Origin of the sequence: Pseudomonas sp. Pseusp16 (assembly GCF_047324915.1) — a bacterium.
Taxonomy (GTDB): domain Bacteria; phylum Pseudomonadota; class Gammaproteobacteria; order Pseudomonadales; family Pseudomonadaceae; genus Aquipseudomonas; species Aquipseudomonas fluorescens_CD.
This window is the reverse complement of sequence record NZ_CP168522.1, coordinates 4666004-4723258: the sequence shown is the minus strand read 5'-3', so window position 1 is coordinate 4723258 and position 57255 is coordinate 4666004. Positions and strand designations below refer to the sequence as shown.

The 57255-nt window shown below is 61.4% G+C and carries 49 protein-coding genes and 1 pseudogene (2 of these 50 only partly in view); 20 read left to right on the top strand and 30 right to left on the bottom strand.

Going from position 1 to position 57255, the window contains the following annotated elements; all coding sequences use genetic code 11:
• Together argS and ACEN8Q_RS21380 are read right to left on the bottom strand one after the other, a co-directional pair.
• A protein-coding gene (argS, locus tag ACEN8Q_RS21385; RefSeq protein WP_413428503.1) for an arginine--tRNA ligase crosses the window boundary here: on the bottom strand, positions 1-221 show its beginning. 1516 nt of this gene lie to the left of the window's left edge; 221 of the gene's 1737 nt are visible here — the first part of the coding sequence; its start codon is at positions 219-221; its stop codon lies beyond the left edge, outside the window.
• Between the two features lie 239 nt (positions 222-460).
• Positions 461-2680 (bottom strand): primosomal protein N', encoded by a 2220-nt coding sequence (locus ACEN8Q_RS21380; protein WP_413703710.1) that lies wholly within the window; start codon positions 2678-2680, stop codon positions 461-463.
• A gap of 284 nt (positions 2681-2964) precedes the next feature.
• Here ACEN8Q_RS21380 and rpmE point away from each other — a divergent pair, with 284 nt between their 5' ends.
• From rpmE to ACEN8Q_RS21365, 3 genes are all read left to right on the top strand, one after another.
• The gene (gene rpmE / locus ACEN8Q_RS21375; protein ID WP_007975586.1) at positions 2965-3183 is read left to right on the top strand and encodes a 50S ribosomal protein L31; all 219 of its coding nucleotides are present in this window, start codon (positions 2965-2967) and stop codon (positions 3181-3183) included.
• 35 nt (positions 3184-3218) lie between these two features.
• Positions 3219-4007, top strand: a complete 789-nt coding sequence (locus tag ACEN8Q_RS21370) for a thermonuclease family protein (protein WP_413428443.1) — start codon at positions 3219-3221, stop codon at positions 4005-4007.
• A gap of 182 nt (positions 4008-4189) precedes the next feature.
• On the top strand, positions 4190-5458 hold the full coding sequence (locus ACEN8Q_RS21365) for a malic enzyme-like NAD(P)-binding protein (protein WP_008017023.1): 1269 nt from the start codon (positions 4190-4192) through the stop codon (positions 5456-5458).
• Between the two features lie 173 nt (positions 5459-5631).
• Here ACEN8Q_RS21365 and ACEN8Q_RS21360 read toward each other — a convergent pair whose 3' ends face one another.
• Positions 5632-8070 (bottom strand): penicillin-binding protein 1A, encoded by a 2439-nt coding sequence (locus tag ACEN8Q_RS21360; RefSeq protein ID WP_413705515.1) that lies wholly within the window; start codon positions 8068-8070, stop codon positions 5632-5634.
• A gap of 216 nt (positions 8071-8286) precedes the next feature.
• Here ACEN8Q_RS21360 and ACEN8Q_RS21355 point away from each other — a divergent pair, with 216 nt between their 5' ends.
• From ACEN8Q_RS21355 to hemE, 11 genes are all read left to right on the top strand, one after another.
• Positions 8287-9351 (top strand): pilus assembly protein PilM, encoded by a 1065-nt coding sequence (locus ACEN8Q_RS21355; protein ID WP_413703709.1) that lies wholly within the window; start codon positions 8287-8289, stop codon positions 9349-9351.
• The gene (locus ACEN8Q_RS21350) at positions 9351-9917 is read left to right on the top strand and encodes a PilN domain-containing protein (protein ID WP_413428445.1); all 567 of its coding nucleotides are present in this window, start codon (positions 9351-9353) and stop codon (positions 9915-9917) included. The genes ACEN8Q_RS21355 and ACEN8Q_RS21350 overlap by 1 nt, the downstream gene beginning before the upstream one ends.
• On the top strand, positions 9914-10537 hold the full coding sequence (pilO, locus tag ACEN8Q_RS21345) for a type 4a pilus biogenesis protein PilO (protein WP_413703708.1): 624 nt from the start codon (positions 9914-9916) through the stop codon (positions 10535-10537). Before ACEN8Q_RS21350 ends, pilO begins: the two co-directional genes overlap by 4 nt.
• Entirely contained in the window at positions 10534-11061 is a 528-nt protein-coding gene (locus ACEN8Q_RS21340) for a pilus assembly protein PilP (protein ID WP_413703707.1), read from the top strand. Before pilO ends, ACEN8Q_RS21340 begins: the two co-directional genes overlap by 4 nt.
• 13 nt (positions 11062-11074) lie before the next feature.
• A complete protein-coding gene (pilQ, locus tag ACEN8Q_RS21335; RefSeq protein ID WP_413703706.1) occupies positions 11075-13144 on the top strand; it encodes a type IV pilus secretin PilQ in 2070 nt (689 codons plus the stop codon).
• 4 nt (positions 13145-13148) lie between these two features.
• Positions 13149-13667, top strand: a complete 519-nt coding sequence (gene aroK, locus ACEN8Q_RS21330) for a shikimate kinase AroK (RefSeq protein WP_015093141.1) — start codon at positions 13149-13151, stop codon at positions 13665-13667.
• Positions 13668-13817: 150 nt separating this feature from the next.
• Complete coding sequence (aroB, locus tag ACEN8Q_RS21325) at positions 13818-14918, top strand: 3-dehydroquinate synthase (protein WP_007989324.1); 1101 nt, start codon at positions 13818-13820, stop codon at positions 14916-14918.
• Between the two features lie 10 nt (positions 14919-14928).
• Positions 14929-16530 carry an AAA family ATPase gene (locus tag ACEN8Q_RS21320; RefSeq protein ID WP_413703705.1) on the top strand — a complete coding sequence of 534 codons (1602 nt, stop codon included), beginning with the start codon at positions 14929-14931 and terminating at the stop codon, positions 16528-16530.
• A 350-nt stretch (positions 16531-16880) separates the two neighbouring features.
• Positions 16881-21326: a glutamate synthase large subunit gene (gltB, locus tag ACEN8Q_RS21315; RefSeq protein WP_413428714.1), complete on the top strand. Its 4446-nt coding sequence runs from the start codon at positions 16881-16883 to the stop codon at positions 21324-21326.
• 32 nt (positions 21327-21358) lie between these two features.
• Positions 21359-22777 carry an FAD-dependent oxidoreductase gene (locus ACEN8Q_RS21310; protein ID WP_007975602.1) on the top strand — a complete coding sequence of 473 codons (1419 nt, stop codon included), beginning with the start codon at positions 21359-21361 and terminating at the stop codon, positions 22775-22777.
• Positions 22778-23030: 253 nt separating this feature from the next.
• Complete coding sequence (hemE, locus tag ACEN8Q_RS21305; RefSeq protein WP_413428713.1) at positions 23031-24098, top strand: uroporphyrinogen decarboxylase; 1068 nt, start codon at positions 23031-23033, stop codon at positions 24096-24098.
• 157 nt (positions 24099-24255) lie between these two features.
• Here hemE and ACEN8Q_RS21300 read toward each other — a convergent pair whose 3' ends face one another.
• Positions 24256-25530: an MFS transporter gene (locus ACEN8Q_RS21300; RefSeq protein WP_413703704.1), complete on the bottom strand. Its 1275-nt coding sequence runs from the start codon at positions 25528-25530 to the stop codon at positions 24256-24258.
• Between the two features lie 119 nt (positions 25531-25649).
• Here ACEN8Q_RS21300 and ACEN8Q_RS21295 point away from each other — a divergent pair, with 119 nt between their 5' ends.
• From ACEN8Q_RS21295 to ACEN8Q_RS21285, 3 genes are all read left to right on the top strand, one after another.
• Positions 25650-26543, top strand: a complete 894-nt coding sequence (locus tag ACEN8Q_RS21295; protein ID WP_413423137.1) for a LysR substrate-binding domain-containing protein — start codon at positions 25650-25652, stop codon at positions 26541-26543.
• A gap of 87 nt (positions 26544-26630) precedes the next feature.
• The gene (locus ACEN8Q_RS21290; RefSeq protein WP_413423139.1) at positions 26631-27074 is read left to right on the top strand and encodes a DUF2846 domain-containing protein; all 444 of its coding nucleotides are present in this window, start codon (positions 26631-26633) and stop codon (positions 27072-27074) included.
• A gap of 500 nt (positions 27075-27574) precedes the next feature.
• Positions 27575-27838 carry a DUF6124 family protein gene (locus ACEN8Q_RS21285; RefSeq protein ID WP_413703703.1) on the top strand — a complete coding sequence of 88 codons (264 nt, stop codon included), beginning with the start codon at positions 27575-27577 and terminating at the stop codon, positions 27836-27838.
• A gap of 128 nt (positions 27839-27966) precedes the next feature.
• On the opposite strand, the gene ACEN8Q_RS21280 is transcribed toward ACEN8Q_RS21285, so the two are convergent.
• From ACEN8Q_RS21280 to ACEN8Q_RS21185, 20 genes are read right to left on the bottom strand one after another with little or no spacing between them, the layout of a single operon-like run.
• Positions 27967-29193: a beta-ketoacyl-ACP synthase gene (locus ACEN8Q_RS21280; protein ID WP_413703702.1), complete on the bottom strand. Its 1227-nt coding sequence runs from the start codon at positions 29191-29193 to the stop codon at positions 27967-27969.
• The gene (gene fabG / locus ACEN8Q_RS21275) at positions 29193-29921 is read right to left on the bottom strand and encodes a 3-oxoacyl-ACP reductase FabG (RefSeq protein ID WP_413703701.1); all 729 of its coding nucleotides are present in this window, start codon (positions 29919-29921) and stop codon (positions 29193-29195) included. Before fabG ends, ACEN8Q_RS21280 begins: the two co-directional genes overlap by 1 nt.
• Positions 29918-30379 carry a hotdog family protein gene (locus tag ACEN8Q_RS21270; RefSeq protein ID WP_413423147.1) on the bottom strand — a complete coding sequence of 154 codons (462 nt, stop codon included), beginning with the start codon at positions 30377-30379 and terminating at the stop codon, positions 29918-29920. The genes fabG and ACEN8Q_RS21270 overlap by 4 nt, the downstream gene beginning before the upstream one ends.
• Positions 30376-31572, bottom strand: coding sequence for a beta-ketoacyl-[acyl-carrier-protein] synthase family protein (locus ACEN8Q_RS21265; RefSeq protein WP_413423149.1), 1197 nt, complete (start codon positions 31570-31572; stop codon positions 30376-30378). Before ACEN8Q_RS21265 ends, ACEN8Q_RS21270 begins: the two co-directional genes overlap by 4 nt.
• Complete coding sequence (locus tag ACEN8Q_RS21260; protein WP_413423151.1) at positions 31569-32186, bottom strand: hypothetical protein; 618 nt, start codon at positions 32184-32186, stop codon at positions 31569-31571. Before ACEN8Q_RS21260 ends, ACEN8Q_RS21265 begins: the two co-directional genes overlap by 4 nt.
• Positions 32186-32911: a class I SAM-dependent methyltransferase gene (locus ACEN8Q_RS21255; protein WP_413423153.1), complete on the bottom strand. Its 726-nt coding sequence runs from the start codon at positions 32909-32911 to the stop codon at positions 32186-32188. The genes ACEN8Q_RS21260 and ACEN8Q_RS21255 overlap by 1 nt, the downstream gene beginning before the upstream one ends.
• Positions 32908-34155, bottom strand: a complete 1248-nt coding sequence (locus tag ACEN8Q_RS21250) for an NAD(P)/FAD-dependent oxidoreductase (protein WP_413423155.1) — start codon at positions 34153-34155, stop codon at positions 32908-32910. The genes ACEN8Q_RS21255 and ACEN8Q_RS21250 overlap by 4 nt, the downstream gene beginning before the upstream one ends.
• Positions 34142-35299, bottom strand: a complete 1158-nt coding sequence (locus ACEN8Q_RS21245; protein ID WP_413423251.1) for a sodium:proton antiporter — start codon at positions 35297-35299, stop codon at positions 34142-34144. The genes ACEN8Q_RS21250 and ACEN8Q_RS21245 overlap by 14 nt, the downstream gene beginning before the upstream one ends.
• Entirely contained in the window at positions 35299-37638 is a 2340-nt protein-coding gene (locus ACEN8Q_RS21240; protein WP_413423157.1) for an MMPL family transporter, read from the bottom strand. Before ACEN8Q_RS21240 ends, ACEN8Q_RS21245 begins: the two co-directional genes overlap by 1 nt.
• Positions 37622-38326 carry an outer membrane lipoprotein carrier protein LolA gene (locus ACEN8Q_RS21235; RefSeq protein ID WP_413703700.1) on the bottom strand — a complete coding sequence of 235 codons (705 nt, stop codon included), beginning with the start codon at positions 38324-38326 and terminating at the stop codon, positions 37622-37624. The genes ACEN8Q_RS21240 and ACEN8Q_RS21235 overlap by 17 nt, the downstream gene beginning before the upstream one ends.
• Positions 38323-38748, bottom strand: coding sequence for an acyl-CoA thioesterase (locus tag ACEN8Q_RS21230; protein ID WP_413423161.1), 426 nt, complete (start codon positions 38746-38748; stop codon positions 38323-38325). The genes ACEN8Q_RS21235 and ACEN8Q_RS21230 overlap by 4 nt, the downstream gene beginning before the upstream one ends.
• Positions 38741-40285 (bottom strand): HAL/PAL/TAL family ammonia-lyase, encoded by a 1545-nt coding sequence (locus tag ACEN8Q_RS21225; protein WP_413703699.1) that lies wholly within the window; start codon positions 40283-40285, stop codon positions 38741-38743. The genes ACEN8Q_RS21230 and ACEN8Q_RS21225 overlap by 8 nt, the downstream gene beginning before the upstream one ends.
• The gene (locus ACEN8Q_RS21220; RefSeq protein ID WP_413703698.1) at positions 40266-41207 is read right to left on the bottom strand and encodes a glycosyl transferase; all 942 of its coding nucleotides are present in this window, start codon (positions 41205-41207) and stop codon (positions 40266-40268) included. Before ACEN8Q_RS21220 ends, ACEN8Q_RS21225 begins: the two co-directional genes overlap by 20 nt.
• Positions 41204-41938, bottom strand: coding sequence for a glycosyltransferase family 2 protein (locus ACEN8Q_RS21215; RefSeq protein WP_413423167.1), 735 nt, complete (start codon positions 41936-41938; stop codon positions 41204-41206). Before ACEN8Q_RS21215 ends, ACEN8Q_RS21220 begins: the two co-directional genes overlap by 4 nt.
• Complete coding sequence (locus ACEN8Q_RS21210; RefSeq protein WP_413703697.1) at positions 41931-43610, bottom strand: AMP-binding protein; 1680 nt, start codon at positions 43608-43610, stop codon at positions 41931-41933. Before ACEN8Q_RS21210 ends, ACEN8Q_RS21215 begins: the two co-directional genes overlap by 8 nt.
• Complete coding sequence (locus ACEN8Q_RS21205; RefSeq protein ID WP_413423171.1) at positions 43607-44152, bottom strand: hypothetical protein; 546 nt, start codon at positions 44150-44152, stop codon at positions 43607-43609. Before ACEN8Q_RS21205 ends, ACEN8Q_RS21210 begins: the two co-directional genes overlap by 4 nt.
• Complete coding sequence (locus tag ACEN8Q_RS21200; protein WP_007992314.1) at positions 44149-44403, bottom strand: acyl carrier protein; 255 nt, start codon at positions 44401-44403, stop codon at positions 44149-44151. Before ACEN8Q_RS21200 ends, ACEN8Q_RS21205 begins: the two co-directional genes overlap by 4 nt.
• A 9-nt stretch (positions 44404-44412) precedes the next feature.
• Positions 44413-44688 (bottom strand): phosphopantetheine-binding protein, encoded by a 276-nt coding sequence (locus ACEN8Q_RS21195; RefSeq protein WP_085717348.1) that lies wholly within the window; start codon positions 44686-44688, stop codon positions 44413-44415.
• A complete protein-coding gene (locus ACEN8Q_RS21190) occupies positions 44666-45478 on the bottom strand; it encodes a lysophospholipid acyltransferase family protein (protein WP_413423173.1) in 813 nt (270 codons plus the stop codon). The genes ACEN8Q_RS21195 and ACEN8Q_RS21190 overlap by 23 nt, the downstream gene beginning before the upstream one ends.
• Positions 45454-46179, bottom strand: a complete 726-nt coding sequence (locus ACEN8Q_RS21185; RefSeq protein WP_413423175.1) for a beta-ketoacyl synthase chain length factor — start codon at positions 46177-46179, stop codon at positions 45454-45456. The genes ACEN8Q_RS21190 and ACEN8Q_RS21185 overlap by 25 nt, the downstream gene beginning before the upstream one ends.
• A 356-nt stretch (positions 46180-46535) precedes the next feature.
• On the opposite strand from ACEN8Q_RS21185, the gene ACEN8Q_RS21180 reads away from it, so the two are divergent.
• Positions 46536-47306 carry a ParA family protein gene (locus ACEN8Q_RS21180; protein ID WP_008016979.1) on the top strand — a complete coding sequence of 257 codons (771 nt, stop codon included), beginning with the start codon at positions 46536-46538 and terminating at the stop codon, positions 47304-47306.
• Between the two features lie 128 nt (positions 47307-47434).
• Here ACEN8Q_RS21180 and trxC read toward each other — a convergent pair whose 3' ends face one another.
• The 6 genes and pseudogenes from trxC to ACEN8Q_RS21150 all read right to left on the bottom strand — a co-directional run.
• Positions 47435-47869, bottom strand: a complete 435-nt coding sequence (gene trxC, locus ACEN8Q_RS21175; RefSeq protein ID WP_413423177.1) for a thioredoxin TrxC — start codon at positions 47867-47869, stop codon at positions 47435-47437.
• A 73-nt stretch (positions 47870-47942) separates the two neighbouring features.
• A complete protein-coding gene (gene selO, locus ACEN8Q_RS21170) occupies positions 47943-49406 on the bottom strand; it encodes a protein adenylyltransferase SelO (protein WP_413703696.1) in 1464 nt (487 codons plus the stop codon).
• 48 nt (positions 49407-49454) lie between these two features.
• A complete protein-coding gene (gene mscK, locus ACEN8Q_RS21165; RefSeq protein ID WP_413703695.1) occupies positions 49455-52823 on the bottom strand; it encodes a mechanosensitive channel MscK in 3369 nt (1122 codons plus the stop codon).
• Between the two features lie 34 nt (positions 52824-52857).
• Positions 52858-54600: a potassium/proton antiporter gene (locus ACEN8Q_RS21160; protein ID WP_413423183.1), complete on the bottom strand. Its 1743-nt coding sequence runs from the start codon at positions 54598-54600 to the stop codon at positions 52858-52860.
• A gap of 218 nt (positions 54601-54818) precedes the next feature.
• Positions 54819-55682 (bottom strand): methyl-accepting chemotaxis protein, encoded by an 864-nt coding sequence (locus ACEN8Q_RS21155; RefSeq protein WP_413705514.1) that lies wholly within the window; start codon positions 55680-55682, stop codon positions 54819-54821.
• Positions 55674-56429, bottom strand: a pseudogene (locus ACEN8Q_RS21150) (MCP four helix bundle domain-containing protein); the annotation flags it as partial. The gene ACEN8Q_RS21155 and the pseudogene ACEN8Q_RS21150, both read right to left, overlap by 9 nt.
• A 401-nt stretch (positions 56430-56830) precedes the next feature.
• Here ACEN8Q_RS21150 and ACEN8Q_RS21145 point away from each other — a divergent pair.
• Positions 56831-57061: a hypothetical protein gene (locus ACEN8Q_RS21145; protein WP_007971835.1), complete on the top strand. Its 231-nt coding sequence runs from the start codon at positions 56831-56833 to the stop codon at positions 57059-57061.
• A protein-coding gene (locus tag ACEN8Q_RS21140; RefSeq protein WP_007981180.1) for a cell division protein ZapA crosses the window boundary here: on the top strand, positions 57058-57255 show its 5' portion. 105 nt of this gene lie beyond the right edge of the window; 198 of the gene's 303 nt are visible here — the first part of the coding sequence; its start codon is at positions 57058-57060; its stop codon lies beyond the right edge, outside the window. Before ACEN8Q_RS21145 ends, ACEN8Q_RS21140 begins: the two co-directional genes overlap by 4 nt.

The window sequence follows — 57255 nt, the reverse complement described above, 5'->3', positions numbered from 1 at the left end:
TCGTCAGCCGGCAGCGCGGCAATGATTTTTTCCGCCAGATCGCGGGGCTTCATGCCGGCCGGCTTGGCCAGCATCATGGCGATGTTGCTGGCGAAGTCGCCATTTTTCTTGTCGCGGGAGTTTTCCACCTGGATCGCCGGCGACAGGCCTTCAGGCAACACACCTTCGTTGACGAGTTGGGTGATGGCTTGTTGGATCAGCTGGCGAATGGTGTCTTTCATGGTCTTCTCTTTCGACCGCTGGCGCGGCGGCGCATCGTGCGCTGGTGGAAAAACTGGGCATTATCCGTTGCGAAGACGGGCTTGCCAACCTTAGCAGGCAGGTTATGGATGTGTGGTGACAATTAAGGCCTCTTCGCGAGCAAGCCCGCTCCCACAGTAGATCTCGGGTGTGCACAAGTTCTGCATTCAGCACAAATTCCCCTGTGGGAGCGGGCTTGCTCGCGAAAGCGATCTCAAAATCAATACAAATCCACCGGATCAACATCCAGCGACCAACGCACCGCCCGCCCGCTCGGCATCTGTTCCAGCACCAGCAGCCAACTGGCCAGCAACCGATGCAGCGGCGCCCGGGCCGTGGCCTGCAAGAGTAGCTGGGCACGGTAACGTCCGGCCCGACGCTCCATCGGTGCCGGTACCGGCCCCAGTAGCTCGATGCCGCTCAGGTTCTGTTCGGCCAGCAAACGCTCGGCCTCGCTGCACGCCTCATCAAGGAAACCTTCGGCCTGCCCTGGCTTATGCGCCTCGGCTCGCAGCAGCGCCAAATGCGCGAACGGCGGAAGACCCGCCGCGCGGCGTTCGCTCAAGGCTTGCTCCGCAAAGGCGAAATAGCCCTGCTCGGTCAGTTGCACCAGCAGCGGATGGTCGGCCAGGTGCGTCTGGATAATCACCTTGCCCGGCTCTTCGGCGCGGCCTGCGCGGCCGGCGACCTGGACGATCAGCTGTGCCATGCGCTCGCTGGCGCGGAAGTCGCCGGAGAACAGGCCGCCGTCCGCGTCGAGGATCGACACCAGCGTCACCCGTGGAAAGTGGTGGCCTTTGGCAAGCATTTGCGTGCCGATCAGGATGCACGGCTGGCCTTTTTGAATGGTTGCGAACAACTGGTTCATCGCGTCCTTGCGCGAAGTGCTGTCGCGGTCGACCCGCAGCACCGGATAGTCCGGGAACAGAATCGCCAGGCGCTCCTCGGCCCGTTCGGTGCCGGCGCCAACGGGGCGCAGATCGACCTTGTTGCACTTCGGGCACTGGCGCGGCACGCGTTCGACGTAGCCACAATGGTGGCAGCGCAGCTCGCCGTAACGCTGATGCACGGTCATCCGCGCATCGCAGCGCTGGCACTCGGACATCCAGCCACAGTCATGGCACAACAGTGTCGGGGCGAAGCCGCGGCGATTGAGGAACACCAGGACCTGCTGCCCGGCGGCCAGGGTCTGGCCGATGGCTTGTTGCATCGGCCCGGAAATGCCGCTGTCCAGCGGGCGACTTTTGACATCCAGACGCAGGAAACGCGGCTGCTTGGCACCGCCTGCGCGTTCATTCAGGCGCAGGAGTCCGTAGCGGCCAGTGTAGGCGTTGTGCAGGCTTTCCAGCGAAGGGGTGGCGGAACCGAGGACGATCGGGATGCGTTCCTGTCGCGCCCGCACCAGTGCCAGATCGCGGGCGTGGTAGCGCAAACCTTCCTGCTGTTTATAGGAGCCGTCGTGCTCTTCGTCGATGATGATCAGGCCGGGGTTCTTCATCGGCGTGAACAGGGCCGAGCGGGTGCCGATAATGATGTCGGCCTCACCGTCCCGTGCGGCCAGCCAGGCATCGAGGCGTTCGCGGTCATTGACTGCCGAATGGATCAGCGCGATGCGGGCATTGAAACGTTGCTCGAAGCGCGCCAGGGTCTGTGGGCCCAGGTTGATTTCCGGGATCAGCACCAGTGCCTGCTTGCCGGCCTCCAGCGTTTCGCGGATCAACTGCAGATAGACTTCGGTCTTGCCGCTGCCGGTGACGCCGGCCAGCAGGAACGCGTGATAACTGTCGAAGCCGGCTCGAATCGCCTCGTATGCGGCGCGCTGCTCCGGGTTCAATGGGAGTTCCGGTTGCGCCAGCCAGTGTTCGTGGCGTGCGCCCGGAGCGTGGCGGCGGATCTCGACTTGCACCAGCTCCTTGGCCAGCAGCAAATCCAGGCTGTCCTTGCTCAGCATCAGCTTGCTCAGTAATTGATGGGCGACGCCGTGGGGATGCTGGGCCAGCGTGGCCAGGGCTTCGCGCTGACGCGGGGCGCGGGCGATGCGCGGATCATCGAGGCTGGCGCCCGGCGCGGCGGACCAGAACCGCTCCTGGCGTGCTTCGGCCAGCTCGCCCTGGCGCAGCAGCACCGGCAGCGCCCAGCTCAAGGTGTCGCCGAGGCTGTGCTGGTAATACTGGGAGGTCCACAGGCACAGCTTGAACAGCGCGGGCGGCAGCGGTGGGGTAGCGTCGAGCAGGGCCAGGGCCGGCTTGAGTTTCTTGGCCGGCACTTCGCTGGTGTTGGTGACTTCCACCAGGATTCCGATCATCTCGCGCCGGCCGAACGGTACCCGCAGGCGCATGCCAGGGTGCAGCTGGCTGCGCAGGACGCCGGCCGGAGCGCGGTAGTCGAACAGGCGGCGCAGCGGCGAAGGCAGGGCGAGGCGCAGAATGGCGTCGGGCACGCGGGGGATCTCGAATGGCGAAAAGTAACCAGCAGGGCCATGACCTGTGGGAGCGGGCTTGCTCGCGAAAGCGGTGTGCCAGACGATTTGAATGCTGACTGACACTCCGTCTTCGCGAGCAGGCCCGCTCCCACAGGGGTGGCGATTTGGCCGGGAGCCTAGCAGACGGTCGGTAGAAGCGACAGCTTGCGTGATCAGGATTGTCTGGTAGAATCCGCGGCCTAATTACGTGCGGTATTCAACAATTGTGTTGGGTGGCGGCACGCTAGCCTGAGGAAGACACCATGAAAGCTGATATCCATCCAGAATACCCGGCAGTTGCTGTTACCTGCAGCTGCGGCAACAAGTTCGAAACCCGTTCGACCTTCGGCAAAGCCCTGGCGATCGACGTTTGCAACGAATGCCACCCGTTCTACACCGGTAAGCAGAAGACCCTGGACACCGGTGGTCGCGTACAGAAGTTCGCCGACCGTTTCGGTGCTTTCGGCGCGAAAAAGGCCTAAGGCCAATCAACTTGGGGAGCCGCTACGGTTTTTCCATGCTGATGAAGAAGGCGTCCCTTGCGGGCGCCTTTTTTATGTCTGCGATTTGGCTGTCTGGCGCCCAGGCCTTTTGCCCGGCGCCAGGCGACCTGGCGCCCGTTGCGGTGCAGCGGGTGGTGGACGGCGACACTTTGCGCCTGAGCGATGGCCGCAATGTGCGCATGATCGGCTTGAACACGCCGGAGCTGGGTAAAAAGGGCCGTTCCGACGAGCCGTTCGCCGTGGCCGCACGCAAACGCCTCGAAGCCTTGGTGGCGGCGAGTGACGGGCGGGTCGGGTTGGTGCCTGGCAAAGAAAGCAAGGACCATTACGGCCGCACCCTGGCCCATGTCTATGGTGCAGACGGCGCCAACCTGGAAGCGCAATTGCTTGCCGAAGGCCTGGGTTTTCAGGTGGCGGTGGCGCCGAATGTCGATCTGGTCGCCTGTCAGCAAGCCGCAGAACGCAACGCTCGTCAGGCCGGGCTCGGTGTCTGGCGCCAGTCACCTGTACTGAAAGCGGAGCAGATCAGCGCTTCCGGTTTTGCCGTGCTCAGCGGTCGTGTGAGCAAGGTGCAACGCAATCGCGGCGGGGTTTGGATCGAGTTGCAGGATTCAGTTGTATTGCGCGTTGCACCCAATCTGCTGGCGCGTTTCGATATGAATTCGCTGGAAGGCCTCAAAGGCAAGCAGGTCGAGGCGCGTGGCTGGGTGCTGGATCGCTCGCGCAAAGGCGGCCTCAAGGAAGGCCAGGCACGCTGGATGTTGCCCTTGACCGACCCGGCGATGCTTCAAGCGGTGCCGTGATAAAAAATTGTAGACATTTTTTCTGCCGATTGTGAACAGTCTAACCCTTGTAAGTCGTGGCTCTTGGCCCAAAGTCGTAGGGCAGGGCGCTTGACAGGGGTGACCGGTCAGTCTTGTGGGGACTTTGCGAGGCGCGTATCCTCGCTGACCAGTCTGTCCAACAGTAAAAGCGGAATGCCAAAATGTCTGATCTGAAAACTGCCGCTCTCGAATATCACGCCAATCCTCGTCCAGGGAAGCTGAGTGTCGAGCTCACCAAGGCCACTGCTACCGCTCGCGACCTGTCGCTGGCCTACAGCCCGGGCGTAGCCGAACCAGTACGCGAGATCGCCCGCGATCCTGAACTGGCCTACAAGTACACCGGCAAAGGCAACCTGGTTGCAGTCATTTCCGATGGCACCGCGATTCTCGGCCTGGGTAACCTCGGCCCATTGGCTTCCAAGCCAGTGATGGAAGGTAAGGGCGTACTGTTCAAGCGCTTCGCCGGCATCGACGTTTTCGACATCGAAGTCGACTCCGAAAGCCCGCAGGCCTTCATCGACACCGTCAAGCGCATTTCCATCACCTTCGGTGGCATCAACCTGGAAGACATCAAGGCACCAGAGTGCTTTGAAATCGAACGTGCTCTGATCGAGCAGTGCGATATTCCGGTATTCCACGATGACCAGCACGGCACCGCTATCGTGACCGCCGCCGGCATGATCAACGCCCTGGAAATTGCTGGCAAAACCCTGCCGCAAGCCAAGATCGTCTGCCTGGGTGCCGGCGCTGCCGCCATCTCCTGCATGAAGTTGCTGGTGAGCATGGGCGCCAACATCGAAAACATCTACATGGTCGACCGTACCGGCGTGATCCACTCCGGCCGTGACGACCTGAACCAGTACAAGGCGGTGTTCGCTCACGCGACCGACAAGCGCACCCTGGCTGACGCCCTGCAAGGCGCTGACGTGTTCGTAGGCCTGTCCGGCCCGAACCTGCTGAGCCCTGAAGGCCTGCTGTCCATGGCGGCCAACCCGATCGTGTTCGCGTGCTCCAACCCTGATCCGGAAATCTCCCCGGAACTGGCACACGCTACCCGTAGCGACGTGATCATGGCCACCGGTCGTTCCGACTACCCGAACCAGGTCAACAACGTACTGGGCTTCCCGTTCATCTTCCGCGGTGCCCTGGACGTTCGCGCCAAGCGCATCAACGAAGAAATGAAAGTGGCTGCGGCCAACGCCCTGCGTGAACTGGCCAAGCTGCCAGTGCCTCAGGAAGTGTGCGACGCCTATGGCGGCATCAAGCTGGAATTCGGTCGTGAGTACATCATTCCGAAGCCAATGGATGCCCGTCTGATCACCCTGATCTCCGATGCCGTGGCCAAAGCCGCCATCGAGACCGGTGTGGCGACCCTGCCGTATCCGAAGAACTACCCGCTCAAAAGCGTGGATGACGTGTTCAACGGCTAAGAGCAGCCGCCCATAAAAAAACCCAGCCAAGTGCTGGGTTTTTTTATGGCTGTAGGAGCGAGCTTGCTCCGGGCGGCGTTCCGACGATGGACGTCAACGATAACGCGTGTGTTCTGAATAAGCGCGTCGCCCTTGAGTCCTTCGCGAGCAAGCTCGCTCCTACAGCTGCTCCTCTAGAACAAATCGATCGGCGCCTGTTCATCCGCTGGCAACGGGCTGCCCGGTGCCGTGCCACTGCCGATCTCGTTGACCGACGGTGGCGTATCTTCGGCCTTGAACAGCTCGAAGTAAGCACCTGGCGTGCCCGGGCTGGCTGCGCGGCCGCTGACCGGATCGACTCTCAGGCTGAGGATGCCTTCCGGCTCAGGCTGCGTATGCGGCGGTTTGCCTTTGAGTGCGGGGCCCATGTAATTCATCCAGATCGGCAGCGCGACGGTGCCGCCGAATTCCTTGCGGCCCAGGCTTTCCGGTTGATCGAAACCGGTCCATACGGTCGTCACGTAATCGGCGTTGTAGCCGGAGAACCAGGCGTCCTTGGACTCGTTGGTCGTACCGGTCTTGCCGGCAATGTCGGGGCGGCCCAGGGCCAGTGCGCGACGCCCGGTGCCGAGCTTGATCACGTCCTCGAGCATGCTGTTGAGAATGTAGGTGGTGCGTCCGTCAATGATGCGTTCGGCAACGGCGGGTGCCTGTGGCGTCGGCGTAGTACCTGGGACTTCGCCCGGCGTTACGTTGACCGTGAAGGCTTGAGGGGCCGGTGCGGCAATGCCATCGCTGGCAGCGCCGCCCTGAGGCACGCTCGGCGGGTTGGCGACGAACAGTGTGTCGCCGTTGCGGCTTTCGATCTTGTCGATGATGTACGGGGTGATCTTGTAGCCGCCGTTGGCGAAGGCGCTCCAGCCGGTGGCGATTTCCATAGGCGTCAGGGTCGCGGTGCCCAGCGCCAGGGACAGGTTGGGTGGCAGGTCCTGTTTGTTGAAGCCGAAGCGAGTGATGTAGTCGATGGTCTTGCCGACGCCCATGGCTTGCAGCAAGCGGATCGACACCAGGTTGCGCGACTTGTACAGCGCTTCACGCAGGCGAATCGGGCCGAGGAAGGTGTTGGTGTCGTTCTTCGGACGCCAGACCTTGTCCAGGTACTCGTCGACGAACACGATCGGTGCGTCGTTCACCAGGCTGGAGGCGGTGTAGCCGCTGTCCAGTGCAGCGCTGTACACGAACGGTTTGAAGCTCGAACCCGGCTGGCGCTTGGCCTGCAATGCGCGGTTGTAGTTGCTCTGCTCGAAGGCGAAGCCGCCGACCAGCGAACGAATGGCGCCGTTCTGTGGGTCCAGGGACACCAGTGCGCCCTGGGCCTGCGGGATCTGGCTGAACTTCAGCGAATTGTCCGGCTGACGCTGCACGCGAATCAGATCGCCGACCTGGGCCACGTCCGACGGTTGTTTCGGGTTGGCGCCCATGCTGTTGGTATTCAGGAACGGCCGGGCCCATTTCATGGTGTCCCAGTTCACGTGTTCCTGACCGGTGCGGGTCAGCACTTGCAGGCCGTTCTTGTCGACCAGGGTGACGATGGCCGGTTCCAGGCTGCTGATGGTGCGTTGTTTGGTCAGCTCGGTTGCCCAGGCTTCGCGAGTCTTGCCCGGCAGCCGCGACTCGGGGCCGCGATAGCCGTGACGCTGATCGTAGGTCATCAGGCCTTCGTGGACCGCGGTGTTGGCCAGTTCCTGGAGGTCGCTCGGCACCGTGGTGGTGACGCGGAAGCCTTCGGTATACGCGTCGCTGCCATAGCGTCCGACCATCTCGGCGCGGGCCATTTCGGCGATGTACGGGGCGTTCACTTCCGGAGTCGGCACGTGATAGCTGGCGTTCAGCGGCTCGTTGACCGCTGCGGTGTAGTCGGCTTCGCTGATTTTTCCGAGCTTGTACATGCGCCCCAGGATCCAGTCGCGACGCTCCTTGCTGCGCGCCGGGTTGGCCAGCGGGTTGAAGCGCGACGGCGCCTTGGGCAGGCCGGCAATCATCGCCATCTGCGCCAGGCTGACGTCGCGGATCGATTTGCCGTAATAGACCTGCGCTGCCGCCTCGATGCCGTATGCACGGTTACCCAGATAGATCTTGTTGACGTACAGCTCGAGGATCTCGTCCTTGGTCAGCTGTCGTTCGATCTGCAGGGCCAGCAGGATCTCGGTGGTCTTGCGCGAAAAGCTGCGTTCGCTGCTCAGGAAGAAGTTCTTCGCCACTTGCATGGTGATCGTGCTGCCGCCGGACTGGATGTGTCCGCTTTTGACCAGTTGGGTCGCGGCACGCATCAGACTGCTCGGATCGACGCCGTAGTGGTTGGCGAAATTGTCGTCTTCAGCACTTAGTAACGCATTGATGAAATTGGGGGGAATGTCGGCGAAACGGATCGGTGTACGGCGCATTTCGCCAAACTCTGCGATCAACTTGTTATCGCTGCTGTAGACCCGCAAAGGAATCTGCAACTGGATGCTTCTCAGCGCCTCCACGGACGGAAGCCCGGGACTAAGGTAGAGGTACGCCCCGCTCAGACCCAGAAGGAGTCCGCAGAAAACCGCGACGATGGACCAACCGAAAAACTTCAGCAGACGAATCAAGGCTTTTGGATATCCAGGGCAAAAATGAATTGGGCAACAGGGTTCAGGCTAAATGAGAACGACCCGCGCTTGAGCAAATGCGGAAAAAAACGCTGGGCATTATAAGCATTTTTCTGACCGGGAGCGTGGTTGGCGCTGCTGTCAAGACGGGCGGATTGAACGCAATGGACATTGCAGAGTCCGTAACTCACGGAAAGTCATAGGGAATCGGTAGTGCCAGGACTCTTCAACAAAAAATCCAGTACGCTGCTGGGAATCGATATCAGCTCCACCTCGGTGAAGCTTCTGGAGTTGAGCCGTCAGGGCGAGCGCTACCGGGTCGAAGCCTATGCGGTCGAGCCCTTGCCGGTTGGCGCTGTGATCGAGAAAAACATCGCTGAGCTCGAAGGCGTGGGGCTGGCCCTCACTCGCGCGCTGGCCAAGGCCAGAACCGGCCTCAAGAACGTGGCCGTGGCCGTGGCAGGCTCGGCAGTGATCACCAAGATCATCGAGATGGATGCCGGGCTTTGCGAAGACGAGATGGAAAGCCAGCTGAAGATCGAGGCCGATCAGTACATTCCTTACCCCCTGGATGAAGTCGCGATCGACTTTGAAGTCTTGGGCGCCTCCGTGCGCAATCCGGAGCGCGTCAACGTGCTGCTCGCCGCTTGCCGCAAGGAAAACGTCGAAGTCCGCGAGGCGGCCCTGACGCTGGCGGGGCTGACCGCCCGCGTGGTCGATGTCGAGGCCTACGCGCTGGAGCGCTCATTCGGCTTGCTGGCCAGTCGGCTCGCGGTCTCCGGGGAGCGTTTGACTGTCGCAGTGGTGGATATCGGCGCCACCATGACCACCCTGAGCGTGCTGCAGAACGGGCGGATTATCTACACCCGTGAACAGCTGTTCGGCGGTCGGCAGTTGACCGAGGAAATCCAGCGTCGTTATGGCCTGGCGCTGGAGCAGGCGGGTCTGGCGCAAAAGAAGGGCGGCTTGCCGGATGACTATGCCGGTGAGGTCTTGCAGCCATTCCGAGAGGCGCTGGTGCAGCAGGTATCGCGCTCGTTGCAGTTCTTCTTTGCCTCCGGCCAGTACAGCAGCGTCGACCATATCCTGCTGGCCGGCGGTACCGCGTCGGTCCCGGGGCTGGACCGTTTGGTCGAGCAGCAATTGGGCACGCCGACCCAGGTCGCGAATCCTTTTTCCGAAATGATTCTGGGCAACAAGGTCAATGGTGCTGCCCTGGCGAGTGATGCCCCGGCGTTGATGATCGCCTGTGGTCTTGCCCTCAGGAGCTTTGACTGATGGCACGGATCAACCTTCTGCCTTGGCGCGAGGAGCGGCGTGAAGCGCGCCGCAAGCGCTTCCTGCTGGTCCTGGTGGCCGTGATGGTGGGCACGATGGGCGCGGTGCTGGTCGCCAACCAGGTCATCAGTGGCGCTATCGATCGGCAAATCGCCCGTAACAATTACATCGGCAAGCAAATCGCCGTGGTCGATGAGCGGATCACTCAGATCAACGATCTCAAGGCGCGCCGTCAGCAACTGATCGAGCGCATGCGCATCATCCGGGACCTGCAAGGCAATCGCCAAATCAGTGGGCGAATGTTTGACCAGTTGGCGCGAGCCCTGCCCGACGGCGTGTATTTCACCGAAGTGAAAATGACCGGAAAGACCTTGTCCATCGCCGGAGCTGCGCAATCGAACAGCCGTGTTTCAGACTTGATGCGCAACCTCGAGGCATCAGACTGGTTCGATGCGCCGAGCCTGACTGAAGTCAAAGCGGCGGCTGCCGGTCAGGTGGAGCCGGCCAGTGTCTTCCAGTTGACCGTTCGCCAGACTCGACCCGCAGCACCGGAGGAAGGCAAATGAGGCCATCCGAATGGTTCGAAGGGCTGCGCAGGATCGACATCAATGATCTGGATACCGGCAACATGGGTTCCTGGCCGCCAGCGATCAAGTTTCTGGTGGCCGGTTTGCTCATGCTGCTGGTGCTGGCCCTTGGCTACAACTTTTCCACTCGCGACCTCGAGAGCCAGCTCGATCTCAGTCGCGAGGAAGAGTCGACACTCAAGGAACAGTTCGCTGGCAAGGCCCGCATGGCGGCGAATCTGGACCTCTACACCCAGCAGTTGAAGGAGATGGAGAACTCCTTCGGCATGCTGTTGCGGCAACTGCCCAGTGACACCGAAGTGCCCGGCTTGCTGGAAGACATCACTCGTACCGGTCTGGGCAGTGGCCTGGAGTTCGAAGAGATCAAGCTGCTGCCGGAGGTCGCCCAGCCGTTCTACATCGAACTGCCGATCCAGCTCACCGTCACCGGGGATTACCACGCCCTGGCCAGCTTTGTCAGTGGTGTGGCCGGGTTGCCGCGAATCGTTACCCTGCACGATTTCGACCTTGCCCCCGTCAGCCCCCAGGGTGGTCCGAAACTGCGCTTGAGCATCCTCGCCCGGACCTACCGCTACAGCGACAAGGGGCAGCATCAATGAGGCAGGCGCGATGTTTTTCGGTGGTGGTGTTGCTGTCTGCTCTGGCCGGTTGTGACGTCGGCGATGACTACAGCGATCTGGACGCGTACATGAACGAAATGCGCCAGCGTGGGCCGGACAGGATTGAACCAACGCCGGTATTCCGGTCTTACCCGACATTCACCTACAACGCGGCAAATCTGCGCAGCCCGTTTTCACCGCAGAGCAGTACTGATCCGGCGGCTCAACGGCGGGGCTCACGTAACGTCAAGCCCGACCCTGGTCGGGTCAAGCAATACCTCGAAGGTTTCAACATCGAGCAGTTTGAAATGGTCGGCACCCTTTCCAATGCAACGGGCTCCTATGCCCTGCTGCGCGGGGCGGGTGGGGTGCACCGGCTGAAAGTCGGCGATTACCTGGGACGTAACGACGGACGGATCGTTGCGATCAGCGGCTCGCAAGTCGATGTGGTTGAAATTGTCCCTGATGGTCAGGGCGCGTGGCTGGAGCGTCCCCGGACCATCCCTTTGAAAGAGCACTCATAGTGGAACTCGAATAATGAACAGGATTTTCGCAGCCTTCGGCCTTTCGCTATGGATAGCGTTGTTGTCGCCGATGGTACAAGCGGCCAATCTCAAGGCGCTGGATGTCGCTGCGCTGCCGGGAGACCGTGTCGAGTTGAAGTTGTCGTTCGATGAGCCGCCCCCGGTGCCCCACGGCTACACGACGGAATCACCAGCCCGGATTGCGCTGGATTTGCCCGGTGTCGCCAGTCGGTTGGCCAGCAAGACTCGCGATCTCGGCAGTGGAAATGCCCGTAGTGCAACGGTGGTGGAAGCCGGAGACCGTACGCGATTGATCATCAACCTGGCCCAGCCGGCCCCGTACGACTCGCGAATTGAAGGCAACAATTTGCTGGTGGTAGTCGGGCAGGGTGTCAAGCCGTCGGCATCCAGGTCGGCCGCCACGGCAATGCCGGTTCCGGCGCGAGCCGCAGTAACCACAGGCAAGTCCATTCGGGGTGTGGATTTTCAGCGAGGCACACAGGGCGAAGGCAATGTGGTGATCGACTTGTCGGATCCAGCGATGGCGCCCGATATACAAGAGCGCGAGGGCAAGATCATCGTCGGGTTTGCCAAAACCCGATTGCCTGAGCCGTTGCGCGTGCGTCTGGATGTGAAGGATTTCGCCACACCGGTGCAGTTCGTCAATGCCAGCGCGAGTGGAGATCGAGCCATCATCAGCATTGAGCCTGGTGGCGCGTTCGATTACTCGACCTATCAGGCCGACAGCAAGCTTACGATCAGCGTTCGCCCGGCGACGGTCGACAACCTGCAAAAGCGCAATGCCGGGCAGCATGCCTACAGCGGCGAGAAGCTTTCGCTGAATTTCCAGGACATCGATGTGCGTTCGGTGCTGCAACTGATCGCCGATTTCACCAACCTCAATCTGGTGGCCAGCGACACTGTGCAGGGTGGCATCACGTTGCGCTTGCAGAACGTGCCTTGGGATCAGGCGCTGGATCTGGTGCTGAAAACCAAGGGGCTGGATAAGCGCAAGGTCGGCAATGTCCTGCTTGTTGCGCCGGCCGATGAAATTGCTGCCCGTGAGCGTCAGGAGCTGGAATCACAGAAGCAGATTGCCGATCTGGCGCCGTTGCGTCGGGAACTGTTGCAGGTGAATTACGCCAAGGCGGCGGACATCGCCAAGCTCTTCCAGTCGGTGACCAGTGCCGAAGCGAAATCCGACGAACGGGGGTCGATCACCGTCGATGAGCGCACCAACAACATCATTGCCTACCAGACCCAGGACCGGCTTGACGAGCTGCGCAGGATCGTCACACAGCTGGATATCCCTGTGCGTCAGGTCATGATCGAGGCCCGGATCGTCGAAGCCAACGTCGACTATGACAAAAGCCTCGGGGTGCGCTGGGGTGGTTCGATACAGAACAAGGGTAACTGGAACACCTCCGGCGTCAGCAATGGGGTCAATGGGTCGTCGACCATTGGCACGCCCGGCAGTACCAGCACCAATTCACCGTTCGTCGACATGGGCGCGGCCAATAACACCTCGGGAATCGGCATCGCGTTCATCACCGATAACGTCTTGCTGGACCTGGAGCTGACGGCGATGGAAAAAACCGGCAACGGCGAAATCGTCTCGCAACCCAAGGTGGTCACGTCCGACAAGGAGACCGCCAAAATCCTCAAGGGCACCGAGATTCCCTATCAGGAAGCCAGTTCCAGTGGTGCGACTTCGGTGTCGTTCAAGGAAGCTTCGCTGTCACTGGAAGTGACACCGCAGATCACGCCCGATAACCGGATCATCATGGAGGTCAAGGTGACCAAGGACGAACCGGACTTCCTGAACAAGGTCCAGGATGTGCCGCCCATCAAGAAAAACGAAGTCAACGCCAAGGTCCTGGTCAACGATGGCGAGACCATCGTCATTGGCGGCGTTTTCTCAAATACTCAGAGCAAGGTCGTAGATAAGGTGCCATTTCTTGGCGATGTGCCGTATCTTGGCCGCCTTTTCCGGCGTGATGTGGTTTCGGAGAAAAAATCCGAGCTGTTGGTATTCCTCACTCCGCGTATCATGAATAATCAGGCGATTGCTGTGAGTCATTGATTCTGTGCGAAATTTGATTCTTGTTGGACCGATGGGTGCTGGAAAAAGCACCATCGGCCGGTTGCTGGCCAAAGAGCTGCGCCTGCCATTCAAAGATTCCGATAAGGAAATTGAATTGCGCACGGGCGCCAATATCCCTTGGATCTTCGATAAAGAAGGCGAACCGGGCTTTCGTGATCGCGAGCAGGCAATGATTGCCGAGCTGTGCGATTACGACGGTGTGGTGCTGGCGACAGGTGGGGGCGCGGTCATGCGCGAAGCCAATCGTCGGGCACTGCATGCCGGTGGGCGGGTGGTTTATCTGCATGCCTCGGTCGAGCAGCAGGTCGGCCGCACGGCCCGCGACCGCAATCGGCCATTGTTGCGTACTGCCGATCCGGCCAAGACCCTTCGGGATCTGTTGGCGATCCGCGATCCGCTTTATCGGGAAATTGCCGACCTGGTGGTCGAAACCGATGAGCGGCCGCCACGAATGGTCGTACTCGACATTCTAGAGCGCCTGCAGCAGTTGCCACCCCGTTAAAGCGCCGCGCGAAATGCGCTATCCTCGGCGTCCCGCCATGACTGCTCAAGGTTGTGGCGGATGGCTACCGAACGGCGTCACACCAGCAGAGGCCGTAGATATTCGTTAACTCAGGGCAGGATGCCTGATTCATCTTCACTGTGGGGACACATGCAGACACTCAAGGTCGATCTAGGCGAACGCAGCTACCCGATTCATATTGGCGAAGGTTTGTTGGATCAGCCTGAGCTGCTGGCCCCGCATATTCGCGGACGGCAAGTAGCGATCATCTCCAACGAGACTGTTGCGCCGCTCTATCTCGAGCGTCTGACCCGCAGCCTGGCGCAGTTCTCGGTGATTTCCGTGGTGCTGCCCGACGGCGAAGCCTTCAAGACCTGGGAAACCCTTCAACTGATTTTCGACGGCCTGCTGACCGCCCGGCATGATCGCCGCACCACGGTGATCGCCCTCGGTGGCGGTGTGATCGGTGACATGGCCGGCTTTGCCGCCGCCTGCTACCAGCGCGGCGTCGATTTCATCCAGGTTCCGACCACGCTGCTGTCGCAAGTCGACTCTTCGGTGGGCGGCAAGACCGGGATCAACCACCCGCTGGGCAAGAACATGGTCGGCGCCTTCTATCAGCCGAACGTGGTGCTGATCGATACCGCCAGCCTCAATACCCTGCCGGCGCGCGAGCTGTCCGCCGGATTGGCCGAAGTCATCAAGTACGGGCTGATCTGTGATGAGCCGTTCCTGACCTGGCTCGAAGACAACGTCGACCGCCTGCGCAACCTGGATCAGCAAGCCCTGACCTATGCCATCGAGCGTTCCTGCGCGGCCAAGGCGGCGGTGGTCGGTGCCGATGAGAAAGAAACGGGCGTGCGTGCCACGCTGAACCTGGGCCACACTTTTGGCCACGCCATCGAAACCCACATGGGCTATGGTGTATGGCTTCATGGTGAGGCTGTGGCTGCTGGCACTGTAATGGCGCTGGAAATGTCCACGCGACTCGGCTGGATCAGCGAGCAGGAGCGCGATCGCGGCATTCGTCTGTTCCAGCGTGCGGGGCTGCCGGTCGTTCCGCCAGAAGAAATGACAGAAGCCGATTTCCTCGAACACATGTCCATTGATAAAAAAGTGATCGACGGTCGTTTGCGCCTGGTGCTGCTGCGCCACATGGGTGAAGCGGTGGTGACCGACGATTATCCGAAAGAGGTTCTACAGGCCACGCTGGGGGCAGACTACCGCGCCCTGGCTCAGCTTAAAGGTTAATAAGAACACGATGACTAGTTTGCATGCCGACGAGGCTTTCCTCGGCCATTACCAGTTGAGTCACGACCCTTTTGCTCCACGGGTGCCTGGCTTCAAATTTTTCCCGGCCCAGCGCAAGCCCGTGCTGGGACAATTGCATCACCTGGCCCGTTACAGCCAGTTGCTGCTGGTGGTCACCGGCCCCGAGGGCAGTGGCAAGACCCTGTTGCGTCAGGCCCTGGTCGCCAGCACCAACAAGCAATCGGTACAGAGTGTGGTGGTTTCTGCCCGCGGCGCCGGCGATGCGGCCGGGGTATTGCGCCAGGTGGCCCAGGCGCTGAACGTCGGCCAGGCTGATGTCGACGCTATTCTGGCGCAAGTGGTGCAGCTTGCACTGACCGGGCAAGAGGTCTATCTGCTGGTCGATGACGCCGAACAGCTCGACGAGTCCGCCCTTGAGGCGCTGATGACCCTGGCTGCCGGCGCGCCTGAAGGCCGTCCGCATGTGTTCCTGTTCGGTGAATCCTCGATGATTGCTCAGCTTGATGCTTTGCATCTCGAGGAAGAGCGTTTCCATGTCATCGAACTGCAACCCTACACCGAGGAAGAAACCCGCGAATATCTGGAGCAGCGGCTTGAAGGCGCCGGTCGCGGTATCGAACTTTTCACCGCAGATCAGATCTCTGATATTCACGAAAGCTCCGAAGGCTGGCCTGGCAGCATCAACCAGGTGGCCCGCGATGCAATGATCGAAGCCATGATCGCCAGCCGCACAGCGGTCAAGCGTCCAAAAATGGGGTTCAATATGCCGAAGAAACACGTATTGGCGATTTCCGCTGTTGTCGTGGTCGCGGTAGCGGCCGCCTGGTTGATGCCGGGTCGCAACAAGGCACCGACCACGGGTGCACCGGCCAACGAGCAGGCGCAACTGCCGCTCGGTCAGGGGCAGCCAGCAGCGAATGGCGGTGCTCCTGCCGTCGAATTCGCCGGCAACACGCAACCGATGCCGTTGCCGTTGGTCGGCAACTCGCAACCGGTCATGCGCGGCCCACTGGCTGAAGCGGCAGGTGGCATTACCGAGGGTGACGATGGTGTGCCGGTCGAAGGCTCCAGCGCTACACCGCCGACGGTGACCACCACTGCGCCGCCTGTGGGCGTCCCTGCCGGCCCTGCGCCAACGCCAGCCGCCAAGCCGACCCCCGCGCCGACTCAGGTCGCCACCGCCAAGCCAGCGCCTGTTCCGGCGCCTGCTCCAGTGGCCAAGCCTGCACCAGCGCCAGCCAAGCCAGCCGTTGCTGCGGCGACCAAGCCTGTCGAGAAACCGGCTCCGGTGGCCAAGGCTGCTGGCGGTACCTGGTACGCCGGTCAGGCGCCGGGCAACTACGTGGTGCAAATCCTCGGCACCAGCTCCGAAACTGCCGCACAAAGCTTCGTCAAGGAGCAGGGCGGCGAGTACCGTTATTTCAAGAAAGTCCTCAATGGCAAGCCGCTTTACGTGATCACCTACGGCAACTTCGCCAATCGTGATGCAGCCGTTTCCGCCATCAAGGCCTTGCCAGCGAAGGTTCAGGCTGGTAAACCTTGGCCTCGCACTGTCGCCAGCGTCCAACAGGAACTGGCAACAACTCGCTGAAGATTCGGCGGCCTTACCCAGGCCGCCTCTCCAAGCACCTCAAAATTTCTACAAGTGCGCGCTGCCCTCCGGGCCGCGTGCCTTGTGGTGTCTGCGTCACAGTAGTCTTTGAGTCGTTGCGGTCAAAATTAAAAAAAGTTTTGACTAGCACAGCAGATCGCTTTAAACCTTTCACAAATGCGACATAGATTTGCGACATTTCGTCGTCAAATTTGTGAGGCCAAGTGTCGGTGTGTACAATGACCTCCCTTTTGCCCCCGCAAAGCTGGCGAACGTTCAGCGTGGATGGCAAGTGGTTGAATTGAAAAGAAATTTGCCTCGATCAGAGGCAGCCTGGTGAGAAAGTGTCTATGAAAGCAGGTCTGTACCAACCAGATGAATTCAAGGATAACTGCGGTTTCGGCCTGATAGCCCATATGCAGGGCGAGCCCAGTCATACCCTTTTGCAAACGGCCATTGAGGCCCTGACCTGCATGACCCACCGCGGTGGGATTAATGCCGACGGCAAGACCGGTGACGGTTGCGGTCTGCTGATTCAAAAACCGGACGTGTTCCTGCGAGCCATCGCCCAGGAAACCTTCGGCGTCGAAATGCCCAAGCAGTACGCTGTAGGCATGGTTTTCTTCAACCAGGACCCGGTCAAAGCCGAAGCCGCTCGCGAGAACATGAACCGCGAGATCCTGGCCGCCGGCCTGCAGTTGGTCGGCTGGCGCAAAGTGCCGATCGACACCAGCGTCCTCGGCCGCCTGGCCCTTGAGCGCCTGCCGCAGATCGAGCAAGTGTTCATCGGCGGTGAAGGCCTGAGCGATCAGGACATGGCCGTCAAGCTGTTCACCTCCCGTCGTCGCTCGTCCGTGGCCAACGCCGCCGACGTCGATCACTACGTGTGCAGCTTTTCGCACAAGACCATCATTTACAAAGGCCTGATGATGCCGGCGGATTTGACCGCCTTCTATCCGGACCTGAGCGATGAGCGCCTGCAAACCTCGATTTGCGTGTTCCACCAGCGCTTCTCCACCAACACCCTGCCGAAATGGCCGTTGGCCCAACCGTTCCGCTTCCTGGCGCACAACGGCGAGATCAACACCATCACCGGCAACCGCAACTGGGCCGTGGCCCGTCGCACCAAGTTCACCAACGACTTGATGGACCTGGAAGAACTCGGCCCGCTGGTCAACCGTGTCGGTTCCGACTCCTCGAGCATGGACAACATGCTGGAGCTGATGGTCACCGGTGGCATCGACCTGTTCCGTGGTGTGCGGATGATCATTCCGCCTGCGTGGCAGAACGTCGAGACCATGGACCCGGACCTGCGCGCGTTCTACGAATACAACTCGATGCACATGGAGCCGTGGGACGGCCCGGCCGGCGTGGTCATGACCGACGGTCGCTACGCGGTATGCCTGCTCGACCGTAACGGTCTGCGTCCGGCGCGTTGGGTCACCACCAAGAACGGCTTCATCACCCTGGCCTCGGAAATCGGTGTCTGGAACTACCAGCCTGAAGACGTGATCGCCAAGGGCCGCGTTGGTCCGGGCCAGATCTTTGCCGTGGACACCGAAACCGGTCAGATCCTCGACACCGACGCGATCGACAACCGTTTGAAGTCCCGTCATCCGTACAAGCAATGGCTGCGCAAGAATGCCCTGCGCATCCAGGCGACCATGGAAGACAACGACCACGGTTCGGCGTTCTACGATGTCGACCAGCTCAAGCAATACATGAAGATGTACCAGGTCACGTTCGAAGAGCGCGATCAGGTGCTGCGTCCGCTCGGCGAGCAAGGCTACGAAGCCGTGGGCTCGATGGGCGACGATACGCCGATGGCCGTGCTGTCCCAGCGCGTGCGCACGCCATACGACTATTTCCGCCAGCAGTTCGCGCAGGTCACCAACCCGCCGATCGACCCGCTGCGCGAAGCCATCGTCATGTCGCTGGAAATCTGCCTCGGTGCCGAGCGCAACATCTTCCAGGAGTCGCCGGAACACGCTTCGCGCGTGATCCTCAGCTCGCCGGTCATTTCACCGGCCAAGTGGCGCTCGCTGATGAACCTCGATCGTCCGGGCTTCGAGCGCGCGATCATCGACCTCAACTACGACGAAAGCGTCGGCCTGGAAGCGGCAATCCGCAACGTTGCCGATCAGGCTGAAGAAGCCGTGCGCTCCGGTCGTACCCAGGTCGTGCTGAGTGACCGTCACATCGCCCCGGGCAAGTTGCCGATCCACGCCTCTCTGGCTACCGGTGCGGTGCACCATCGCCTGACCGAAAAGGGCCTGCGCTGCGACTCCAACATCCTGGTGGAAACCGCAACCGCACGCGATCCGCATCACTTCGCCGTGTTGATCGGTTTCGGCGCCTCTGCCGTTTATCCGTTCCTGGCTTATGAAGTGCTGGGCGACCTGATCCGTACCGGTGAAGTGCTGGGTGACCTCTATGAGGTGTTCAAGAACTACCGCAAAGGCATCACCAAGGGCCTGCTCAAGATCCTGTCGAAGATGGGCATCTCGACCATCACCTCCTATCGCGGAGCACAACTGTTCGAAGCGATCGGCCTGTCCGAGGAAGTCTGCAACCTGAGCTTCAAGGGCGTACCGAGCCGCATCAAGGGTGCGCGTTTCGTCGACATCGAAGCCGAGCAGAAAGCGCTGGCCACCGAAGCCTGGAGCCCGCGCAAGCCGATCCAGCAAGGCGGTCTGCTGAAGTTCGTCCACGGTGGCGAGTACCACGCCTACAACCCGGACGTGGTCAACACCCTGCAGGCCGCTGTGCAGCAGGGCGACTACAGCAAGTTCAAGGAATACACGTCGCTGGTGGACAACCGTCCGGTGTCGATGATCCGCGACCTGCTGAAAGTCAAAACCCTGGACACGCCGCTGGACATCAGCGAAATCGAACCGCTGGAGTCGGTGCTCAAGCGCTTCGACTCCGCCGGTATTTCGCTGGGCGCCCTGTCGCCGGAAGCTCACGAAGCCCTGGCCGAAGCCATGAACCGCCTTGGTGCGCGTTCCAACTCCGGTGAAGGCGGCGAAGACCCGGCGCGCTACGGCACCATCAAAAGCTCGAAAATCAAGCAGGTTGCCACCGGTCGTTTCGGTGTAACCCCGGAATACCTGGTCAACGCTGAAGTGCTGCAGATCAAGGTCGCCCAAGGCGCCAAGCCAGGCGAGGGCGGTCAACTGCCCGGCGGCAAGGTCAACGGCCTGATCGCCAAGCTGCGTTATGCAGTGCCGGGCGTGACCCTGATTTCGCCGCCGCCGCACCACGACATCTACTCGATCGAAGACTTGTCGCAGCTGATTTTCGACCTGAAACAAGTCAACCCGCAGGCGCTGGTGTCGGTGAAGCTGGTAGCGGAAGCAGGCGTCGGCACCATCGCCGCAGGCGTGGCCAAGGCCTACGCGGACTTGATCACCATCTCCGGCTACGACGGCGGTACCGGTGCATCGCCGCTGACCTCGATCAAATATGCGGGCGCTCCGTGGGAACTCGGCCTGGCCGAAACCCACCAGACCCTGCGCGGCAACGACCTGCGCGGCAAAGTCCGGGTACAGACCGACGGCGGCCTGAAAACCGGCCTCGACGTGATCAAGGCGGCCATCCTCGGCGCTGAAAGCTTCGGCTTCGGCACCGCGCCAATGATTGCCCTGGGCTGCAAATACCTGCGTATCTGCCACCTGAACAACTGCGCCACCGGCGTGGCGACCCAGAACGAGAAGCTGCGCAAGGATCACTACATCGGTACCGTCGACATGGTGGTGAATTTCTTCACCTACGTCGCCGAAGAAACCCGTGAGTGGCTGGCCAAGCTGGGCGTGCGCTCCCTCGAAGAGCTGATCGGCCGGACCGATCTGCTGGAAGTTCTCGAAGGCCAGACCGCCAAGCAGCATCACCTGGACCTGACCCCGTTGCTGGGCAGCGACCACGTACCGGCGGACAAACCGCAGTTCTGTGGCGTAGACCGCAACCCGCCGTTCGACAAAGGCCTGCTGGCCGAGAAAATGGTCGACATGGCCACCTCGGCGATCAACGACCTGAGCGGCGCCGAGTTCGCCCTGGACATCTGCAACTGCGACCGTTCCATCGGTGCGCGGATCTCCGGCGAAATCGCGCGCAAGCACGGCAACCAGGGCATGGCCAACGCGCCGATCACGTTCCGCTTCAAAGGCACGGCCGGGCAGAGCTTCGGCGTGTGGAACGCCGGCGGCCTGAACATGTACCTGGAAGGCGACGCCAACGACTATGTCGGCAAGGGCATGACCGGCGGCAAGCTGGTGATCGTTCCGCCAAAGGGCAGCGTCTACCGTACCCAGGACAGTGCCATCATCGGTAACACCTGCCTGTACGGCGCCACCGGCGGCAAGCTGTTCGCCGCCGGCACCGCGGGTGAGCGCTTCGCTGTGCGTAACTCCGGTGCCCACACTGTCGTGGAAGGCACTGGCGATCACTGCTGCGAGTACATGACCGGTGGTTTCGTCTGCGTATTGGGCAAGACCGGTTATAACTTCGGCTCTGGCATGACCGGCGGTTTCGCCTACGTGCTCGACCAGGACAACTCCTTCGTTGACCGGGTCAACCACGAACTGGTGGAAATCCAGCGGATCAGCGGCGAGGCGATGGAAGCCTACCGCAGCCATTTGCAACGCGTGCTGAACGAGTACGTCGAGGAAACCGACAGCGAGTGGGGTCGTGAACTCGCCGAGAACCTCGATGATTACGTGCGCCGTTTCTGGTTGGTCAAGCCAAAGGCTGCCTCCCTGAAATCGTTGCTTTCCAGCACCCGTGCCAACCCGCAGTGATATGCGCCTGAAGAGTTTGATGAGGTTTTAAAATGGCTGAACGTCTGAATAATGACTTCCAGTTCATCGAGGTCGGGCGCAAGGATCCGAAGAAGAAACTGTTGCGTCAACGCAAGAAAGAGTTCGTGGAAATCTACGAACCGTTCAAACCCCAGCAGTCGGCCGACCAGGCCCACCGCTGCCTGGGTTGCGGTAACCCCTATTGCGAATGGAAGTGCCCGGTGCACAACTTCATTCCCAACTGGCTCAAATTGGTGGCCGAGGGCAATATCCTCCAGGCCGCCGAGCTGTCGCACCAGACCAACACCCTGCCGGAAGTCTGCGGCCGGGTGTGCCCGCAGGACCGTCTGTGCGAGGGTGCCTGCACCCTCAACGACGGCTTCGGCGCGGTGACCATCGGTTCGGTGGAGAAGTACATCACCGACACCGCGTTCGCCATGGGCTGGCGCCCGGACATGTCCAAGGTCAAGCCGACCGGCAAGCGTGTCGCGATCATCGGCGCGGGCCCGGCGGGCCTGGGCTGTGCCGACGTGCTGGTGCGCGGCGGCGTGACCCCGGTGGTGTTCGACAAGAACCCGGAAATCGGCGGTCTGCTGACCTTCGGCATCCCTGAGTTCAAGCTGGAAAAGACCGTGTTGAGCAATCGTCGCGAAGTCTTCACCGGCATGGGCATCGAGTTCCGCTTGAACACCGAGGTGGGCAAGGACGTGACCATGGAGCAACTGCTCGAAGAATACGATGCCGTATTCATGGGCATGGGCACCTATACCTACATGAAGGGCGGCTTTGCCGGTGAGGACCTGCCGGGCGTCTATGACGCGCTGGACTTCCTGATCGCCAACGTCAACCGCAACCTGGGCTTTGAAAAGTCGCCGGAAGATTTCGTCGACATGAAAGGCAAGAAGGTAGTGGTACTCGGTGGTGGCGACACGGCGATGGACTGCAACCGTACTTCGATCCGCCAGGGCGCCAAGTCGGTGACCTGTGCCTATCGTCGTGACGAAGCGAACATGCCGGGCTCGCGCAAAGAGGTGAAGAACGCCAAGGAAGAAGGCGTGAAGTTCCTCTACAACCGCCAGCCGATTGCCATTGTCGGTGAAGACAAGGTCGAAGGCGTGAAGGTGGTCGAGACCCGTCTCGGCGAACCGGACGCCCGTGGCCGTCGCAGCCCTGAGCCGATCCCGGGCTCCGAAGAGATCATCCCGGCCGACGCCGTGGTCATCGCTTTCGGTTTCCGCCCGAGCCCGGCGCCGTGGTTCGAGCAGTTCGAGATCCAGACCGACAGCCAGGGCCGCGTCGTGGCACCGGAGCAAGGTCAGTACAAGCACCAGACCAGCAACCCGAAAATCTTCGCCGGTGGCGACATGGTTCGCGGGTCTGACCTGGTGGTGACGGCGATCTTCGAAGGCCGCAATGCGGCGGAAGGGATCCTGGATTACCTGGGCGTCTAACCGCGATCCTGAGCTGAAATGCAGTAAAGCTGTGGGAGCGGGCTTGCTCGCGAAGAGGGAGTGTCAGTCGACAGATTTTTTGTCTGACACACCGAATTCGCGAGCAAGCCCGCTCCCACATTGGTTTTGTGGTGTTGCGAAGACCGGTGTTTCTCCGCGATAAATTGACCCGATAGACAAAAGGCTGACCTGCATTCGTGCCTTTTGCGTCTAGCTCTGAGAAAATGCCCTCACTTTTTTTCCGGATGCCGACATGACTGCCCTGAAGAACGACCGTTTCCTGCGCGCCCTGCTCAAGCAACCCGTAGACGTCACCCCTGTGTGGATGATGCGTCAAGCCGGTCGCTACCTGCCTGAATACCGCGCCAGCCGCTCCAAGGCCGGCGACTTCATGAGCCTGTGCATGAACCCGGCGTTCGCTTGCGAAGTCACGATGCAGCCGTTGGACCGCTATCCGCAACTGGACGCGGCCATCCTCTTTTCCGACATCCTGACCATCCCCGATGCCATGGGTCAGGGTCTGTACTTCGAAAGCGGCGAAGGTCCGCGCTTCAAGAAAGTCGTCAGCACCCTGGCCGACATCGAAGCCCTGCCGATTCCCGATCCGCAGAAAGACCTGGGTTACGTGATGGACGCGGTCAGCACCATCCGCCGAGAACTGAACGGCCGTGTGCCGCTGATCGGCTTCTCCGGCAGCCCATGGACACTGGCCACCTACATGGTCGAAGGCGGCTCGTCGAAAGACTACCGCAAGACCAAAACCATGCTCTACGACAACCCGCAAGCCTTGCACCTGCTGCTGGACAAGCTCGCGCAGACCGTCACCAGCTACCTCAACGGACAGATCATGGCCGGCGCGCAAGCGGTGCAGATCTTCGACAGTTGGGGCGGCGCCCTCTCGGCGGCGGCGTACCAGGAGTTCTCCCTGGCCTACATGAAGAAAATCGTCAGCGGCCTGATCCACGAGCACGAAGGCCGCAAGGTGCCGGTGATCCTGTTCACCAAGAGCGGCGGCCTGTGGCTGGAAAGCATCGCCGACGCCGGTGCTGATGCACTGGGCCTGGACTGGACCTGCGACATCGGCAGCGCCCGCGCCCGTGTCGGCGACAAGGTCGCACTGCAAGGCAACATGGACCCGGCCGTGCTCTACGCCAAACCGGAAGCCATTCGCGCTGAGGTCGGGCGCATTCTGGCCAGCTACGGCAAGGGCAGCGGCCACGTGTTCAACCTCGGCCATGGCATCACGCCGGAAGTCGACCCGGAACATGCTGGCGCCTTCCTGCGTGCCGTGCATGAGTTGTCGGCGCAGTATCACGAGTGATCAGCACCCAATAAAAACGCCCGGCAAATGCCGGGCGTTTTTGTATGCGCAGATCGAAATGTGGGAGCGGGCTTGCTCGCGAAAGCGGTGTGTCAGTAACGAAGATGTTGACTGACAGGACGCCTTCGCGAGCAAGCCCGCTCCCACAGGGTTCTGTCTATACCGTTACACCACTTAAAGGCGGCAGTTTTGCCAGCTTCAATGCGATCAGCAGCGCAATCACCAGCAGCGTGCCGATAAACAGCCCGATGCCGTTCCAGCCACCCAGATGCCAGAACACCCCACCCGCCGTGCCTGCAATACTCGACCCGGCGTAGTAGCTGAACAGGTACAGCGACGAAGCCTGCCCCTTGGCCTTGGTGGCGCGGCGGCCGATCCAGCTGCTGGCTACCGAATGGGCGCCGAAGAAGCCGAAGGTGAACACCAGCATGCCGATGATCACCAGCGGTAGCGGCGTGAACATGGTCAGGGCCAGGCCGGCGATCATCAGTGCAATGGTGCTCCAGAGCACTTTGCGTCGACCGAGCTTGTCGGCCAGGGCGCCGATTTTCGCCGAGCTGTAGATGCCTGACAGGTACACCACCGAGAGCATCCCGACGAACGCCTGTTCCATGTGATACGGCTCGGCCAGCAGGCGATAGCCGATGTAGTTGAACAGTGTGACGAACGCACCCATCAGCACAAAGGCTTCGAGGAACAGCAGCGGCAGGCCGGCGTCGCGAAAGTGCATGGTGAAACCGTCGAGCAGGCTGCGCGGGTGCAGCGAGCGGGCGCGGAAGTTGCGCGACTCGGGGAGGATTTTCCAGAACACCGCCGCCGCAATCAGGGCCAGGCCGCCGATCACCAGCATTGCCGTGTGCCAACTGACGAAGTCGATCAGCACTCCGGTAATCAGGCGCCCACACATCCCGCCAATCGCGTTACCGCCGATGTACAGCCCCATCGCCAGACCGATGTGTTGCGGGTGGATCTCTTCGCTCAGGTAGGTCATGGCGACCGCCGCCAGGCCGCTCAATGACAGCCCCACCAATGCCCGCATCGCCAGCACCGCGTGCCAGCTCGGCAGCATCGCACTGGCAACGGTGCACAGGGCGGCGGCGAACAGCGCGGCGACCATCACCGGCTTGCGCCCGACGCGGTCGGAGATCGGCCCGGTGATCAGCAGGCCGAAAGCGAGCATGCCGGTGGCCACGGAAAGGATCAGGCTGCTTTGTGCTGCGTTGATGGAATATTCGTGGGACAACAGCGGCATCATCGGTTGTACGCAGTAGAGCAGGGCGAAGGTCGCGAAGCCGCCGCAGAACAGTGCCAGCACGGTGTGCATGAACGCCGGCGTGCCTTTTTCGATGTAGATCTCTTTCAGTTCGACGACGGCATCGTCCAGTGCGGCGGGAGGAGCTACTTGAGCAAGCGGGGCGGAAGCGGTTTTCACGGTGGACCTCGGAGGAGCGCAGCCGGTCAGGCAATGAAAAAAGCATATAGCTGGCTAATGATTCAATCCAATATATTGTTCGACCTGTTTGATAGCTTCTACGACCTAATGAGGTTTTCATGGAATTGCGTCATCTGCGCTACTTCATCGCCGTCGCCGAAGAACTGCACTTCGGCCGCGCCGCACAGGTGCTGGGCATCTCCCAACCACCGCTGAGCCAGCAGATTCAGGCGCTGGAACAGGAAGTCGGCGCCCGGCTGTTCGAGCGTACCAATCGTCGGGTCGAGCTGAGCGAGGCTGGTCGGCTGTTTCTGGAAGAGGCGCGACTGGTGCTGGCGCAGGTCGACAAAGCGGCGGATGTCGCGCGACGGGCGCAACTGGGTGAGTTGGGTGAGCTGAAAATCGGCTTCACCTCGTCGGCACCTTTCAACTCGACCATTCCTCAAGCGATCTTCTCATTCCGCCAGCGCTTCCCGGCGGTACACCTGAACCTGCGGGAAATGAGCAGCACCCAGGTGGCCGATGCGCTGGTGGACGAGTCGATTGAAGTCGGGATCATGCGCCCGCTCGGGTTGCCGGACTGCCTCAGCGTGGTCGAGCTGATGCGCGAACCGCTGGTCGCGGTGCTCAGCTCCAAGCATCCGTTGGTAGAGGGCAGCGAGGAGGGCTTGTTCCTGTCAGCCCTGGCGCTTGAGCCCTTTGTGTTTTTCCCTCGCAGCTATGGCAGCGGCTTGTACGCCCAGTTGCTCAGCCTGGCGCGGGATGCCGGTTTCAACCCGCACTTCGCCCAGGAGGCCGGTGAGGCGATGACCATCATCGGGTTGGTAGCGGCGGGGCTCGGTGTGTCGGTGCTGCCGGCTTCTTACCAGCGGATGCGCATTGATGGCGTGGTTTATCGACCGCTGCTGGATCCGGCAGCGGTGTCAGCGGTTTGGCTGGTGCAGCGCAAGGATCAGAAGTCGGCGATGGCCAAGGCGTTTGTGGAGTTGTTGACGCGTAAGCTGACGCCTTGATACTCAATATTATTGAATAGTGGCCTTTAGCCTTTTCCAGATCGGACGATAACCATTTCTGTATTCATCAAACTATGGAGAAACAGGATGTTCAAGCAATTAACCTTCACCGCTTTGCTGGCATTGACCGCTCTGACTGGTGGTTGTGCTTCGGTAAAAATGGCGGATGAAAGCCAGGACGCTCAGGCCAAAACATTCCAAGTGGCCCCGGATAAAGCTCACATCTACGTTTATCGCAACGAAAGCATGGGTGCTGGCGTGAAAATGCCTGTGGCGCTGAACGGCAAGCCTGTAGGAGAGACCGTCGCCAAGTCTTATCTGATGCTGTCAGTCCCGGCCGGTCAGCAGACTTTGGTGTCTTCCGCGGAAAACGATTCGGAACTGAAACTCACCGCTGAAGCTGGCAAAAACTACTTTGTCTGGCAGGAAGTAAAAATGGGTTTCATCAAGGCGCGTAACAGCCTGCAAGTCGTCGACGACAAGACCGGTCGCGCTGGCGTTGCCGAAAGCAAGCTGATTCAGGCTCAGTAAGCTCCATTTCGAGCAGAACTCTCCTTGCTGCCGAAACTCTCCGCGCGGCGTTCCGACGATGGGCTAAAGAACGCCGCGTGTATCCAGGAAACACGCGTCATCGTTAACGACCATCGCGAGCGAGCTCGCTCCTACAGAAGATCAGAAGCTTTACCACTGTTTGTGGGACATTTCTGAACTGTCCCGGACAGGCTACAGCGCCTTGCGGCGCTGCCTACAACTACTCCAGAATCCGCCGGTTTGTGCGTTTCGAGGGCCATCGCTAACTTGATTCGGGTCACTGATGGTCAGTGATCGGGTTTAGTAGCCCGTACCTCGACGAGGCGCATTTGCGCTCCTGATAGGCAGGTATGTCCATACCTGCCCTTGACGGTAGCTGTGCGCAGGGCGCCTTCGTGCGCGCCGGCTTCGTCGGGGCCCGGTCTACTAACCTGCGTACAGCTGCCACCCTTTTGATCAGTAGCGATTCGGTGTGGCCGCCACTTTCAGGACGCTGAATCATGACCCATACGCCAAAGCCACCGGATACCGATCCGGACGCGCCACATCGGCCCAGCCCAATTTTTCTCGTCGCCCCCGATATCGACAACCACACCCTGCTGGAATACGCCTGCGTGTCGCTGGCATCAGCCAATGTCATGGCCAGTGACTTCGCCAGAGACCTGAAGGGCTCGCAGGGCCACACACTGTTGGGGATTCAGCAGTCGATCATGCTGAGTGAACTGGCGGTGAATCGGGTGCTGGATAACCTCGATCCACCGTGATCGTCCGGGGCGGCGAGAACCCTTGTAGGAGCGAGCCTGCTCGCGAAAAACGTCCAGGCAACGCGTTCATTCAGGCTGCCCGCGTTATCGTTGACGTCCATCGCGAGCAGGCTCGCTCCTACAGAGGTTTATGGCCAGCGCTTGAAAATCAGCGACGTATTCACCCCGCCAAACGCAAAGTTGTTGTTCATCACGTACCGGTTGCTCATCTGCCGAAACTCGCCGCGCAAGTAGTCGAGTTTGCCGCAGTGCGGGTCGACTTCGTCGAGATTGAAAGTGTGCACGTAGAGGTCGCGGTTCATCATTTCGATGCTGAACCAGGATTCCAGCGCACCGCAGGCGCCGAGGGTGTGGCCGAGGAAGCTTTTCTGCGAGCTGATCGGCATGTGCTCGCCGAACAGGCTGCTGGTGGCCAGGGTTTCGGCGATGTCGCCCTGTTCGGTGGCGGTGCCGTGGCCGTTGACGTAGCCGATGTCCGAAGGTTTCAGCCCGGCGTCTTCCAGGGCCAGTTCCATGGCGCGGCGCATGGTGATTTGTTCGGGGCGGGTGGTGTGCTGGCCGTCGGCGTTGCTGCCGAAACCGACGATCTCGGCATGGATGCGTGCGCCACGGGCCAAGGCGTGCTCCAGTTCTTCGAGCACCAGCATGCCGCCGCCTTCACCGATCACCAGGCCGTCGCGGGCGCTGTCGTAGGGGCGCGGGCTGCGTTGTGGGGTGTCGTTCTTCAGGCTGGTGGCGTAGAGCGCGTCGAAGACCATGGCTTCGGTCGGGCAGAGTTCTTCGGCGCCACCGGCGAGCATCAGCGGCAGGCGCCCGAACTTGATGGCTTCGTAGGCGTAGCCGATGCCCTGGCTGCCGCTGGTGCAGGCGCTGGAGGTAGGAATCAGGCGACCGGTGAGGCCGAAGAAGATGCTGATGTTCGCCGCGGTGGTGTGCGGCATCATGCGCACGTAGGAGTTGGCGTTCAGGCCTTCGGCCACCGAGTTGAGCAGCATGTTGCCGAACGCCTTGATCTCGTCGGTGCTGCCAGTCGAGGAGCCGCAGGCGACGCCCATGCGCCCGTCCTTGATCGACTCGTCACCCAGCAGGCCGGCGTCGGCCAGCGCTTGCTCGGCAGCGCCCACAGCCAGCCGCGAAACCCGGCCCATGCTGCGCAGTTGCTTGCGGGTCCAGTGGCCGGGCACCTTGAAGTCATCGATGGGGCCAGCCAGGCGCGTGTTGAGTTCGGTGAAACGATCCCACTCGTCCATCCGGCGAATGCCACTGCGGTTGGCCGCGAAGTTGCCGGCGATGGTGTCCCAATCGCTGCCCAGTGAGGTGATGCCGGCCATGCCGGTGACGACGACGCGCTTCATCAGCACAGGCCTCCGTTGACGGCCAGAACCTGCCGGGTGATGTACGAGGCTTCCGCCGACATCAGGAAGTTCACCGCGCCGGCCACCTCTTCAGGGGTGCCCATGCGTTGTGCGGGGATCATTTTCATCAGTTCTTCCACCGGCACGTTTTCGTCGAGCATGGCTGTGTCGATCAGGCCGGGTGCGACACAGTTGACGGTGATTTTGCGCTTGCCCAATTCAATCGCCAATGCCTTGGCCGCGCCGATCAACCCAGCTTTGGAGGCGCTGTAGTTGACCTGGCCACGGTTGCCGATCAGCCCCGACACCGAGGTGATGCAGACAATCCGCCCGGCGGCGCGACGACGAATCATCGGCATCATCACCGGGTGCAGCACGTTATAGAAACCGTCGAGGTTGGTGCGCATCACCACGTCCCAGTCTTCCTCGCTCAAGGCCGGAAAAGCTCCGTCGCGAGTCAGGCCGGCATTGAGCACCACGCCGTAATAGGCGCCGTGGGTTTCCACGTCTGCTTCGAGGATTTCCTTACAACGGGCGCGGTCGGCCACGTCGAATTGCAGGATACGCGCACGACGGCCCAAGGCCTCGATTTCGGTCTTGACGGTTTCGGCGTCGGCCAGGCCGCTGCGGCAATGCAGCACGATGTCGTGCCCGGCCTGGGCCAGGCGCAAGGCGATGGCGCGGCCGATGCCACGGCTGGAACCGGTGACCAGTACGGATTCAGTCATGACTGGACTCCTTCGGGTTCATGGAGATATTGAGCGGCCTGGGGTGGGCGATACACGTTCAGACGGGCGGTGGCGTGGATCCCCTGGGCGTTGATGTGGCACTCGAACACGCCCATGCCGTTGTCGTCTTCCAGGGAGCGAATCCCGTGGATGGTCAACTCGGTGCCGGCCGGGAAGCTTTCAACGTTGCATTCGAATTTGCGGCTGCCGAGCAGGAAGCCCAATTCCACCGCATCACCGCGCTGACGTGCTTGACAACCGGCGAAGGCGGCCACGCTCTGGGCCATCAGCTCGATGCCGACCCAGGCTGGCAGGCTGCCGTCGGTGAGACTGAACAGGCCATCGGGCTTGACGGTCAGGCGGGTGTGAATCTGCTCTTCATCGAACGCCAGGATCTGATCGATAAGGATCATGTCGCCAGCGTGGGGCAGCAGTTCGGCGAGCGGCCAGTCAATCATGGGGCGTCTCCGATAATCAGGCTGACGTTGTTGCCACCGAAGGCAAAGGAGTTGCTCATCAGGTAGCGGGGTGCAATGGACGTCAGGCGAGTGGCCGGGGTCACCCATTGCAGCGGTGGCAGTTCGGGGTCGGGCTGCCCGTCCCAGACGTGCGGTGGCAGGGCATGCTCGCGATTGTCCGGGCTCAGGCTCAACCAGCAGAACGCCGCTTCCAGCGCCCCGGCTGCGCCGAGGGTGTGGCCGGTCATGGGTTTGCTCGACGAACAGGGTACGCCGGCCGGGAACAGCGTTGCCACGGCCTGGCTTTCCATGGCGTCGTTGTGTGGGGTGGCAGTACCGTGCAGGTTCAGATAAGCGATCTGCTCCGGTTGCAGGTTGGCGCGGCCCAGGGCCTTGCGCATGGCCTGCAGGGCGCCCCGCCCCGTCGGCTCCGGGGCGGAAATGTGATGCGCATCCGAGCTGGCGCCGCTGCCGAGCAAGGCAATCGGTTGATTGTCGCCTGCACGTCTGGTCATCAGGAACAGTACTGCCGCTTCGCCAATGTTGATGCCATTGCGGTTCACCGAAAACGGATTGCAACGCTGTTGCGAGACCGCTTCCAGCGCCGAGAAGCCGTTGAGGGTCAGCTTGCACAAGGTGTCTACACCGCCACACAGCACCGCGTCGCAGATGCCCAGGTCCAACAGGCGCTGGGCGCTCATCAGGGCTCGGGCACTGGAGGTGCATGCCGTGGAAATGACATAGGCCGGGCCGCTCAATTGCAGCCACTCGGCGAGGAAGTTTGCCGGCGCCCCGAGTTCCTGTTGCTGGTAGTCGTACTCCGCTGGGAACCGCTTTTCGCGCAGGTAATGCGCCAGGCCCTGGCTGGCCTCGTCGATACCCGAGGTGCTGGTGCCCAGCACGACACCGACGCGATCGCGCCCGTAAGTCCGGATCGCGCTGTCGATGTCCGGGCGGATTTGCCGCGTGGCTTCCAGCAGCAGCTGATTGTTGCGACTGTGATGGTGCGACATGTCGGCTGGAAGGGTTGCCAGTTTGCCCTGGACCGCTGCGACTGGCAGCGTGCGTTGCGGCACCCACCCGGCTTGTTCGCGCATGCCGCCACAGTCGCCGGCAAACAGGTTGCGGGCAACCTCCTGTCTGTCGCGGCCCAGCGCGCAGACCAATCCGAGGGCATTGAGGTAAGCCGTCATGGCGTTTCACCGCTCAGGGGCGTGACTTGATAGGTCGAACCATTCGCAAGCTTCAATTCAAAATTCTGCGGTTGTGCGTAGCGTATGTCCCAGCGCTCGGGCAGGGACCGTTGTCTGCCGTGCTGCCATGCGGCGGGATAGTTGGCTGCCAGTTCATCTTTCGGCGTAAGGGCAAACAGCAGCGCCGCGAACAGTTCGCGGGCTTGCGGATTGGGCGGCAGGAAGCCATCGGACTCCCAGGTTTTATCGATCAATTTCTGGCGGGCCTGGGGAATGCCCAGCAGATCCATCATCGACCAGCGAATACCAGCCTCTTCACGCTGGACCACCAGCACCCAGTCCAGGCGGTCGTCGGGCTGCAAGAGCTGGATGTGCAGTTGCAGCGGCAACGGCAGATCCGGGGTTTTCTCGGGCAATGGCGCACGGCTGGTGCAGGCGCTGAGCAGCAGGGCCGCGGCGAGTAGCAGAAATCGCAGCATGCCCACTACCCCTGTAGGAGCGAGCTTGCTCGCGATGGCGGCGACAGATCCGGCACCCATGTTGGCTGACCCACCGCTTTCGCGAGCAATCCCGCTCCCACAGGTCGGGTATTCCAGGCGATAGGCATCAAGCATCACACAATTCCTTCAAAAGGTTTGCGCGCCACCACATTCACCAGGGTTTCTTCCCGTTGGCCAAAGGGTTTTGGCTTGCACACACCCAAATGTTCCAGCAGGCCGAAATCCTTGGCGCGACTCCACCACAGGTACGGATAAGACACGTTTTGCGCGGTAAATTCGAAACCCTGCCGGCGAATCATTTGCAGATACTGCTCAGCGCTTTTCTGCACATGCATGGGGTGGCGGAACAACCAGCGGATCACCCAGGTATCAATGTATGCCTCGGTGGATTCGGCGAACAGCAGATAACCGCCGGGCTTGAGCACGCGGTAGAACTCGGCCAGTGCCTGTTCCTGCTCCACCAGATGATGGAAGGTTTGGTGACAGAACAGCAGGTCGATACTGGCGTCCGGCAGCTTGAGGCTGGCGCAGTCACTGCCGATCAACTCCACTTCCATGCCCTGGCGCGCTGCTTCTTCGGCGCTCTGGGTCAGGCTCAGCAGGTCGGCGTCGACGCCAATCAGACGACCGGGCGCAAAGGCCTGGCGCAGCAGCGGGAATGACTTGCCCTGGCCACAACCGGCATCCAGCAGCACCGGGTTGACGGGTAGCGCTTCGCTGAACAGGTTGCACAAGTCGTTGATGGCCGCCCGCAGCACATAGTGTTGCCAGATCCGGCTGCGCAGGAACCACAAACCGAAACGGGTTTCTTCGACGTAGGTGTCGCTCAAGTCGTTCATGACCCATCCCTTGCACAGAATTCCGATATCACCTTCAACCGGCGCCGGGCTTCGCTGACGAACGGGTTGCGCGGGTCCCAGGCATATCCGGCAAGAATGGAACTGATCATCCCGCGGATTTCCGGCGAACTGCTCTCATGGAAAATCACATCCTGGAAGGTTCCGGCGTACCAGCCTTCGACATAGCAACGGAACGTGTCGACGCCGCGTTTGAGCGGTTCGGCGAACTCGGTTTGCCAGTCGACGGCCTCGCCTTGCAACTGGCGGTGCAATACCCCGGCGGCCATGCTCGCCGAACGCATGGCGATCGTCACGCCGGAAGAAAACACCGGGTCGAGGAACTCCGCGGCATTGCCCAGCAGCGCGAAGCCTCGGCCGTGCAGGGTTTTGACGTTGGCCGAGTAACCGCCGATGGTTCGGGCCGCGGTGTCCCACTGTGCATTTTGCAACACGCCGGCCAGGCTTGGCGTCTCGGCGATAAAGCCGCGCAGGCACTCGTCCAGATTATCGCTGCGGCCGGCGAAACGTTCCTCTGCGGCGACCACGCCGACCGAGCAGCGCCCGTTGCTGAACGGGATGGTCCAGAACCACACGTCGCGCTGGGTCGGATGAGTGGTTACGAGGATCTTGCTGCGGTCGAAGGCCGGGTGGTCGATACGGTCTTCGACGTGCGTGAACACGGCCTGGCGCACCGGGAAGTTCGACGGCGCCTCAAGGTCGAGCAAGCGCGGCAGCACGCGGCCGTAACCACTCGCATCGAGCAGGAAACCAGCCTCGATGCGGTACTCGCTGCCGTCTTCGCGGCGCACGCCGAGCTGCGGCTTTTCCGGATCAATGTCGACGCTGACGATAGTTTCGCCATAGCGGATCTCCACGCCTTGCAGCGTGGCCTGATCGGCCAGCAGCTTATCGAAATCGGCGCGCTGGACCTGAAATGTCGTCGATTTGCCGTGGCTGAACGTCTCACTGAAATCGAATGCGCTGTAACGTTCGCCCCAGGCAAACGCCGCGCCGGTTTTCAACTGGAAGCCGGCTGCGTTGACGGCGTCGAGCATGCCCGCTTCTTCGACGAAATCCAGGCAATGGGCCAACAGGCTTTCACCGATGGAAAACCGTGGAAAATGCTGACGCTCGATCACCAGCACATCGTGTCCCTTGCGCTTGAGCAATGCGGCGGCGATGGCACCGGAAGGACCGGCGCCGATGACCACGACCTGGCGAATTTCCATTTCAACGGTTGGCATGGGGGCTCCTTGCCGGGACAGCGGTTTTCAGGGGGATTCGGTGCATGCCGGTCAGGGCTGGCAGCAGTGTAGCGATCAGGCCCATCAGCATCAGTGCAAAGTACAGCGGCGGGCTGATGAGTTGCTGTTGCAGCAGCAGGTTGAGAAAAACGATCTCGCTCAAGCCGCGAATGTTCAGCAGCACACTTTCCCGCCAGCGGCTGGCGCCTTTGAACGAGGCCCCGGCCCAGCCGAGGCCAAGCCAGTTGCCCAACAGTTTGCTGAGCATCGGCAACAGCAGCAGGGCCGCCAATTGCATCCAGCCGAGGCTGTCCATCGCGCTGTGCACGTTGATCTGCACGATGCCGAACGTGAGGATCAACGGGATGGCGATGTACGTCTGCAAACGGCTCATCCACACGGCCGGCAACGGCAGCACCAGCGGCGCCTTCAGTGCGGCCATGATCAACACATAACCGATGCCGAAAATCAGCGCATTGAGCTTGTAGTGTTCAGCGACCACCAGCAGGGCGAAAAAGCCCAGGCTGTAGAGCCACGTCTGGCGCAGGCCCAGCAGCCGCAGCAGTACCGGCAGGCACGCGCCGGCCAGTGGCAGCAACAGACTGCTCAGGTGCAGGCTGCCCTGGGCAATGCCGAACAGGGTCCAGCAGGCGAGGTCGATGAGGATCGCGGTTTGCACCAGACGCCGGGTGGCGGCGGGTGGGTAATCGATGTGCCGCAGATACAGGTACAACACCGGAATCGCGGTGATGGCGAACAGCAGGCCGACGGCCAGCGAGCTGATCCACGGTTGCGGCGGCAACCACCAGACGGCTGTGGCCAGGCCGCAGGCAAACGGAATGCAAAAGCTGGGCAGGGCGATTTTCAGGCTTTGGCGATCCAGTTGCAGGTCGATCACATCGCTGAGGATGTAGCCCAGCAACAGGGCAAAGCTCAGGCTGTAGACGTTCTTCAGCCAGCCCGGTGACACCAGTTGCGCACCGCTCAATTGCCAGTGGGGCTCGATCCAGAAATACATCAACAGCGGCAAGCCGAGGGTCGCCAGCAACAACTGGCTGACGATGGGAATCAAACCGAAATGCCGGCCGACATGGGTCGCCACCGCGAACAACGCCAGTGCCATCGCCCAGAACAGCACGACCATCACGTTGCACGCTCCACGGCCGCGGGTTCATGCACCTGTCGACCGGCCCATGGCGCGAGCAGGAAGCTGAAGAACAGGCCCAGGCTCACCGACAGTCCGAAGTTGCTCACCGCCGGGGTGCTCGACACCGCCAGCAGGCCGAACGACAGCCAGGTGGTCAACGCCGCGAGCAGGGCGCCCAGCAGGCTCACGGCCGCGCCGCCGACTTGCTCGCGCATCAGGATCGCGTAATCGACGCTGATCGCCGTCACCAGCAGCAGGCCGAACAGGCTGAACAGGGTCAGCGGCTGTCCCAGCCAGCCGAGGCTGGCCAGGCTGCACAACGCCGCCAGCAGCGGCAGGGACACGATGCGCAGCGCACCGCCGAGGCCGAAGGGCAGGATCAGCACCAACACGATCAGCACGCAGGAGGCGAGTTTCAGTTCTGCGGCACTGATTTGGGTGGCCGCGAAGACGTTGTTCAATTCCCCCAGTCGATCCACCAGTGTCACGCCGGGCAAATCCTCACCCTGGAGCCGCAGCAGGGCCGGGTTGTTGATGCCTTGCAGGCTGACCATCGCCGCCACGCCGTCATCGGTCGGCCCCAGCCACAGGGGCCGGTAGGGTTCTGCCAACGGGCCGGTGAGCGCGGCGTCGATATCCACGGTCGGCAATGCCTGTAACTTTGTCAGCTCGGCTTGCAGCGCCTCACCCGGTATGCCGATGTCGAGCAACGGTTGCCAGAACGATGGCAGTTTGTTCAGCGCTTCGCGCACCTGTTGCTGTTCGTTCGGCGGGCTGACCAGTTGATTGAGCGACAGATAACCCTGGAGCTTTTCCAGGCCAATCAATTGATCCAGTCGCTCGCGCAGGGCGTTCTGGCGTTCTAGCAGTTGCTGCTGATTGGCGGCGCGTATCAGGAAGAACTGGCTGGTGGGTTGATAGCCGGTGATCCGTGCAATGGTCCGGGCTTCATCGGTCAATTGTTGAGGTGCGCCGATCCACTGGCGGATGTCGTTTTTGCTGCTCAGCTGTAACAGGCCGCCCACGCAAAAGGCGATCAGCAGTGCCAGCAGTACCGGTGTTTTCGCCTGTCTGAGCAGCGCTTCACGACAGCCCAGCAAATGCTCGCAAACGCGCAATGGCCACTGCGCCGGGCGCAGGTCTACACCCTTGAGCAAGGCCGGCAGCAGGCACACTGCAGACAAATAGGCACCGAGCAAACCGGCGGCAGAGAACACGGCGATCTGGGTCAGCGCCGGGAAGGGTGTCCAGGCCAGGGCCAGGTAGCCGATAGCGCTGGTGATCAGGCTCAGGGTCAACCCCGGCAGGGTCAGGCGCAGGGCAGGCCAGCTGTGCCAGGGTTTCAGGCTCCAGCTCTTGGACAGGTAGTGCAGCGGGTAATCGACCGCAACACCGATCAGGCTCGAACCCAACACCAGTGTCATCACGTGCATATGGCCGAACGCCGCCACGCAGGCCACCGCACCGAAGAGCATGCCCACCAGCACCGGCACGAACGCCAGCAAGACGCGCCAGCGCCGGAAGGCCAGCAGCAGCAACAACAGAATCCCGAGGGTGGCACCGCCACCGACCCAGGTCATCTCCCGGCTGGCCTGCTGTTGTCCGTTGGCTGCGTACAGCAAGCCGCTGGCGGCGAGCAGTTGCACGTCGTGCCGTGCGGCTTCTTCGCGGCTGTGCTCGAGCAGGTCGGCCACTTGCAGCGGCAGGTTCATGTCGAAGGCGTTGCCGGTGGTGCGCGCGCGCAGCAGCACCCAGCTCTTGCCATCGGCATCGGCAATCAAGGCGCCGCTGCCGATGTCCAGTTGCACCGAACCGCGTTGCGGCTGGCTGTTCTGGATGCGCCCGGTCAGGCCCAGCCAGTCATCCTGGCTCGGTACCAGGCTGTAACCGTTGAACGGGTCGAACAATGCCTGAACCCGTTGCTGGACAAAGAGATCGGGGTGCTCGACCAGCAGTTGTCGGTCCGCCGCCGAGAGCATCGCCAGGCGTCCTTGCAGCAATTGCGTGCGCAACGCCGGCAAGTCGGCTTGCAGGGTCCACTGGACCTTTTCGAACAATCCGCTGGCCAGCCATTGCTCGCCGAGGGTCTGCGCCATGGCGACGGCCTGCTGGCGATCGGTGTGGCCGACCAGCACCAGCATTTCGCGATTCAGTGGATCTTGCATGCGTTGTTCGGCACGCAGTTCCAGGGCATCGGGCGCCGTGCCGGGTACCAGTTCCATCAGATTGGCCGACAGCGGCGCGCCGTCACGCCATTGCCAACCGGCGAGCGCGAGCACTGCCAGCAACAGGATCAGAAACAGCCGTGGCAGAAATCGTTCACTCGGCAAAGTCATGTTGCTCCGCGTCGCTCAGCGGTTGGGTGCCAGTGCTGTCCTGCATGCGCAACAACGTGCTGTCGCCCTGGGTTTCGAGCAGTTCGATGCTGTGTACCAGTTCTGCGCCAGCAATGTTGATCCGGTTGAACACCTGCTTGAGCAGCATCGAGCGTGGCACCAGCGTGAGCTTCCAGTTCTGCGCGTCGCCGCTCAGGGACAACTCGAAATCCCGTTGCAGGCCGCTGCTGTCGCCTTGCAGCACGGCCAGGAACAAACGGTTCTGCTCGGCACCGGCGCTTTTACCCGGCAGCATTTGCCAGACAATACCGTCACGCCGGGCAATGCCTTTGGCGGTGATGCGATAGTCCTGTTGCAGTGGCGTTTTCAGTAGCCACAACAAGCCGTGGTTTTTTGCCAGGACGAACGTGCCCTTGCTGACCAGCGGCTGGGGCAGGGCGCGCAGGTGTTTTTCCTGGATGAAATTGCCGTGGATGACGTCGGGCCTGGCCAGTTGATCGCTGAGTTGTTGCAGATCGAAGGCGTTGGCCAGCCCTGGAATGCCCAGTAACACGCAGAACACTGTAGGAGCGAGCTTGCTCGCGAAAAACCTGAGAGCGCCACGGGGTGTCAGATGCCCAGCGTCATCGTTGACGACCATCGCGAGCAAGCTCGCTCCTACAGGAGAACGGGGGTGGCAGAAAATCATGGCAGGGCTCTCTCGACAGCATCGGTAAAGACCTTCGGCGAGGCCAGTTGCATCTCGCGGCTGGCGAGGTCGACGGCGACCTGTATCGACATGGCCCGGGTCAAGCGTTCACCGGTTTGCAGATCGCTGATCAGGTAGTTGATCTTCAAACGGTTCTCCCACTCCACCAGGTTGGCGCGCACGTTCAGTTTCTGGCCGAACACCGCGCCGCGCACATAGCGCAATTGCAGGTCGATCACCGGCCACGCGTAGCCTGACTCGTTCATTGCGGTGTAGTTGTGGCCGATCTTGTCCAGCAGCGCACAGCGGGCGACTTCCAGGTACTTGACGTAATGGCCGTGCCAGACCACGTGCATGCTGTCGACGTCAAAGAACGGTACGACGATTTCCGTGTCGGTGTGCAGAAATCCCTTGCTACGCATGCAGCCTCCAGTGTTGTTCGGCGATGCGTTGCAGGCACAGGCGCAATTCGCCTTCCAGCGCGCGGTCTTCGATGACCGGCGGGAAATCCCTGGCCAGCGCTTCGTGCATGGCGGCCAAGGCGGGTGGCAGTGGTCGTGCATCTTCGGCCTGGCCGCGCAGCCAGACACCCTGGTTAGCCGCCAGCAACGTGGCGGCCGCTACCTGTTCGGTGAGCTCCAGCACGCGGATCGCATCCCGGGCGGCGATGGTGCCCATGCTCACTTTGTCCTGGTTGTGGCATTCGGTGGAGCGCGAAAAGACGCTGGCCGGCATGGTGTTCTTCAGTGCTTCGGCGGTCCAGGCACTGGTGCCGATCTGCACTGCCTTGAAACCATGGTTGAGCATGGCGCGGTCAGCCGTGGCGCCGGACAGGTTGCTCGGCAAGCCATGGTTATAGCGCTCATCCACCAGCAGCGCGAGTTGCCGATCCAGCAGGTCGGCGACGTTGGCCACGAGGTTTTTCAGGCTGTCCATGGCGAAGGCGATGTGCCCGCCGTAGAAGTGCCCGCCGTGCAGCACGCGCTCGGCTTCGGCGTCGATGATCGGGTTGTCGTTGGCGCTGTTGAGCTCGATCTCGATGAACGAGCGCAGCCAGTTCAGGCTGTCGGCCAGCACGCCCAGCACATGGGGCGCGCAGCGCAGGGAATAACGGTCTTGCAGGCGATGCAAGGGCGCGGTTGGTGCGTCGATGGCCAGATCCTTGCGCAACCACGCGGCGACCTGCATCTGCCCCGGATGTGGCTTGGCGGCGAACAGGCGCTCGTCGAAGTGCTCGGGGTTGCCTTGCAGGGCGACAACATTGAGCGCAGTGATGCGCGTGGCCAGTTGCAGCAGGTAATCGGCGCGGGCATAAGCCAGGCACGCCAGACCGGTCATCACGGCGGTGCCGTTCATCAATGCCAGGGCTTCTTTCGGACGCAACACCAGTGGCTGCCAGCCGAGTTCGCGGTGCACATCGGCAGCCTGCCGGCGTTCGCCGCGGAACATCACTTCGCGTTCGCCGGACAGCGTGGCGGCAACGTACGAAAGCGGCGTCAGATCACCGCTGGCGCCTACCGAGCCTTCTTCCGGGATCAGCGGCAGGATGTCGTGTTCAAGGAACGCCTGCAGGCGCTCCAGCAGTTCCACGCGTACCCCGGAAACACCGTGGCACAACGACTGCAAACGCGCGGCCAATACCGCACGGGTGGCCTGGGCGTCGAGCAGCTTGCCCAGCCCGCAGCCGTGGAAGGTAAACAGATGACGGGGCAGCGCCTCGACGTGATGCAGCGGTACCGCGACCACGCAGGAATCGCCATAACCGGTGGTCACGCCGTAGATCACGCCTTCCTTGTCCAGCAGGGAGTCCAGAAAGCGCGCGCCCTTGGCGATGCGTTCACGGTACTCAGGGTCGCTCTGCAACTGCGTCGGCGCCTGGCGGTTGGCCAGGGCCAGCACGTCTTCGATGCGCAAAGGGAGTTCGCCGAAGGTTACCGGCTCAAGCGTTGGCGTCGTCATCGGTCTTCCAGAAAGGGTAAAAGTTGAACCATTGTCGGGGCGCTTCGAGGCAATAGTGACTCAGGCGCTCGGCATAGCGGGAGGCCCACAGATGAATGACCTGCTCGCGGTCGCTGCGCTTCCAGGTGATGGCGTCAGCGAACGGTTCAATGGTCAGTCGATAGTCGCCGTCGGGCTTTTTCAGGCACAGCAGCAGGTTGATCGGGCATTTCAGCAGGCCGGCCAGCAGCCACGGGCCCTGGGGGAACCTGGCCGGATGACCGAGGAAATCCACGGTCACGCTGCGCCCGCCATGCAGCGGCACGCGGTCGCCGGCAATCGCCAGCCACTCGCCGCGCTCCAGGCGTTCACTCAGTTGCAGCATGATCCCGGGGTCCAGTTCGCTGACCTGAATCAGGCGCAAATTGGTTGCCCCGGCTTCACCCAGCAATCGGTTGAACTGTTCGGCGTGCTTGGTGTGCACCAGCACGTTCATCGTGACTTTTTCGCCGAGTTCCGCCAGTGCGCGGCAGACTTCCAGATTGCCCAGGTGCGCGCCCACCAGCATCTGCCCGCGGGCACCGCGCAACTGGTCGCGCAGCAGCGCCGGGTCGACGATTTCGATTTGCTCGATGCTCAGCCGGCCGTTCCAGACGTCGAGTTTGTCGAGCATGGAGTCGGCGAAGGCCATGAACTGGCCAAACACACGCCAATGGCTCGGGCGCAGCTCGCTACGACCGCTCCAGTCGGCCAGGCGTTGCTGGTATTGCCAGGCACTGTGGCGTGCGCTGCGGCCGAACAGGAAAAAGTACAGAACGATGCCGTACAGCAGCGGGCTCAGCAGGCGCCGGCCCAGCACCTTGGCGCCGAATGCGGTGAGCTTCATCAGCCAGAAACTGCCGCGCTCCTCGCGGTCGGCCCAGTGTTGCTTGTCGGCGCTCATGCCCGCCACCGTCGCCAGAGGATCACCGGCGCACGCAACAACATGCCGAAGAACAGCCGCGTATGCATGCTGGAAATCAGCACGTTGTCGTGGAACATACGAAAATGTGAAACGCCGTCCAGCGGGTAATGGACTCTGGTTTGCAGCCATTGCATCGGCTGATTGCGCCAGGCCAGGCGCACCAGGATGTCCGAGTCAAAGTCCATGCGCTTACCGATTTTCGCTGACTCGATCAACGCCAGAACCGGTGGCAACGGGTAAACCCGGAAACCGCACATGGAGTCGCGAATCTGCAACGACAGGGTGTTGATCCAGACCATGACGTGAGTCAGGTAGCGAGCATATAAACGGCCTTTCGGCACGCTGGCGTCATATTGCGGATAACCGCAAATCACCGCCTGTGGATGGCGGCGTGATTGTTCGATGAAGCGTTTGACGTCCTGCAAATCGTGCTGGCCATCGGCATCCACTTGCAAGGCATGGCTGAAACCCAGGCGCGACGCTTCGCGCAAGCCGGTCATGACTGCGCCGCCCTTGCCCTGGTTTTCTGCGAGTCGGATCAGGTAAACCATTTCCCGCTGGGCCAGGCGATCCAGCACCCGGGCGCAGCGCGGGCTGCTGGCATCGTCCACCAGAATGCATGGCAGGTTGCTGGCGATCAGGGCATCGACCACCGTGGTGATGGCGCTTTCGTGGTTGTACACGGGGACGATGGCGCAGGGACTATGCATGCGCTGCCTCCAGCAAGATCCGCCCGCTTGAGCAGGTAGCGGTTTCGTTGCGGTAGGCGAAATACAATTTGCCGCGCGCCGGGTCGAAGCGCAGGTGCAGCTGGATTTCATCTCCCGGGCGCACCAGTTGCTGGAACTTCAAGACTTCCATGCCGGCGAATTTTTTCGGCAGGTTCATCAATTGCTGACCCAGGCTCATCGCCCACTCCACCTGCACCACGCCAGGCAATACCGGCGCCTTGGGGAAATGGCCGCTGAAGTAGGCCAGGTCCGGTGGTACGGCCAGTTGCAGGCTCCACTCGCCATTGCTTTCGACTTGCTCCAGCACCTCCGGGGCTTTGGGGCGCGGCGCCAGCAGCAGGGCGTTGACGTCGGCCTGGGGCAGTTTGCCCTGAGCGTTCAGCGGCAGTTGTCGCAGCAGGCGCCAGCGTCTTGGCAGGGCCAGGGCTTCGCAGTGTTGGCTCAGGTGTTGGCGCAATGGTTCGGTGAGGCTGCGTCGGCCCTGATTGCGCAGCACATGCAATCCGGCCTCGCTCAGCACCAACAGCGCTCCCAGGGAGGCACGGTTTTCCTGAACGACGCCGAGCCGCGCTTCGACAACCCATTCATGGGCCATCAGCGCCTGTTCCAGCATCGGCAGCGAGATGCGTTTTTCTTCCAGTTTGACGATCCGGTCCAGTCGCCCGAGCAATTCGAAGCGACCATCGGCGGCGATGCGCGCTGAATCGGCAGTCTGTTCGACATGGCCGCCAGGCAAGTAGGGCGAAGCGATCAACAGCGCGCCATCGCTGTCTTGAGTCAGCGTGACATCGGCAAACGGCCGCCAGAGTTCAGCGCCCTGACGCCAGGCGATGCCACCGGTTTCCGAACTGCCGAAAATTTCCGTTGGCCATTGCCCCAAACGCTCATGCAGGCCCTTTGCGGCCTCGACCGGCAATGCGCCGCCGGAGGAAAACACCCGGCGCACGGCGCCCAAGGCCGGCCAGTCGAGGTTGTCGCCCATGCGCTTGAGCAGCGCCGGGCTGGCCACCCAGGCGAAGGCCGGGTACTCGCGGCTGGCGCGTTGCAGGTCTTCCGGAAAGGCCAATTGCCGACGTACGAACGGGCGCCCGGCGCACAGCGGCCACAGCACCCGGAACAACAATCCGTAGATGTGCTGGGTGGCGACGCTGCCAATGATGCACGCCGGGCCCAGGCCAGAGCCCCACAGCTGTTCAAGGGCTTCGACCTCATTGGCCAGTTGGCGCAGGTGTTTTTCGATGCGCTTGGGTTCGCCACTGGAGCCTGATGTGCACAGGCTGAGTTGGCAGTGATCGAGGTCCAGCGCCACCGCACTCAGCGGCGGATGACGAAAGTCGCTCAGGTGTGCATCGTCGGGGTGATCGCTCAGCCACAGATCAACTTCGCCTGACCAGCGTTGGCGGGTCTGCGGTTGCAGGTCAGACGGCAGCAGCACGCTGACCCCGGCACGCCAGGCGCCAAGCAATGCGATCGCCAGGTCGGCCGCATCCTCAAGGTGTACGGCCATCTGTCGCACGCCCCGGGCTTGCAGGCCGGCAGCCATGCGCAGCGCCTGTTCGCACAGTCGGGCGTGATCCAGCGCCGGACCGGTCGTTACGGCACGGTCCGGCTGGGCCTTGAGCAGCAGGTGCTCAAGTTTTATCCAATTCATGGGTGGCCTCGTACCCTTATTCGTATGAGCCATTCAATGGCAAACATCAGGCCTATCAATCCGTAGGAAATCAGGCCGGTGTACAACGTCCACCAGCTCAGCGGCGCCCAGAGGGTCAGGGCGGCGGCACACAAACCGTTGCAAAGAAAAAAAACGCTCCAGGCGATGGTCACCTGACGGGTATAGCGAATGCCCTCGGCCGGCAATTGCGGCTCGCGTACCCTGGCCAGGCGCTCGACGATCGGCGGGCCGAATGTCAGGCTCGAGCCGAACAGCACCAACATGAAGCTGCTGATCAACACTGGATACCAGCGCAATAGCGCCGGGCTGTCGAACAGTGCCAGCAACAGGCAGAACACAATGGCCACCGTCGCCATCCACAGGCTGCCAGGCCGTCGTTTGCCGGTCAGCGCCCGGGCCAGCCACAGTCCGCCCAGCAGCAGGCCGAACTGCCAGGGGGCGAAATGCTCCATGCCGAAATACACCGCAAAGGGATACAAGAGGCCTGCCAGCAGCAGGCCGAGGCCAATCAGTCGACTCATGCGGCCGGTTGAACCAGACGGTAGACCGCCTCGACCACGTCACTGACGGTACGCACCGATTTGAATTCTTCGGCGGCGATTTTCTTGCCGGTCTGACGTTTGATGTGATCAATCAGGTCGACCGCGTCGATGCTGTCGATTTCCAGGTCCTGATACAGGTTGGATTCCAGGCTCACACGCTCGGGGTCCAGTTCGAACAGCTCGACCAGGGCATCGCGCAGGGTGTTGAAAATGTCGTCACGAGTTTGCATGGTCCGGTCTCAAGCTGCCTGTTTTGCGGTGACGAACGCCGCAAGGCTCGCCACGTTGCTGAAGTGGTTGCGTGTGTCTTTGGCATCGGCGTCGATTTTGATGCCGTACTTTTTCTGGATGGCCAGGCCCAGTTCCAGGGCGTCCACCGAGTCCAGGCCCAAGCCTTCGCCGAACAGCGTCTGTTCGTTGCCGATGTCTTCGGCGCTGATGTCTTCGAGCCCCAGGGCTTCGATGATCAGCTCTTTGATTTCCAGCACCAGGCTATGGGTGTTCAGATCGCTCATCTTCGGCGAGCTCCTTGATGAAGTAAGAATGCAAATAATCGTTGAGCTTGCGCGAGGCTTGCGGAGGCGGCCCCTGCTTGGCGAAAGTCTGTGGGTCTATATCGGCCCCAACCCGGAAACTGAAGTGCACACGCCGCTTTGGGATGCGATACCAGGGTTCGGCCTTGGTCAATGTGGTCGGGTTGACCTTGATAATGACTGGGGTGAGGATTTTCGCACCACGCACGGCGATTGCCGCACCGCCCCGATGAAAGGCTGGTGCCTGGCCGGGGCGGGTGCGCGTCCCTTCGGGGAAAATGATCAGGGTCTGGCCGTCTTTCAGCGCGTCGGCAGCCGCGTCGAGCATGTCCATGCTGCCGTCGTTGCTGATGTATTCGGTGCAGCGCAGCGGTCCGCGGGTGAAAGGGTTTTTCCAGAGGCTTTGCTTGACCACGCAGTTGGCGTGACGCACCAGGCCGATCAGAAACACCACGTCGATCAGCGATGGGTGATTGGCAACGATCATTTGCCCGGGACGACCGAGTTTTTCCGCGCCTTCAATGTTGTAGGTCAGCACCCCGGTGCGGGCCATGAAACGCACAAAAATCCAGAAACAGCGACTGACCGTTTGCCGGGCCCGCAGCCGATGGGTCCGGGCATCGCCCGGCAGGCAGTTCAGCAACGGGAAAATCACCAGGCGCAGGCACAGCCCGCCCAACCCGAACAGGGCAAAGCTCGCGGCGGTGGCCAGCAAGCGCCAGTAATAGGCGTCGCGGTTTTTCTTGGTCACGGGTTGCGTTGCCAGGTCCATACACGATTTTTCCAGGCATGTTGGCAGGTGGTTTGCTGGCCGAGCAGCATACGCAACAGATTCAGTGCGTGTGGCCAGCGGGGGTTGGACAACGCATCCGGTGGGCTGTTCAAGGACAACTGCCAGTCGGTACCTGGTGTGATCAGCAGGCCGACGGCATAAGGGAACGGCACGTCGTCGATCCAGGTCGAATAAGCCTCGGGCGGCTGCTCTTCGGTGACCACCAGCAGTACCGCGCGCGCGCCTTCCGCCAGTAGTGCGGCAGCTTCCAGCATGCCGTGTTCCAGGCCATCGCCTGCGGCAGCCAGGGCTGTCATTTCGCTGGTTTCACCCCGCATAATCGACCACAAGCCAATAATCGCGTTATGCACGGACAAGCTGAACTGGGTCGGCGACAGCGGCTGGTCGGCGGCCAGATCACTGAGAATGTCGACGGTGCGGGGCGTTTCGCCGTGACGGGAAACAAAGACCAATGGCAGATCCTGCCGGCCTTCGGCCAATGGCCAGCCGACACTGAAGGCCATCCGCGCCAGGCGGCTGAGCCGACGGCGCTGCATGGCTGGCAGAAAGGAAACGTCGGGAACGGCATCGCTGTGCGGCAGAGCGACCGGTTGTCGGCACCAGGCCTGCCAGTCGTCCACGCTTTCAAGCCCCGGGGCCCAGGCGCGCCATTGGGCGATGTTGAAGTTGATCACAGACATTCATCCCACCCTCACGGGCTTACTTGACGCGGGGGAGTGGCCAGGAGCCAAGACTCACCCTGCGTGGCGTTTGGCGCCGAGTGGCGCGCATTATCCCGGTGCCGGGAACGTGTAGCAAATGCTGGTTACATTTTGCTCAACAAGATGAAGCGGCGGGCTCGCAAAAATTGAACGATTGGTAATTATTCACAAAGTTATTGCTCCGTCTGTCGGTTCCTGCGCCGAGCTATCGGGCCGTTCAGAGCTTTTCATGCAAGAGAAGGCAACTGACTGTGTAGTCCCTTTACCGAGAAGGTAGCGAAGCAGCGCGGCTGACCACTACACTCGGTCATTCTTTGGTACACGGAGGTTTTGACATGCGGCGCGTGGTGTTCAATCAGAAAGGTGGCGTTGGCAAGTCCAGCATTGCCTGCAATCTGGCGGCGGTCAGTGCCAGCGAGGGTTTTCGCACCTTGCTGGTGGACCTCGATGCCCAGGCCAACTCCACTCAGTACCTGACGGGGCTCACCGGTAACGACATCCCGATGGGCATCGCCGATTTCTTCAAGCAGACGCTGTCTTCCGGGCCCTTCTCCAAGAAGAATCAGGTCGACATCTACGAAACTCCGTTCGATAACCTCCACGTCATTACCGCTACCGCCGAGCTGGCGGACTTGCAGCCAAAACTTGAAGCCAAGCACAAGATCAACAAGCTGCGTAAGTTGCTTGAAGAGCTGAGCGAAGACTACGACCGGATTTACCTCGATACCCCGCCGGCGCTGAATTTTTATGCGGTTTCTGCATTGATCGCCGCCGATCGGGTGTTGATTCCCTTCGATTGCGACAGTTTCTCACGCCAGGCACTGTACGGTCTGATGGCGGAAATCGAAGAGTTGAAGGATGACCATAACGAAGGCCTGGAAGTCGAAGGCATCGTCGTCAACCAGTTCCAGGCCCGCGCCAGCCTGCCCCAGCAGATTCTCGACGAACTGATCGCCGAAGGCCTGCCGGTGTTGCCTGTGTACCTGGCCAGCTCGGTACGCATGCGCGAATCCCATCAGGCCAATACGCCGCTGATCCATCTCGACCCGCGGCACAAGCTGACCCAGCAGTTTGTGGAGTTGCACAACCTGCTGGAAAACGCCTGATCTGGCTGGTAACACAGCCCCCTTGTGGGAGCGGGCTTGCTCGCGAAGAGGCCGTTACATTCAACATCTATGTTGACTGACACGACGCCTTCGCGAGCAAGCCCGCTCCCACATGGGTTCGTGTTGCTTCAGATGCCCTGGCTACGCAACCAGCTCATCAGTTGCGGTAACGGGAAGGCCCCGCTCTGCCGGGCGACTTCCCGGCCGTTCTTGAACAGGATCAGGCTCGGAATCGAGCGAATCCCCAACTGCGCTGACAACTGCTGGTTCGCCTCGCTGTCCAGTTTGGCCAGCCGACACTTGCCCTCCAGTTGCCCGGCTGCCTGCTCGAACACCGGTGCAAACGACTTGCACGGCCCACACCAGTCCGCCCACACATCCACCAGCAGCGGTAGATCACCCTTGATCTGGCTGGCGTAGTCGCCCTGCTTCAATTCAAACGGTTTGCTCAGCAGGACTTCGGCCTTGCAGCGTCCGCATTTGGGGTGATCGTTGAGGCGTTCGGCGGGAATGCGGTTGAGGCCGTTGCAGTGGGGGCAGGGGATGTGGAGTGGGTCGGTCATGTCAAATCGTCCAGTCGAAAGCGAATGATCCCTATCTGGAGCCATATCTCCAGATTTTCAATTGTGCAGTGCCTCACGACGAACAACTGATCTCCAGATGCTTGCCCCATTCCGGCGGCCTCTCTGCGTAGCTTTCCATCCCGGGTTGTTCCTCGAACGGATTGCTCAGCACCGCGTGCAGTCGGCGGACTTCCGAGTAGTCGCCGCTTTCTGCCGCTGTGATGGCCTTTTGTGCCAGGTAGTTGCGCAGGATGTACAGCGGGTTGACGGCGTGCATTCGTTGGCGACGCTGCTCTTGATCAAGTGCGCCTTCACGGGCTACCCGGGCGATATAGAGTTCGCCCCAGGCATCAAAGCCCTTGAGGTCGACGAAGTCATCACGCAGGCGGGTGATGGCCTGTTCCGGAGCTTCATCACCCAGGCGACGGAAAAACAGGCTGTAGTCGACGCCGCTGTTTTGCATGAGTTGCAGCAGGCTCTCCAGCAGCTTCTGGTCATCATCCTGCGCGGTGGTCAGGCCGAGGCGGCGGCGCATCAGGTCCAGGTAATGGGCCTGGAACAGCGGCAGGTACAGGCCGAGGGTTTCGCGCAGGGCCTCGACGCTGATGAACGGCGTCAGGGCCTGCGCCAACGCGCTGAGGTTCCACTGGCCAATCGGCACCTGGTTACTGAAGGAGTAACGGCCCTGGTCGTCGGAGTGATTGCAGATGAAGTTGGCGTCGAAGTCGTCGAGGAAGGCAAAAGGGCCGAAGTCGAAGGTGATGCCGAGGATCGACATGTTGTCGGTGTTCATCACCCCGTGGCAGAAGCCATAGGCCTGCCACTTGGCGATCAGTTCGGCATTGCGCTCGACCACTTCGCGGAACATCGCCAGGTACGGCTCCGGTTGTTCCAGGCACTCCGGGAAGTGCATGGCCAGTACGTGATCACCCAGTACTTTCTGCTGCTCGGGGCGCTTGGTGTAGTAGAAATATTCGAAGTGGCCGAAGCGCACGTGGCTCGGCGCCAGACGCAGGACCATGGCTGCGCGCTCCTGTTTTTCGCGCCACACCGGGGTGTCCGAGCCGATCACGCACAGGGCGCGGGTGGTCGGGATGTTCAGGGCGTTCAGGGCTTCGGACGCGAGGAATTCGCGGATCGACGAACGCAGTACCGCCCGGCCATCGCCCATGCGTGAAAACGGCGTCTGGCCTGCGCCCTTGAGGTGCAGGTCCCAATGTTCGCCGGCATCGTTGTACACCTCGCCCAGCAGCAGGCCGCGGCCGTCGCCCAGTTGCGGGTTGTAGAAACCGAACTGATGCCCGGAATAGACCATCGCCCTCGGGATCGCGTCGGCCCAGAGCTTGTGGCCGCTGAACAGTTCGGCGAACTCCGGGGTTTCGGCCACGGCCGGGTCGAGGTCCAGCAGCGCCATGGCGGCGGGGCTGGCCACCACCAGGCGCGGATTGTCGATGGGCTCGGGCAGCACATGGGCGGAAAACGCGTCGCCCAGGCGGTCGTAGCGATTATCGAAGGTCAGTTCGTCGAGGGCTTTCAAGGGCCGGCTCCAGCAGAATGTCCGAGCATTCTGCTGGGGAAAGGCCGGTTAGTCGAGTTTGGCGGCGGGCGGTTCTTGCGCCGGCTTGCCGTCGACCAGAGGCACGATGGTTTTCGCTTCCGGCTCGATTGGCACCATCTTGTACTCCTGGCCGTGCAGGTTCTTGAGGTAAACCTCCATCTGCCGGAACGAGATATTGATGTGCTGCTTCTTGAACTCGCGGTTGATGAAGCGGTTGACCTCGTCGAGCACCGGGTTGCGGTCACCGAGGTCGCGCACGTGCATGCGCAACTCGTGGTCCAGGGTGCTTTCGCCGAAATTCAGGAAGTACACATGCGGCTCCGGGTCTTTCAGGACGCGCGGGTTATCGCGGGCCGCCTTGAGCAGCAGTTCTTTCACCAGGTCCAGGTCCGAGCCATAGTCGACACCGAGCTTGAGGGTCACCCGGGTGATGGTGTCGGTCAGCGACCAGTTGATCAGTTGCCCGGTAATGAACGTCTTGTTCGGGACGATGATGTCCTTGCGGTCGAAGTCGGTGATGGTCGTGGCGCGGATGCGAATCTTGCTCACGGTGCCCGACAGGTTGCCGATGGTGATGGTGTCGCCGATCCGCACCGGACGTTCGAACAGGATCATGATGCCGGAGATGAAATTCGCGAAAATCTCCTGCATGCCGAATCCGAGGCCGACCGACAGCGCCGCCACCAGCCATTGCAACTTGTCCCAGCTGACGCCGAGGGTCGACAGCGTCGAGACGAAACCGACGCCGGCAATCACATACGAGAGCAGCGTGGTGGTCGCGTAGGCGCTGCCCTGGGCCAGGTTGAGTTTCGACAGCACGAACACTTCCAGCAGGCCCGGCAAGTTGCGCGCCAGGGCAAAGGTGATGCCGATGATGATCAGCGCGCCGAGCATGTCGCCGATGCTGATCGGCACCATGCTCATGTTGGCGCCGGTGCCGCTGGTGTATTCGTAGAGGGTGATGTTGTCCAGGTACGAGAACACCGAGATCAGGTCGGCCCAGACCCAATACAGCGCTGCCATGAAGCCGCCGAGCAGCGCCAGGCGGATCAGGCGCAGGGACTGTTCGTTGACCTTCTCGATGTCCATGGTCGGCTCTTCTATCACCGCTTCGCCGTCGCCGGCCTCCTTGGCGGCCAGCCGCTTGGTCAGGGCGCGCTGGTAAGCCAGGCGGCGGGCCGCCACGCTGAGGCCGCGCACGAACGTGGCTTCGATCACCAGCCAGAACATCAGCAGGTACAGCGTGTTGATCAAACGGTCGCTGAGTTTCAGCGCGGTGTAGTAGTAGCCGAAACACACCGCCACGAACAGCGCGACGGGCAGGGCGGTGAACAGGATCCCCACGACCTTGCGGAACAGCGAGGCGTTTTTGTGGGTCGGGCTGCTGATGAGCAAACGACTGAGCAGCAGGGTCATCAAGGCGTAGCAGGTGAGCACCACCGGCATGCCGATCACGTCATCGGCCAGCGCCGCCGGTTGCAGTTCGGCAACCGCCACCACGGTCACCAGCGCCATGACCACCATGCCCAGGCGACGGACCCACCTGCGCAGGAATTCCACCTGGGGCTTTTCCCAACGGAAATGCAGTTCCGCCACGCCACCCGGCGCGAGGATCCGGTAGGCGGTGTAGAACACCAGCCAGGCCCCGGCCATCTGCAGTAACGCCGCGCCCATATTGGCGTTTTGCCCACGGGCGTCGATTTGCAAGGCCAGCCCGCACAGCGCCAGGCCCAGGGACACAGGCATTGCCAGCAGGATGTTGATCAGGATGGCCTGCGGCGTGTGCAACTGGCTGTCGCGCTTGAAATGGCCGATGTCCTGGTGAACCTTGTTCAGGCGCGCGTACAGACTCTTGCGGCGCCACAGCAACGCACCGATCAGCAGTGCCAGTGGCAGGAACAGCAACGGGCGCTGGGTCAGGCCATCAGCCAGTTCGCTCAGGCTTGAAAGTACCGGCAGTGAATCGAGTTGATGCTGGAGGCGATCGGGCACACTGCGAATCCACTCCGGGTCCAGCGGCTTGTTGCTGGGAATCCAGAACATCTGCTCATCGAGTGTCGCCCGCAGGCTTTGCGCCGTGCTGAGCAGTTGCTTCTGGTTCAGTTGCAGGGTGATGGATTCATTGAGCACCGCGCTCAGTTCGCGATTGAGGCGCTCCAGCAGGTCGGCGCGGGTGGTGGCCAGTTCCATCAGGCTTTTGCGCAGCTGCGGCGTGACTTGCTCGGGCGGCTGGGTCGACAGCAGGTTATCGACGTAGGTGGTCGGATTGCTCAGCAACTCCCGTTGCTGGCTGACTTCGAACTGATACAGGCGAATGTCGGCGATCTGGTCGGCCAGGTTGCGGTCGAGCCGCAGGCGCGGCAACGCTTGTTTCTGTTTGTAGAGAATCTTCGAGAGCAGCAGGCTGCCTTTGAGCACATTGATTTGCTCGTCCAGGGCCGAGTCGCTCTGGGTCAGGCTGTCCAGTTGTTGCTTGGTCTGCAGGTTTTGCTGGGTGACTTCGTTGAGGCGGTCGGTGCTCTTGAGCAGGTAGTCCGAGAGCTTCAGGTTGGCCGCGCTTTCGGTGGCCAGCAGGCTGCTGCCGCCAGCTTTCTGCGCTTCGATGGATTGCTGGGTGACCGTTTCCTGGGACAACGCCAGACGCTTCTGGTTGATCAGGGTTTGCAGTTCCTGGATTTCCCGATCCAGACGATCGGATCGCTCCGACAGCAGGTCATGCTGGCTGCTGCCGAGGTCTTGCAGTTGGGTATTGCCGGCCAGTTCCTGGCGGCGCAGCGGGATCAGGGCGTTCAGCGCTGCCAGCTCGGCATTGAGCTGGTCGCGCTGCTCGGCGCTCAAGGCCTTGCCGCCGTCCTTGCCGTTCTTGAGGATGTTGTTGATCTGCTGAATGCGCGTCTGGCTGCTGGATATCTCCGCTTGGGCGCGCTCGGGGCGGGTCTGGGCGGTGATGATCAGGCTGTTGGCATCGCCCAGGGCTTTTTGCAGGTCGCTTTGCTGGGTGGAGCGCTCGGTAAGCATTTGCTCCAGCTGCTGGATCGGTTCCTTGGCGAAACGCTGTGCCACCGGTACCACGGTGCTGGCCTTGAGGCGGGTCAGTTCGCGCTGGTTCTCGAGCGTCTGCTTGGGTGCAGAACTCAACGTTTGCTTGAGATCGGCCAGCTTCTGCTCGTAGTCACGCTTGTTGTTGAGCTGGGCCAGCGTGCTTTGCAGGACGGTTTGCAGGGCCTTCTGGTCGGCTTCCGGCAATTTGCGGTCGGCGATCTTGTCCAGGTTCGCCTGCACGGCTTCGCTGGAGGGCGGTTCGGCCGCTTGCACCGCTTGCGGTAAACCAAGGGGGCCGACAGAGAGACTCAAGCCCAGCAGGGCAATGGCGAAAAAGGAGCGCAGGTTAGGCATAGAGACCGGTCAAGCAAGTGATAGTGGAAGCAGTTTAGAGGAAGAGGCCGGGACCCGGGCGACTTCCTTCGGGGAATCTGACGCCCACTTTGCCGATCTTGTTCCCGTCCATGACCGCCACGGTCCAGATGGTGTTGTTCCATTCCACCTGGTCACCCACCACCGGTGCGCCGCCGACTTTCTGGGCAATGAAGCGGGCCAGGGACATGTCCGGATCGATGCCTTCGACCTTCAGCCCATACAGGGCCGCAACCGCCGCCAGCTGGGCGTCTCCTTCCAGTACGAAGTCGCCGAAGAAGCGTAGATCGAGGCCCCGTTGTGGCGCCTGGCTGAACAGTTTTCCAAGGGCCGGCAGGTTGTGTTCATGGCCGATGACACAGAGCAAATCATCGACTTCGAGCACCGTACTACCCGACGGATGGAGCAGTTGCTCGCCACGAAACAGGGCGGCGATACGGGTGCCTTCGGGCATTTTCAGCTCACGAAGGTGCGAACCGATGCACCATTTTTCAGCGCCCAGGCGATAAACGAACAGCTCCCATTCGCTGGTGACATGCACCTCCAGGGCCGAGCGGGAGATGGGCGCAGGCTCCGGGGGCACCGTTACCTTCAACAGTTTGGCGACCCACGGCAGGCTCGTGCCTTGAACCAGCAGCGACACCAGCACGATAAAGAACGCGAGGTTGAAGTACAGCTGGGCGTTGGGCAGGCCGGCCATCAGCGGGAACACCGCCAGAATGATCGGGACCGCGCCACGCAAACCGACCCAGGAGATGAACGCTTTCTCGCGACCATGGAACGCTTTGAACGGCAGCAGGCCAACCACTACAGACAGTGGCCGGGCAAACAGAATCATCCACAGCGCCAGTGCCAGTGCCGGCAAGGCAATAGGCAGCAGATCGTGAGGCGTCACCAGCAGACCCAGCACCAGGAACATGCCGATCTGCGACAACCAGGCCATGCCGTCGAGCATGTGCAGGATGCCGTGGCGGCTGCGCACCGGACGGTTGCCGATCATCAATCCACACAGGTAAACCGCGAGGAAGCCGCTGCCGTGCAGGGCGTTGGTCAGGGCAAACACCAGCAGGCCACCGGCGATGACCAGAATCGGATACAGGCCGGTGGCCAGGTTGATGCGGTTGACCAGTTGCAGCATCAGCCAGCCGCCACCCAGGCCGATGACGCTACCGATGCCGAACTCGCGGATCAGGTGGGTCAGCAGGCTCCAGTGCAGGCCGGTCTGGCCGCTGGCGAGCATGTCGATCAGGGTGACGGTCAGGAACACCGCCATCGGGTCGTTGCTGCCGGATTCGATTTCAAGGCTGGCGGTCACCCGTTCGTTCAGGCCTTTGCCGCCCAACAGCGAGAACACCGCCGCGGCGTCGGTGGAGCCGACAATGGCGCCGATCAGCAGGCCCTGGATCAGGTTCAGGTTGAACAGCCATGCGGCCGCCATGCCGGTCAGCCCGGTGGTAATCAGTACCCCGACGGTGGCGAGAGACAATGCCGGCCATAACGCCACACGGAAACTCGACACCCGGGTGCGCAAGCCACCGTCGAGCAGGATGACTGCCAGTGCGAGGTTGCCGACCAGATAAGCCGTGGGGTAGTTGTCGAAAATAATGCCGCCGCCATCGACGCCGGCCGCCATGCCGACGGCCAGGATAATCACCAGAATCGGGATACCAAGGCGCGATGACAGTGAGCTCACCAGAATGCTCGCACCTACCAGCAACGCGCCGATCAAGAACAGGCTGTTGATGGTCGTCGCATTCAAAGGCAGTACTCCAGAAAACTGAAAGGCGGGCACAAACTGACCATGCAGTCCGCGTGCCAGCGATTCTAACCTGTTGAAATGTGATGCTGTCAAAAAGCTTTGCAGGAGCGAGCTCGCTCGCGATGGACGTCAACGATAACGCGTGCTGTCTGATTCAGCGCGTCGTCATTGAATTCATCGCGAGCAAGCTCGCTCCTACAGGGGGCGGTGTTGGTGGATTACAGGCTGAACCGCCCAACCAGGGTGTTCAGGTCCACCGCCAGGCGCGACAGCTCGCTGCTCGCCGCACTCGTCTGATTCGCCCCGGTGGCCGACTGCACCGACAGGTCGCGAATGTTCACCAGGTTGCGATCCACTTCACGGGCCACCTGCGCCTGTTCTTCGGCAGCGCTGGCGATCACCAGGTTGCGTTCGTTGATTTCGACGATGGCGCTGTTGATGGTGTCCAGCGAAATCCCGGCACCGCGTGCGATGTTCAAAGTCGATTCGGCGCGTTCGGTGCTGTTGCGCATCGAATCCACTGCGTGCTCGGTACCGCTCTGGATACTGCCGATCATGCGCTCGATTTCGCTGGTCGACTGCTGGGTGCGATGGGCCAGGGCGCGCACTTCGTCGGCCACTACCGCGAAACCACGGCCGGCCTCACCGGCGCGAGCGGCCTCAATGGCTGCGTTCAAGGCCAGCAGGTTGGTCTGGTCGGCCAGGCCACGGATCACATCCAGCACCTTGCCGATGTCGCGGGACTCGTTGGCCAGGTCGCCGATCAGGGTCGCGGTGCTCTGCACGTCGGCGCTCATGCGTTCGATGGCGCTCACGGTTTCCTGCACCAGATCACGGCCGTCGCCGGCAGAACTGGTGGCGTTCTTCGACGCCTCGGACGTGCTGACCGCGTTGCGTGCGACTTCTTCCACGGCGCTGGTCATTTCGTTGACTGCGGTGGCAGCCTGTTCGATTTCGTTGTTCTGCCGGGTCAGGCCACGGGCGCTTTCGTCGGTGACGCTGTTGAGTTCTTCGGCGGCAGAAGCCAGCTGAGTGGCCGAGCCGGAAATCCGTTGCAGGGTGTCGCGCAGTTTGTCCTGCATCTTCGACATCGCCAGCAGCAAGCGGCCGGCCTCGTCCTGGCCGTCGACCGTGATCGGGCGCGTCAGGTTGCCTTCGGCGATTTGTTCGGCGGCGCTCAGGGCATTGGCGATCGGTTGGGTGATGCTGTTGGTCAGCAACCAGGCGAACAGCAGCGTCAGGGCGGTGGCGATCACCAACAGGGTGATCACCAGGTTGAACGCCGAATCGTATTGATCCGCCGCCTGCTGGTTGGTGTCGTGGCTCTGCTGGGTGTTGATCTCCAGCAGTTTGTTCAACACCGCGTTGACCGCTTCGGAGTTGTTGAGCAAATCGGTGTTGAGCAAAGTGCGCAGTTCATCGATCTGATTGTTGCGCGACAAGGTTTTCATCCGGTCTTCGATCTGGCGGTACTGACCCAGCAACTGCACGTATTGATCGTAGGCCGCACGTTCCTGCGGGCTGGCGATCAGCTTTTCGTAGGTCGCCTGGGCGGTGCGAATCTGCTGGTTGCGCATCTCCAGCAGTTCCATGGTTTTTTGCTGCACGTCAGGCTCGCGGTTCACCAGCAAGCGGTAGGACAACACGCGCAGGCGCAAGGTGAGCTGGGTGAAGTCGTCCAGGCTCTTGATGCTCGGCACACTGTTGTTGGTGATGTTCTCGGCCGCGCCGCGGATCTTGCTCATCTGATTCAAGGCAAACACTCCCAGAATCATCATCAAGCCACCGATCAGGGCAAAGCTGAGGAACGCCCGAGGGGCGATATTCATATTACGAAGGGACATGGGATTTACCGAAAAGAGCGCACCTGAGCGGTGCCGAGGCTGACGTATGAATGACTTATCGGTCGTACGACTGGAGTCTTGAGTCCTTGCGCGTTTTTACTGCGACCGGGTGGGTACCTTGTAGGAGCGAGCCCGCTCGCGAAAAACGCATGGACAACGCAATCATTCAGACAGGGCGCGATATCGTTCACGTCCATCGCGAGCAAGCTCGCTCCCACATAGGCTGGCGACGAAATGCGGGAACCAGATTGACCAACCGCAGTCTTTAAAACTCGCGAGGAAGGTCGCCCGTCAGCAGAATCAAGGCTTTGCGCCTGTATAACCCTGGCATCCACGGTGACTTTTCTTTATCGTACGCGCCCTTTGAAAAAGCCCGGAAAATCAAAATGTTGGAAGCATCCCTAAGCCAATTGGAACAACTGGTCAGTGACCTGGTGCAGCAGAACCAGACGTTGCTCGGCACCAACCAGACCCTGACTGCAGAACTGGCCCAGGCCAAGGATGAAAACGAAAGCCTGCAACTGAGCCTGATGGAGCAGGAAGAGAAGCAAGGCGCCACGGCGGCTCGCATCCAGGCCCTGGTTGAGCGTGTCAGCGCAGGTCCTGTCAGCGCATGAGTTACAACGCCGCAGGGGTAAAAGTCGTCTCGATCCTGGGAGAGGACTATTCGATCAAGGCACCGGCCGGGGAAGAACAGACCCTGCTGGACGCCGCGATGATGTTGAAGGCAGCCCTGGCCGAAACCAAGAGGAAGTACCCGACGCTGATCGGTGACCGACTGTTGGTGCTGGCCGCGATGAACCTGTGCTCC

What these genes read in the sequence shown, in the direction of transcription:
- rpmE (WP_007975586.1), top strand. Translation starts at nt 2,965, where the DNA reads ATGAAAGCTGATATCCATCCAGAATACCCGGCAGTTGCTGTTACCTGC.
- ACEN8Q_RS21370 (WP_413428443.1), top strand. Translation starts at nt 3,219, where the DNA reads ATGCTGATGAAGAAGGCGTCCCTTGCGGGCGCCTTTTTTATGTCTGCG.
- ACEN8Q_RS21365 (WP_008017023.1), top strand. Translation starts at nt 4,190, where the DNA reads ATGTCTGATCTGAAAACTGCCGCTCTCGAATATCACGCCAATCCTCGT.
- ACEN8Q_RS21350 (WP_413428445.1), top strand. Translation starts at nt 9,351, where the DNA reads ATGGCACGGATCAACCTTCTGCCTTGGCGCGAGGAGCGGCGTGAAGCG.
- pilO (WP_413703708.1), top strand. Translation starts at nt 9,914, where the DNA reads ATGAGGCCATCCGAATGGTTCGAAGGGCTGCGCAGGATCGACATCAAT.
- ACEN8Q_RS21340 (WP_413703707.1), top strand. Translation starts at nt 10,534, where the DNA reads ATGAGGCAGGCGCGATGTTTTTCGGTGGTGGTGTTGCTGTCTGCTCTG.
- pilQ (WP_413703706.1), top strand. Translation starts at nt 11,075, where the DNA reads ATGAACAGGATTTTCGCAGCCTTCGGCCTTTCGCTATGGATAGCGTTG.
- aroB (WP_007989324.1), top strand. Translation starts at nt 13,818, where the DNA reads ATGCAGACACTCAAGGTCGATCTAGGCGAACGCAGCTACCCGATTCAT.
- ACEN8Q_RS21320 (WP_413703705.1), top strand. Translation starts at nt 14,929, where the DNA reads ATGACTAGTTTGCATGCCGACGAGGCTTTCCTCGGCCATTACCAGTTG.
- gltB (WP_413428714.1), top strand. Translation starts at nt 16,881, where the DNA reads ATGAAAGCAGGTCTGTACCAACCAGATGAATTCAAGGATAACTGCGGT.
- ACEN8Q_RS21310 (WP_007975602.1), top strand. Translation starts at nt 21,359, where the DNA reads ATGGCTGAACGTCTGAATAATGACTTCCAGTTCATCGAGGTCGGGCGC.
- hemE (WP_413428713.1), top strand. Translation starts at nt 23,031, where the DNA reads ATGACTGCCCTGAAGAACGACCGTTTCCTGCGCGCCCTGCTCAAGCAA.
- ACEN8Q_RS21295 (WP_413423137.1), top strand. Translation starts at nt 25,650, where the DNA reads ATGGAATTGCGTCATCTGCGCTACTTCATCGCCGTCGCCGAAGAACTG.
- ACEN8Q_RS21290 (WP_413423139.1), top strand. Translation starts at nt 26,631, where the DNA reads ATGTTCAAGCAATTAACCTTCACCGCTTTGCTGGCATTGACCGCTCTG.
- ACEN8Q_RS21285 (WP_413703703.1), top strand. Translation starts at nt 27,575, where the DNA reads ATGACCCATACGCCAAAGCCACCGGATACCGATCCGGACGCGCCACAT.
- ACEN8Q_RS21280 (WP_413703702.1), bottom strand. Translation starts at nt 29,193, where the DNA reads ATGAAGCGCGTCGTCGTCACCGGCATGGCCGGCATCACCTCACTGGGC.
- fabG (WP_413703701.1), bottom strand. Translation starts at nt 29,921, where the DNA reads ATGACTGAATCCGTACTGGTCACCGGTTCCAGCCGTGGCATCGGCCGC.
- ACEN8Q_RS21270 (WP_413423147.1), bottom strand. Translation starts at nt 30,379, where the DNA reads ATGATTGACTGGCCGCTCGCCGAACTGCTGCCCCACGCTGGCGACATG.
- ACEN8Q_RS21265 (WP_413423149.1), bottom strand. Translation starts at nt 31,572, where the DNA reads ATGACGGCTTACCTCAATGCCCTCGGATTGGTCTGCGCGCTGGGCCGC.
- ACEN8Q_RS21260 (WP_413423151.1), bottom strand. Translation starts at nt 32,186, where the DNA reads ATGCTTGATGCCTATCGCCTGGAATACCCGACCTGTGGGAGCGGGATT.
- ACEN8Q_RS21255 (WP_413423153.1), bottom strand. Translation starts at nt 32,911, where the DNA reads ATGAACGACTTGAGCGACACCTACGTCGAAGAAACCCGTTTCGGTTTG.
- ACEN8Q_RS21250 (WP_413423155.1), bottom strand. Translation starts at nt 34,155, where the DNA reads ATGCCAACCGTTGAAATGGAAATTCGCCAGGTCGTGGTCATCGGCGCC.
- ACEN8Q_RS21245 (WP_413423251.1), bottom strand. Translation starts at nt 35,299, where the DNA reads ATGGTCGTGCTGTTCTGGGCGATGGCACTGGCGTTGTTCGCGGTGGCG.
- ACEN8Q_RS21240 (WP_413423157.1), bottom strand. Translation starts at nt 37,638, where the DNA reads ATGACTTTGCCGAGTGAACGATTTCTGCCACGGCTGTTTCTGATCCTG.
- ACEN8Q_RS21235 (WP_413703700.1), bottom strand. Translation starts at nt 38,326, where the DNA reads ATGATTTTCTGCCACCCCCGTTCTCCTGTAGGAGCGAGCTTGCTCGCG.
- ACEN8Q_RS21230 (WP_413423161.1), bottom strand. Translation starts at nt 38,748, where the DNA reads ATGCGTAGCAAGGGATTTCTGCACACCGACACGGAAATCGTCGTACCG.
- ACEN8Q_RS21225 (WP_413703699.1), bottom strand. Translation starts at nt 40,285, where the DNA reads ATGACGACGCCAACGCTTGAGCCGGTAACCTTCGGCGAACTCCCTTTG.
- ACEN8Q_RS21220 (WP_413703698.1), bottom strand. Translation starts at nt 41,207, where the DNA reads ATGAGCGCCGACAAGCAACACTGGGCCGACCGCGAGGAGCGCGGCAGT.
- ACEN8Q_RS21215 (WP_413423167.1), bottom strand. Translation starts at nt 41,938, where the DNA reads ATGCATAGTCCCTGCGCCATCGTCCCCGTGTACAACCACGAAAGCGCC.
- ACEN8Q_RS21210 (WP_413703697.1), bottom strand. Translation starts at nt 43,610, where the DNA reads ATGAATTGGATAAAACTTGAGCACCTGCTGCTCAAGGCCCAGCCGGAC.
- ACEN8Q_RS21205 (WP_413423171.1), bottom strand. Translation starts at nt 44,152, where the DNA reads ATGAGTCGACTGATTGGCCTCGGCCTGCTGCTGGCAGGCCTCTTGTAT.
- ACEN8Q_RS21200 (WP_007992314.1), bottom strand. Translation starts at nt 44,403, where the DNA reads ATGCAAACTCGTGACGACATTTTCAACACCCTGCGCGATGCCCTGGTC.
- ACEN8Q_RS21195 (WP_085717348.1), bottom strand. Translation starts at nt 44,688, where the DNA reads ATGAGCGATCTGAACACCCATAGCCTGGTGCTGGAAATCAAAGAGCTG.
- ACEN8Q_RS21190 (WP_413423173.1), bottom strand. Translation starts at nt 45,478, where the DNA reads ATGGACCTGGCAACGCAACCCGTGACCAAGAAAAACCGCGACGCCTAT.
- ACEN8Q_RS21185 (WP_413423175.1), bottom strand. Translation starts at nt 46,179, where the DNA reads ATGTCTGTGATCAACTTCAACATCGCCCAATGGCGCGCCTGGGCCCCG.
- ACEN8Q_RS21180 (WP_008016979.1), top strand. Translation starts at nt 46,536, where the DNA reads ATGCGGCGCGTGGTGTTCAATCAGAAAGGTGGCGTTGGCAAGTCCAGC.
- trxC (WP_413423177.1), bottom strand. Translation starts at nt 47,869, where the DNA reads ATGACCGACCCACTCCACATCCCCTGCCCCCACTGCAACGGCCTCAAC.
- mscK (WP_413703695.1), bottom strand. Translation starts at nt 52,823, where the DNA reads ATGCCTAACCTGCGCTCCTTTTTCGCCATTGCCCTGCTGGGCTTGAGT.
- ACEN8Q_RS21155 (WP_413705514.1), bottom strand. Translation starts at nt 55,682, where the DNA reads ATGCAGGACAAACTGCGCGACACCCTGCAACGGATTTCCGGCTCGGCC.
- ACEN8Q_RS21145 (WP_007971835.1), top strand. Translation starts at nt 56,831, where the DNA reads ATGTTGGAAGCATCCCTAAGCCAATTGGAACAACTGGTCAGTGACCTG.